Here is a 52,446-nt window from a genome sequence, read left to right as displayed (position 1 = left end):
GTAGCGATAACCCTCTCTCTCCGAAAGTAAAGAACAAGCCGTTACACGAGACCTTCGGCTCGTGAACTAAATCGTTAGGTAGCCAAGGAAGGGAGTCTTATGGAAGGTTTTAAATTTAGTCCCAAAAGCAAAAAAATTTTGATGCTGCTAGTTATATTAGCCCTTACTCCATTTGCACCTGAATTACTCTTGTTTATGGATGTTGCTGGTGTAGAAGTAGCCTTTACATGCCTCCTCATCATGATTAAGCCCATGAAGCTTTGGGTTGAGTGCCAGATAGTTAAAATTAAAGAGTTCAGCCGTGTGATGATACTTGCTGTAAAGCAGCACCCCGTAAGTGATGCGCGAGTGTTTGCAGGTCATTATTTTGCCTTTTCTTTAACACTCCTATTAACAAGCTCACTATTTGTGTCAAGTTCAATATGGTTGCCGATTTTAGTCATGGGTAGGTATATAGCGTAAGGATACCTAACAAGCTGCTAAATCCAGATTCACCAAGGCTGTCATGCCATTTTCTGTGCAAATCGCCCGCCAGCACTTGGTTCACTTATTAGCAGGGCGTTAGGCACTCGAGGAGTCGGAGTCCACTTATGAAATACATATATATTTTATTGTCTATTACCTTTAGCTCGTTGGTCACAGCTGAACCTGAAGAATATTTTGGTGAATATCAAGGAGCAGTTAAAACTGAATGGTTAGAAGAAGGTAGAAAAATGAAGTTACTTGAAGACTTTAACTTCACTGATCCCAATGAAATGGTCTGGCTTGCTCCGAAAGATAGAGTAATTGATGGAGCATCTATTCCTAAGTTTGTATGGTCAATTATTGGCTCTCCGTTTTCAGGAAAGTACCGCAACGCCTCGGTCATTCATGATATCGCATGCGAAGATAAAGTTAGAACATGGGAGTCCGTGCACTTGGCGTTTTATTACGCTATGAGAGCTTCTGGTGTAAATTCAATCAAGTCAAAAATAATGTATGCAGCGGTTTATCATAAAGGGCCGAGGTGGCCTATCAGCAAAAAGGTCTTGGTAAGGGAGATGCAGGCAGTTAAAACACTGGATCCATCGCCGGGTATAACTGGTCATAAGTGGATAAGTGTGGAAATTCCAGCTGTATACGAAGTACGAGTGATTGCCCCGTCGGAGCAGACCCTAAATGAGGAGCAGCTGGAAGGGTTAATATCTAAGTTAGAAAATTCTAATGTAGAGCTTTCGATTGAAGATATTCAAAATTACTCAGTTCAGTAAGAGCCTAACAAGTATGTAAACCAGACCCAAAACACGTCGCTCAATTTGTGCATGGGCTTCGCCCATTTTTGCACAAATAGCTCGCCATGTTTTGGGGCTGGTTACATAGGCGTTAGGCTCTTATCGCCCTGCGCCTACCGATTCTATTTAATTTATAAACTATGGAGAAGTAAAATGGCTAAAGTAGAATGTCCCAAGTGTGGTCATAATTTCGAAGGCTCATCTTTAAAGGGTGCTGCAGCAGCGACGGCTTCGGCGGCTTTAGGAGCCAAAATTGGAGCCGGCTTTGGTATTGCAGGTGGGCCTCTTGGTGCCATTGCAGGAACCATCCCAGGTGCAATTATTGGGGGAGTAACTGGCTATTTAGCATCAAATAAATTTTACCAGTGTGACTGCTGTGATAAATATTTTATGTTGTAGTTCCTGTAACTAGGTTTATAGCCTAACAAGGCGCTGCACCCGATAAATTGAACAGCGCCATTTTTTGTGTGCCAGTCCCTACGCTGATTTTACACAAAAAATACCGCAGTCCAATTTGCGGGTGAGCGAGGCGTTATACGAATAAGGAGCTTTCGTGCAAAAAGTAGAAGATCGTTGGGAATTGAAATTAACTAAGCCATTGGCCTCAATATCTCTTTGGGTATTTGTTTTTTTCTTTAGCCTTACCCTTGGAGTTGCCGCATCAATTTGCACTAGTAACTGGGAATGGTTTGGTCGCACTGGTTCAATGGCCACAATCTCTGGTCTTCTTCTAATCATGAGGCCTTTCATGAGAAAAGGTAGCGTCCAGCAAGCACGCTCAGGTGTTCTCGCCCAAATTGCTGTTGACGCTGATGGCAATCAGGGAGAATTTATTGATCCCCAAGAAATTAAAGATGGCACAGCTGCGTTAGTTGGTGCCATTTTCACAATAGCCGGAACAATTGTGTGGGGCTTCGGTGATCTCGTATAACAAGGCCATCAACCATCGCCACTTCGTAGCTGGACAGCCTAAAGTGTGCTTCGCACACGGCTGCCGGTTATGGCGGCGTTAACTGCCTATAGTTTCCATATCTTATTCCGAGGAAGAACAATGACTCAAGAAACTTGTTATATGTGTGAAAGGCCAAGAACCTCTGCCGAACATGTTCCTCCTCGTTGCTTATTTCCAGAGAGTAAGGATTGTGAAAATGGAGAGGATTTTAGGAAAAATTTAATTAAAGTACCTTCATGTGATGTTCACAATTCAGCTAAGTCTTGTGATGATGAGTATATGTTAATTACATTTGCTAGTAATGCTATGACAAATGAAGTTGCAGATATTCATCAAAAAACAAAACTTAAACGGATACTTGATCGTAAACCACATATTTTTAAAACTCTCATTCAAAACTCTGTTCCCATTCAAGTAATAGACCCGGACGGAAAAGAAGCTGTAAGCTGTATTTTTAAATTAGATAAAAATCGTTTCTTTGAACAGTTACGTTGTGTCGCGAATGGCATTTATTTTCATCATTTAAAAGAAAAAGCAACACTTCATACTGAAGTGAATCCTATCAAAGGGTTTTCAACAACCAGTAAAAATGCAAACCAAAATAATTCTATTAGCAAAAGTTACAGTGATAAGTTATTCCCTAATATACAAAAGTATGGGGATAATCCAGATATTTTCTATTATCAAGTAAGTAGTGAAACACCGAAAATGCTAATGAAGTTAGTTTTTTATAGAGATATTGAGTTTATTGCAGTGTTCAATATAGATCTAAAAGGCAGTTAGCAATGGAATTAAACGAAACTAAAACAGTGGGTTACGTTTCGCTTTGCTACACATTATAACCCACTGCTTTAGTCCGCTTATTGCGGCGTTACCACATATCAGGTCGCCATACTTTACCTAATGGAAGTCGTTGCTTTCAGAGTTTAAGCGCTAACGCGTTTTTGTCCATAAATGAGTTAGTAGCTTAACTAATTTTAAGAATTCTATGCATGGAATTACCATGTTTAATCATTAAGAATGTTGACTTTTTTGCCATTCAGAAATATAGTCAATCATAGTTAGCAATTGCAGCTTCTATTTACATTATTTATTTGCAAGCAATTGAAACTAAACGACTAATTTTGAATTTAATACGGAAGCCTTGGGTTCAAATCCCTATCTCTCCGCCATATTCAAGACGAAAGGCTCATCAGAAATGATGAGCCTTTTTTCGTTTAAATCACTAAAAATATTGAAGATTAATACTATTAATTCAAAATTGCTTTATTGCCTAGTATTTAAATTGCCTGTTTTATAGTCACTTATTTGCCTTGAGAAGATTGACTCAGTCAATGTCACTGCTTTTCATATGAGCAAGCCCCCAGTAATGTTTGCTCAATATGTTTATCCTCGTTTCTTCTAGCATTTTATGCGCTGATAAGAATATTTACTTTTAATTATGTGTATTGGGGGCGTTTTAGATTATGTGCATCATGCTAAGACTCACCGTATAATGCCAACCTATACAGTTTTTACGATTAAAAGCCATATTATGCCAACTACTAACCAAACGGGTTTGCTAGCGCCTGCTGATAAGAGCGAAATTCATCAGCATTTTAAAATATTTAAACCGTATGGTTTTTTAAGCCAGTTTGTACCTGAAACCCGTAAGAAGAAACATCTACTGGGTGAGCTATTTAATTTCCCCGATAAAACCATGGCCATTGGTCGGTTAGATCATGACTCAGAAGGACTGTTATTACTCACCACTGATGGCATGATGAGTCATAAGATCAGAAGTAAAGGTATAGAGAAAGAATACTATGTACAGCTGGATGGTGATATTACTCCTGAGGCGATGTCATTACTGCAAAATGAGGTTGAAATTGGCATTAATGGTAGTAAATATTTAACCTTGCCTTGTAAGGCGTTCAAATTAGATGAAGAAACTTCGCTTCCCTCTCGGGGTCGTAAAATTCGCGACCCAAGACATGGGCCAACAAGTTGGGTTTCTATTACGCTTTGTGAAGGTAAGAATCGTCAGATCAGAAAAATGACTGCAGCCGTAGGCTTTGCCACCTTAAGGCTAGTTAGAGTGAGAATTGGCGATATACATATTGATAATATGGCTGCTGGTGATGTTATTTCGCTAACTAGTTTTGATGCTGCTTTCTGTTGATAGCATACTGGTGTTTAGAGCTCTATTGCAGCTGCCGTGGGGCTTTATATTGGGTTATCTATTACGTTTGTCAATCTCAACATCAAACTTTAGTTACAGGTAAATCACTAAAAAAATAAAAAGCCAATGGCTTGGTCAACACACTTAAGTAATCCACTAAATTAGCTGTTGTATGATTGAATCAGTAATGGATTGGGGGAACCGTCGATTCATTTGATGATATTCATAATCCAACAATCCAACAATCCAACAATCCAACAATCCAACAATCCAACAATCCAACAATCCAACAATCCAACAATCCAACAATCTCACAATCCAACAATCTCACAATCTAACAGTCCAATTATCTTATTTCCAATGAAAATTTCTCAATATTTTTCGTGTTTTTTATCAATGTTAATAATATAAACATTGATGATGCTGTACATTAATTAACCTTTATTGGTTTTGCTTTTATGAATGGATAATTATAAACGATCAGCTTTTCTATCAATGTAAAAGTTATAAGTTGTATAAGTTTTGCACAAAAAAATTGTTTGTTTTATAAATATACATTAATTGATGCCTACTTTAATTTTTTGTTTCAGTATATGGTTAGATCTTGTTTGTTTATGAGTATTAAGGTTTTATTTTTGTTTTATTAAATATATCGGTTTAAGTAAAAGGTTTGACTGGTTAATAATTACCTCGGGATGCGATAATTATTAAATAAATGTTAACTCAAGTGGTAAGGGTGTTTTTGTGATATTAATCGTAAGTTTTTCTTGCTATGAGAGTGTAGCTTACTTAATATCGTGGTGTTGATATAAAAGGCTTTTTTATAAAAAATAGTCGAAGTAAATGTTGCTAATTTTTAAGTGTAAATACATTTAGTAATCATTTTTCATTTTAATAATGGTTGTTTTGTGTAGGGCTGCGGTTTTATTGAGCAGCCTCAATTGCTCATGTTGATAAATTGTGATCTAATTGGCTGAATATTTCTAGCTTCGTTCATTTCAAAGACTTTTGAATGTTAATTCGTTGTTATATGTTTTATGTATAACCGCGTTGTATATTCTTCCTGCCGATAAATCAACCTCAAATAAATAATTATTAAGCCCGAATTCAACCTATTGCGAAGGGGTTGAAATTTACTAATGGAAATAAATGCGATGCTTAAAAAAACAACAGTTGCAATCGCCTTGGCTTCTTTATTTTGTGTGAATGCTGCCACTGCAGTATCACTAAAAGAAGGAGACAACGGAGATTATATTCGCCTATTCGGTGAAGTGGGTGTTGGGGGTCATTTCGGTACTAACTCTGATTATAATCATGACGAGTTTTATGATGCCAAAGGTTTTGTCGATGACAGTTTTGCCACACTAGGCGTAAAAGGCCAAAATAAAAACTATATCTACCGATTAGAACTAGACTACCAACGAAGAAATTGGCTAGGAGGGGATGGTGAATTTGAACTTGCGATTGACAAAATGTATGTCGGTTATGTGTTCAATGATATTCACTGGATTGAACTTGGTTTAACAGATACTGCATTTGATGAATACGATCACTTTGGCGACTTTACCTTCAACAAATCGGTAGAGACAGGTGAAGCTGGCGATCAAGAAAACACGCTCAAGTACGAAGCTAAATTTGAACACTTAATCTATGGTGTTTCTTATTCTTATGATGGCAAGCACAAAAGTGGTGCTGCACAAGGAGATATCGTCAACGCGTATGTTGGTTGGATGTCTGACTTTGTTTCTATAGTGGCTGGTATCGAAGCCCGTGGTGGTTCTGAAGGTATTTCTAAGTATGGCGAGCAACAGCTAGCTGGTTTAGGGATACGTGTTAAGGTTATTCCGCAATTTTCTCTTGGTTTTAATGGCTTCATAGAAGATGAAGATCTATCTACTCGTAAAAGTGGCGATGTCCACCTTGGCTATGAAACTTTCCGCAATTATGGCGCAACACTCAGTGCTAAATATGATTTCAATGAATCATGGGAATTCATCGCTTCAGCAAATCATGAGCAATATGAAGGTTGGGACGTAGAAAGTCCAAATTATGACTACACCGAACTTCCAGCTGAATACGGTAAAGATCGTCAATGGGCCAGCTTAGGTTTCAACTACCGTCCAGCAAGAGACATCGTGTTATCAGTTGAAGGCCGTGTTGGCGAAGCACCAGAAGCCGCTTACGCCTATGCGCGTATGTACTTCTAGCTCTATTCCAAAGATAAAAATATCGAGTTTACTATGAAGAAAAGTTTTCTTTCATTGGCTATCGCCAGTATTTTCAGTTGTGGTGTTAACGCTGGCGTTAATGACCTACTGATCACCGAAATGGTGCAAAAAGATTATGGAGCTGAACTTGGCTCTGTTGAAATTACCAATACTCATACTACCGAATCATTTACCTTTACCGATGATACCGCGGTGTTTATATGGGGTAACGGCAAATATGAAAACCAAATGTATAAAGCAGACGGTGAGCCTTTATTAACTGGTATTACCGTAGAACCAGGTAAGTCAGTTGTTGTTCTTAATACTGCTGCAAGTGACGAATATAAAAAAATTATTACTGACAATGGTGGTAGCTTTGTTATTGGCGAAGGCAATGGTAATTACAGTGATTTCTATTTAAGCGGTAACGATGGCTTCTACATTAAAAATGGTTCAACCATTATCGACAGAGTAGGGGCTGCGGATAACACCAGTGTGTGGGCACCAGACACGACACTGCGTCGCCGTATGGATAGTGAAGGTAATGCACCAGTTCCTTCAGCAAGCTTTAATGCTTCTCAATGGGAAGTTATTAGCCCGTTAGATATATCAACTGTGGGTACACCTAACTTAGCAGAAGCTTATGAGCCGTTTGTTTGTGCTGATTTAACCACTATTGCACAAATTCAAGGTACTGATGGTACATCACCTTTAAAAGGTGAAAAAGTGGCAGTTGAAGGTGTCGTTACTGCTGTTGTAAGTTTACCTAAAAAAGGCTTTTACTTACGTGATGTAGTTGCTGACGGTAACCCACTCACATCAGATGGTATTTTTGTTGAAAGTGGCAGTGCAGATAGTCAGCTAGTTGGCCGCACGATTTGTTTAGGCAGTGAAGTCGCTGAAAGCTATGGACAAACTCAGTTAGCGACCGATGATTGGGAAGTGACCAATAGCGAGTTCACGCCAACTGTGGCTACTGATATTGAAATGCTGGAATCAGATGGTGGTTCATTTGAAACCACACTCAATCGTTATGAAGGCATGTTAGTCAATCTGCCAGCAGATATAAATCCGCTTGAAGATGGCAATCAAGATATGCGTGTAACACGTAGTTTCAGTTTTAACTACGACAGCTACCGTAATAATATTACTTTGGCTTACAAGCGCCCAAATCTACAACCGAATCAGCTAAACGTACCTGGTACACCTGAATCAGCAGCCGCAGCGGCACAAAATGATGATTATCGTTTGGTTGTTGAAAGCGCGACTAAAGCTTCTGATGGCGTAATACCGTATTATCCTAACTTTGCCGTTGCACCAGAAAACAACTACATCCGCATTGATGACAGTGTAGTGGGCATGGAAGGGGTGATTAGTTACAGTTTTGGTGATTACGCCTTAACAGTGACGAATCAATTAACCAGCACAAACTTTATCCATAACCTGCCAAGAACCGATAGTCCGGATATTTCTGAAGCGGTAGAAGACGATCAATTTGCTATTCGTATCGCCAGTCAAAATTTATTCAACTATTTCAATTCACCATTTGGTGGTGATCAGAACCAATTCGGTCAAAGCCGTGGTGCTGATACTCATACTGAGTTTACCCAGCAAAAAACCAAGTTAGTTGAAGCTATCCGTGCGTTAGATGCAGATGCAGTAGCATTTATGGAAATTGAAAATAATGGCTATGGCTTGAAAAGTGCTATTGCCGATTTAGTCAATGAAGTAAACGTCTACTACAACGACGAGTATGCCAATAATTTTGATAAGCCATATTCAACGGAAAACCGTTACGTTTTTGTAGGCTTTGATCACAACGGCAATGGCATGCTCGATGAGTTAGATTCACTGGGTTCTGATGCTATTGCTACCGGTATTATTTACCGTCCAAGTAAATTAAGTATTGAGCGCACCCGAGTTGTTACGATGCCTCAGCAAAAAGCGCCAACGATTGTTAATGTTAACAACGAGGTCATTAAAGATAGCAAAGGTGAAATTTTAGAAAGTGGTCAAAACTATCACCGTGATGCACTTGTGGTTACTTTCCTTGTTAACCAGACTGGTAAGCGTTTAACCCTAGCGGTTAACCACTTCAAATCAAAAGGCTCAACTTGTTGGGAAGACTGGCAAGGTGTTGAATTTGGTGACGCTACCACATGGACCCAAAAAGCACCTGATTTAGACTACCAAGGTGCGTGTTCAGAGTTCCGAATTTCTGGCGCGGTTCAATTAGCAGAAGAACTTAAGAAAGTTGAAGGTGATAAAATCATCCTAGGCGACCTTAATGCTTACGCTAAAGAAGATCCACTATTAGTACTAACAGAAAACCCACGTAATAAAACCTTGATGACAGCAAGTCATACCTTTGTTGGTGCTAAGCCACAATTTAAAGTTGATGGTTCTCCTGTCGCGATTACCGATAGCTATGGGTATGTCGATATTATCTCTAAAGTATTTGAGAAAAAGGGGAAAACACCTTGGAGTTACTCGTTCAATGACGAGGTTGGTTCGTTAGACCATATCTTGGTCTCACCTTCTCTAGAGCAACGCGTTATTGATGCTGCTGATTGGCACATTAATGCTGCTGAATCTAACTTGTTTGACTATAACAATGAGTACAAAGGTGACTACAGCAATGAATACAATAAGTTCTATGCTGAAGATCATTTCCGCTCTTCTGATCACGATCCTGCTTTAGTCACACTAAGTTACTTACCTGGTGAAGCGGATTCAAATCGTTCTATTTATCTACCAAAGTTACAGAAGTTGATGAAAGTGCCTTATCAAATTCCAACTAAAGCCGCCGCTTTAGCAGGTGATATTGCCACTATCAAATTGACACCAAAAGACGATAAAGAAAAACTAGATTTAAGCCAGATGGTTGAGCCAAATGTGGTGCTCACAAAAGATGGCCAAGCACTAGTTAACTTTGAAGTATTTGGTGCTCCATCTGCTGAGTACAAGGTTAAAGTTGCACTTGAGCGTAACGGTGAAGTGGTAGAGGGCTCTTCAGTATCATTTGACATTGAAGTGGCAAATAGAGATGGGTTAGTTCCTGAAATAATAGAAGAAAAACATGATGGTACTGGTGGTAGTACTGGCTTGTTTAGCTTGTTAAGTCTTCTGGGTTTATCAGCTCTTCGTCGCCGTAATCGCAAATAGGTTCAACCCCAGGTGAGGTGTTCACTTCGGTGACACCTCACCACCTAATAAAAAGATAACACTATGAATAATAAAATTAATGCCGTTGCTAAAGCAGTTACCCTATTGCTAGCAGCTGCGTCAACAACTGCCAATGCTGATCTTATCATTACCGAGTATGTTGAAGGTGGTGGACAGAATAAAGCGATCGAGCTTTATAATTCCGGTGATGCCGCTCAATCTTTAAATGGCTATAAACTTGTTCGCTACAAAGATGGAGATACCTCTCCATCAGATATGGTCGTGTTTTCAAATGAAGAAATTCCTGCAAAAAGTATTTTAGTGGTTAGACATGCTGATGCTGAATTGGACCTTGATGCTAGTGTCACGGATATGGTTGGCGAGCTTCAGCACAATGGAACCGATGCTGTTGGGTTATTAAATGGTGACCTAGTAATTGATATCGTTGGTGCAGTACCAACCCCTGCTGGCTGGGGGAAAGATGTTTCATTACGACGTATCAATAGCTCTAGTTCTATGGTTTCTAAAGCTATTTTCGACGAAAATGATTGGACTACAGAGCCTAAAGACACTGTAGATGGCTTAGGCTGTATTGGTGAGGCTGCCTGTACTTTTGTCGCCGAACCAGGTGTGTTGTTAATCACTGAATATGTTAAAGGTACTAGTAACAATAAAGCCATTGAGATATCGAATATTGGTGATAGCGCACTAGATTTAGATGCTTCTGAGTATAAACTTACCCTATTTTTCAACGGGTCAACTACCCCAGGAAAGACTCAAATTTTATCTGGTATTTTAAATGCAGGTGAAAGCCGTGTATTTCATCACTCAGACGCTGCAGATGAGTTCAAGGTTGGTGATGAATCGGAAGTGACCTGGTTCAATGGTGACGATGCACTAGTCCTTTATAAAGACGATGTGGTTATCGATCGCTTAGGTAAGTTGGGTGAAGATCCAGGTTCAGAATGGACAGACCCAAACGACCCAAATTTTTCGACTAAAGACAAAACCCTTCGTCGTAAAAATAGCATTACTGCGGGTGATACCGATGCTACAGCAGCTTTCCCAGGTGATAACAATCAATGGCTAACCTTTGATGTTAATACTGCAGATGGCCTTGGTTGTATGGGTGAAGTTGCTTGTACTGAAACGCCTGTTGAGCCTGAGCCAGATCCTACACCTTGTTCTGGTTGTGAAGAGTTAACGCCAGTAGCAGATCCAAATACCTTCGATACCAACGTTTATTATACCAATGTACTCAGCGGTAACTTTGACGATGCTGAAGCAATGAAAAATGCTATCTCGGTTGCCATTGCTACAGGTCATCAGCAATTGACCTACAAGCAAGTGTGGACTGCGTTGACTTACTCAGATGAAGACCCATCTAATAGTAGCAATGTTATTGAACTTTATACTGGTAAATCAGTATCTAAACAAAATAACGGTGGCAATACATCTGATTGGAACCGCGAACACATTTGGGCAAAAAGTCATGGTTTCCCTAGTGAGTCACAGCTAGGTTATACCGATGCACATCATTTGCGTCCAACCAATGTTAAAGTTAATTCAACCCGGAGTAATTACGACTTTAACGAGTGTAGCGATACCGGTACTGAGGTAGCTGAAGCACCAGGTAACTACCTTGATGCTGCAGCACGTTGTTTTGAACCAAGAGATGAAATCAAAGGCGATGTGGCGCGGATGATCATGTATATGGATACACGTTACCAAGGTAACGATACCAATATGCCTGATTTAATTGCGATTGATCGCATCACCACCGCTGATGAAGTTGCCAATAACGAGCCGTTACATGGCAAGTTATGTACTCTTTATACGTGGCACCAACAAGATCCTGTCGATACGACAGACATAAAACGTAACGATGCCGTTTATACCTACCAAGGTAACCGTAACCCTTACGTTGATTACCCGCAGTGGGTTCAAGAAGTCTATGGCGATCAGTGTGGCGACCCAGTTAATCCTAAACTAGATGTTGATATCATCATTGAGTATCCAGAAATGGTTAATGAAGGTGAAACATTAATAATTGATGCTTCTGCAACGGTTGCGAAAGATGATGCAGAACTCACTTTTAACTGGGAACAAACATCAGGTCCAGCTGTAGAGTTTGATGGCGCAAATGCTGTTTTAACATTATCAGCACCTGAAGTCAGTGCTGATCAGCAACTGCAGTTTACTTTAACAGTGAGTAATGGTTTGTTAGAGAAAACTGAAGTCGTTAATGTAAAAGTGGTTAATGTACCGCTGACACTTGATATCAGTTTTAGTGGCAACACAGAGCTAAATGAAGGTGACAGCACAGTGATCACAGCAGCCATAGCCAATGAACCTGAAGGATTACAATATAGCTGGACACAAGTTTCAGGTATGAGTGCGGATTACACTGCTGATGGTTTAGTGCTGAGTGTGACTGCACCTGACGTTGATGTTGATCAAACATTAGTGTTTACACTTTTCGTGAGTGATGGCGAAGAGCAATACAGCACCAATGTCAGTATTGATGTGAAAAACCAACAAGAGAGTGGTTGGAGCAAGCCTGATGGTGCAGGTAGTTTAGGCGCTGGCTTGCTAATGTTATTACCGCTGTTATGGCGTCGACGTCAATCTTAAGCTTTTGAAGGTTTATTTTTGAGTTAAAATTTGAGAAATATATAGCTTAGAAATAAATGGTAAAGATTAAATTAGCCCAATTACAAGGGCTTAATAAAAGTCCACCAGTACAAAGCCTGCTTTGTGCTGGTGGACTTTTTTATTTTCAATTGATTTTTTTTGTCTCATTCATTTTTTTGATAAAGGTCAGTACATTCTGATCCATAGGTAAAGAACCAGGTGGGCATGCGCCACCTGGAATTAGGCCTGAATATTGGCCTTAAAATTCTATATGGGAAGGGGGTTAACGAAAGTAACGGAAAGCAGTCACTTCAATCAGGTTGAGCTTTTAAGAGTTATGACTGCCTGTCATCATGCTGAGTGAACTTTAAGATTAGTGGCAGGCAATCTTCGTTATAGCGTTGCAGTGATTATCTGAACTCAGAACTTTGACTGTGGAGGCTGATTTACGTAAATAGAGGGATATTATAAGTTCCATTTTACCCCTCTACTTTATCAATTGGCTATATTCTTAAACCATTGTGATGGTTATTCTGCAGGTAATTCAGTGCTTTTATAAATGGGATCGACCTCAAGTACTGGCGCTGCATCGAGTTCGTTGGCATCCATCATAGAGCCAATACGTTGCATTGATGATAAAAGCTGAGACTGTTCCCATTCTTCTAATGCGCAGAAATTTTGAATAAAATGCTCCTGCAATGGCTTTGGCGCTTCAAGTAAACAAGCCTTGCCCTCATCAGATAAATATAAACTAACCCGTCTTTTATCTTGCTCACTTCGGACTCTTTGAATTAAATTTCTGCTTTCTAAGCGGTCTAAAATGTTAGTCACAGTTGCAGCGCTCAAGTTGATATTTTTAGCCACTTGACTCGCTGTAACACCATTAATACCGGCGATTTCTTGCATGATCATTAATTGAGGCCCGGTTATACCAGACTTTTTATTCAACTGTTTTGAGTGCAAATCAATTGCTCGAATCACTTTACGTATCGATATTAATAGTTCTTCGTATTTTTCCATTGCTTCTTCTAGTTATTAGCCATGAGTGTAGGATAACACTAACCTTATTTTTTATCAGTCCATATTGTCTATTAGCAATAAGTCTTAGCTGCTTTCGAGTCGAATACTAACCATTTTTGCTTTTAAACAATAACCACTTTTCAAAAATGGGATTAACTCAAATGATTTATTTTCATGTCGTAAGAATTAGCGGTCATTAAGCTACTGTAAAATATCAGCTTGGAATTTGCTCGGTTGATCTTAGTGTAATAAGTCTATAAAATAATAGTTAGAGTACTAATTATTAGAGGTAGAATTAAATGCAAGGCGAAACCAGTTCATGTGACAGTCCCAGTTATCTGCAACAATTAACAACACGTTCAGTTGAAATAGCGAAACATACAGTGGGATTAATATGTTTATGGTTAATTCTTAGTACTTATATTTTTTATCCGCTAACTAAAATAAATAAAGCTGGTAAATAATGGAATATACCTATATTTCATTAGGGGTTTATTTTGTACTCATGTTAGCTATCGGTATCTACGCCGCAAAAACATCCACAGCTAATCTTTCTGAATATATGCTTGGCGGCCGCCAAGTTAGCCCTCAAGTGACCGCATTATCTGCTGGTGCATCTGATATGAGTGGTTGGATGCTAATGGGATTACCCGGTGCCATTTTTGTTTCAGGGTTTGATACTATTTGGGTTGCACTAGGCTTAGTGATTGGCGCATGGGCTAACTATAAACTTGTGGCGCCTAAGCTGCGTTTGTACACCGAAAAAACCAATGACTCGTTAACCTTGCCAGATTTTTTTGGTAAACGATTTGATAAAGAAAATGGTGTTATTCGCCTCATTTCAGCTGTAGTCATCATCATATTTTTCACTTTATACACCTCAGCAGGTCTTGTTGGCGGTGGTAAGTTATTTGAAACCGCGTTTGCAATGAACTATCAAACTGGCGTTGTTATTACCATGCTAGTGGTGGTGGCTTATACCTTGATGGGCGGCTTTTTAGCCGTAAGCATGACAGACTTTGTCCAAGGTGTGATTATGTTTATTGCCCTTATTTTAGTGCCTGTTGTGGCGTTCACGCATTTTGATAGTCCATCAAGTATGATGAATTATTCACTTGAGACGATTCCTTCTTTTAGTGAAAGCTTATCTGGTTTAACTCTGGTATCGCTGCTATCTAGCTTGGCATGGGGACTGGGCTATTTTGGTCAACCGCATATTATTGTTCGATTTATGGCGATAGACTCTGTTAAAAATATCAAAACAGCTCGCCGGATTGGTATGAGCTGGATGACAGTGACCATTATTGGCGCTTTAGCGACGGGTTTAACGGGGGTGGCTTATACGCGTAAATTTGAAGTCACGCTTGCCGATCCTGAAACTATCTTTATTTTCTTTTCTGAAGTGTTATTTCATCCTTTAATTGGCGGTTTTTTATTAGCGGCAATTCTAGCGGCGGTAATGAGTACCATTTCTTCACAATTGCTAGTGTCTTCAAGTTCACTGACAGAAGATATCTATCGTGCTTACAGCAAAAAAGCAGTATCTGATAAAACAGCGGTGAATATTGGCCGACTTTGCGTATTTGGTGTAGCTGTTGTGGCATCTTTTATCGCAATGAACCCATCGAGTAGTATTTTATCTATTGTCAGTAATGCTTGGGCAGGCTTCGGCGCGGCATTTGGTCCGCTGATTTTATTTAGTTTGTTATGGCAAAAGGTGACTTATGAAGGGGCCTTAGCCGGCATAATTACTGGTACTGTGACGGTATTATTTTGGATTTTTGCACCTGTATTAGCTAATGGTGAAACCTTAAGCAGTGTAGTGTATGAAATGCTGCCGGGCTTTTTCATCAGTGCAGTATCGATTTGGTTAGTGAGTTTAATAACCAAAGCGCCATCTGCTGAGATCCAAAAAACATTTAAAGATGTTAATCATCAATTAATTCAACAATTATCATAAGGTCTACTCATGTCTATTAAATCCAATCAACGATTGGTGATAAAGGTGGGTAGTGCGTTAATTGCCCCTGAAAACAACGGTTGTAGTTCGCATCACCTGCTGAGTATTGCGCAATTTATACTTCGTTGTCGTAAGCAGGGAAAGCAAGTTATTTTGGTTTCTTCGGGTTCAGTTGCTGCTGGTCGTCAATGGATTGATATTAAATCACCGTCAATTGCCCTAAAAAAGGCCATGGCAGCAGCCGGACAAACCAATATGATGGCAGTTTGGGATAAGTTATTTGACTTTCCCACTGCGCAAATTCTTCTGACCCATGCTGATTTATGTAATAAAGAACGCTATGCCAGTATTAAAGAAACCATAGAATCCTTATTGGAGCATGGGGTATTACCTATCGTAAATGAAAACGATACGGTGACCTCTGAAGAGTTAAAAGTTGGCGATAACGATAATCTCGCCGCTATGGTTGCGGCATCAACAGGGGCAGATGGCTTAATCCTTTGTACTGACGTTGATGGATTGTTTGATAAAAACCCCCAGCAACATGCTGATGCTAAATTGATTAAAACCATTGATGTTATTGACGAGTCTATTTATCAAATGGCAGGCGGTGCAACCAGCTCAATGGGCACTGGCGGCATGCAAACCAAAATAGAGGCGGCTGAAAAAGCGGTTGCTCATGGCATTGATACTTATGTAGTTAATGGCTTTAATCATCAAACTTTTAGCGCCTTGCTGCAAGATGAAAACCCAGGCTCGCATTTTGTGTCTTGTAAAACCCCGATGTCACCAGAGCAGCATTGGATGACTCATACTGTCCGCGAGCGAGGTGAGGTGGTGATTGAAGATCAACATGCAGCGATTAGTCAGCATGATGATGTGATCACCAGTGCTAGCATTCTTTCGGTAAAAGGCGAGTTTGCAGTGGGTGATACTATTTTAATCCGCACTGATGATGGCTCACAAGTGGCAAAGGCCACATCTAATTACAGCAGTTGTTTGCTTAACTATCTCACTCAACAAGCTAACACGAGTGAAAATGTAGCTAGCCAACCACAAAACAACTCAATCATTTCACCGATAAATCTCGCCGTTTTGGAGAGAACATGAGTTTAATCTTAATATTATCAGCCAATGTATATCACGCCGCTAGGGCACTATTGTAATTGATGCAGTTGATGCAACTAAGTAACTGACTTAAATTACAAAAATAGCCTTTCTCGTTTGATTGTTGTAATAGATCCTATCGGGTTAAAGGGCTATTAATCACTTACTTTAAGTGGGTTGTTGCCTGTGTGTTTTTAACTTATTGACTCTTTCTCCATACTCACTTTCTTAGCACTTCTCTATCTGTTAATTATATGCACTTACCAATGGCTTATTCGCATCTAATTTATTGTCATAGTCTATGATTAAGGAACGACTCAAGGGAAAACTGAGGAAGTTACCATGGAAATGACACTGCGTTTTTTAGGGGCAACTCAAGAGGTAACAGGTTCCTGTCATTTATTAACTATCGACGGTAAACAAGTGTTGTTAGATTGCGGTTTAATTCAAGGTGGCAGGGCGGTTGAACTGCGAAATCATGAGCCGTTTGCTTTTGAGGCAAGCACTATCGATGCGGTGGTCTTAAGTCATGCCCATATTGATCATTCCGGCCGTTTGCCTTTATTAGCAAAGTTAGGTTTTGATGGCCCTATTTATACCAATAAAGCCACTGCTGAACTGTGCACTGTAATGCTAAAAGATGCCGCCATGCTGCAGCAGCGCGATAATGAACGGCTGAATAAGAAGCGTAAGAAACAACAGCTCGAACCAATCTCCGCTTTATTTGATCAACAAGATGTTGATAAGGCGATATCGCAGTTCGTGCCGCTCGATTACCAAGTCGAAAACCCAATCGTGCCACATGTTAGTGTAAGACTGTTTGATGCTGGGCATATTTTAGGCTCGGCTATTGTTTCGTTACAACTAGGTGAGGGCAGTCAGCAGAAAACCATAGTCTTTAGTGGTGACCTTGGCCGCGCAGGCATGCCGATTCTACGAGACCCTACCTTAATTGATAATGCTGATTTAGTCTTAATGGAAAGTACTTATGGTAACCGTTTACACCGTAGTTGGGATGAAACCATTGCTGAGTTAAAACAAATTTTTGCCAAAGCGATAACCGAAAGTCGCGGCAATATATTGCTACCAGCATTTTCGGTGGGGCGAGCACAAGAATTGCTGTATTTATTTCATTTGTATGCCAAAGAGTGGGATTTGTCTCGTTGGAAAATTTGCTTAGATAGCCCGATGGCTATTGAGGCGACCCGAGTGTATATCAATAATTACCCGTTAATGGATGAAGACTTTAAACGCTTTACCCGCATGCATCCAGGTGAGCACCCATTGTTATCTAATGTTGAGTTTACCCAAAGCACCGATGAGTCAATGCTGCTGAACGAAGTACATCAGGGGCTGATTATCATTGCTGGTAGTGGAATGTGTAACGGCGGGCGAATTCGTTGTCATTTCGAACATAATTTATGGCGCCCAGAATGTGATGTCATTATCTGTGGTTATCAAGCAGAAGGCACGCCGGGCAGAGCGCTGGTAGATGGTCAGCCTGAACTGACAATTCGCGGGAAATCGGTTAAAGTTGCTGCTAAGTTGCATACCATAGGCGGCTTGTCTGCCCATGCCGATCAAGCTGAATTACTGCGCTGGTATCGTCATTTTAATCATCAACCACCATTGATATTAGTCCACGGTGAAACCACGGCGCAGCAAGGGTTAGTGGATGCAATACAGCAAGATAAATCATCTGCCCCCCAAGCGCTTGCGATAGCAGCCCATGGCGATAAACTGGATTTAAATGGCCTACCACAACTGGTTTGGTGTTGAATGGCGTTATCCAGCGGTGCTGTAATTGAGCAATGCTGTCATTGAGCAATAGTGTTTTGTGCTGACGTTGACTGCGAATGCACATTAATACATATGTTCATTACAGCCTTTCCCAATGACAAATTATCATTGTTGTTGCTTATGTCATTGCCACATGGATGATTATCAAGACTATAATGTCGCTATCCACTTTATCTGCGAAGCTCACTTGTGAAACATTGGTTTTTTTCAAAACAAACATTGCCGTTTATATTGTCATTGCTCTTTATTGGGCTAATGACCACCATTGCTATTATCTACAGTAAAAATAATTTCGTGGTTGACTCCAACCTAGATCGTCTCGTTCAACAAAATGCCCCATGGAAGGACAACTTAACTAAGACGGTAAATGAATTTGGCGCCTCTGAAAATGGTCTGGTCATTGTGGTTTCTGGTGACAATCATCAGCAAGTACAAACTATGACTGAAGCGCTACAAGCAGACTTTTCTGCACAGCCCTTATTTAACGACGTATTTGCGCCAGCAACCTTGCCATGGCTTAAGCAGCAAGCCTTGTGGTTATTACCCGAGCAAGACTTTATTGATTTTAATGCCAATGTTGCCAGCATAATGCCAAAACTTCAGGCGGTCATGTCAGTTGAAGCTAATGGCACTACTGGGCAAAATGATGCTGGGATACAATTATTAGCACAATTAAATCATGCTATTGAAACTGATGACATTAAAGCCGCGAAGCTGTTAATTAACGTATTAAACCAACTGGCGGCAAAGCAGGGCAGTGTTGACTGGTTTGAGGTATTGATGCCACCAAGTCGTGGTACTATTTATCAAATTATCACCTTAAATGCACAGCCTCAAAACGATCAAAAACAGCCGAATAAATATATCATCGAAACCGCACAAAATATTATCCATCAATACAGTGATAATGACGCAGTGCAAATTCGCATTACTGGTCAGACGGCGTTGGACTATGATGAAATCAGTGACGCCAATAATAGCGTAACCTTAGCGGGGACCATGTCGCTGATAGGCTTGATTGTAGTATTGGGATTTGGTATTCGCTCTTTGCGCATAATCGTTGCCAGCTATGTGGCCGTGATTATTGGGTTGGTGTGGACGCTCGCACTTGGATTATTTTTGGTTGGTTCATACAACAGCATTTCCATTGTATTTTTGGTGATGTTTATTGGTTTAGGTGTCGATTTTGCGATTCATTTTTGTCTGCGATTACGAGAAGAGCAAGCACTACAGCCTACCAATTATGCCAGCTTGATTGCGGCAATTCGCGGCACTTTTACGCCACTTAGTTTGTGCGCATTAACCTCTGCCATAGGGTTTCTTGGCTTTTATCCTACAGCTTATACCGGGCTTGCTGAATTAGGGGTTATTTCAGCGGCGGGGATGGCAATGGGGTTGCTGGCAACCTTTATCGTTATTCCGACTTTTTTCTTTATTTGTGGCTATCCTCGAGCGCATGGTTTTAAGGCTAACATAGCGACTGAAGAGGGTGATACTCAGTTCCAATATGCCAGCGACGATGATTTCTGGTTGCCTAAACATCACAAAATGGTAGTTTTTTTGGCCGTGATAGCCTTAGCTATTTCTGGCTATGGTGCCAGTAAAATGGAATTTGATTTCTCGACTTTGGTATTAAAATCGGTGAAGTCTGAATCGGTTAGAACCCTTGAAGAAATTCAACAACAAGGCTTAACCTCAAGCTATCAAATGATGATGCTAGCGACATCACGACAACAAGCGGCCAAGTGGCAATCACAATTGTCTGGTTTAGCTGAAGTGAGCAATGTGATTTCAATCAACTCTTTTTTAGCCACTGATCGCGCGTCCAAACAGGCAGCATTGTTGCAAACATTAGCAGCCGCCAATGCGCCAATAGAGTCATTAGATAGCCTTGCAAGCTTGCAACAAAACCTAGTCAGAGCTGATTATGCCCAAGGCGTGATTGCGCAACGTACCTTAGATTGGCTTAAAAATAATGATGAATTCACCCTTGTGAGTCAAATTAATCAACATGCATTGGCGCCATTACAAGTTATGCAGCAAAGTTTAACTCAGTTATTGCAAGCTCCAATTCCAAGCTATGATGATATTCCTACGGTGTTAGCTCAGCGATATAAAAACGAGCAATATTTATTAGTGGTGGCTTACCCTGCTGGCGATATGCGTGATGTGAAACAGCTGGATAGATTTATTAAGCTTGTACAAGACGTAGCGCCCAATGCAACCGGAAGACCTGTAGCCGAGCAGCAAGTGGGTAATATTATTATTAACGCATTTTTGCAGGCAATCACTTATTCACTATTACTGATAGCCGTCATTTTGTTGCTAGCGCTAAAACATAAGCGCGATGTTATTTTGACTTTTATACCGCTGTTATTAACCACCTTATCAACTATGGCTGTTGCCCATTGGAGTGGACAGGCGCTAAATATGGCCAACATCATTGTCATTCCATTGATATTTGGCTTGGGGGTCGATAATGGTATTCACATCGTTGAGCGCTTTCGGGCGGTGGGATCTGCGAGGGCCTTTTATCAATCATCAACCCCAAGAGCGGCAGTACTAAGTTCACTAACCACAATGGCGACCTTTGGTTCTTTGTTACTGGCCGATCACCGAGGTATGTATAGCATTGGTTTTTTACTCACCATCGCCATCGGCTTTCTACTTTTCTACAGTTTAACGGTATTACCCGCTTTATTGTTTAGTGTGAAAAAGATGCAGCCCGGCTATTCGTTAAAATAAGCTTATTATGGTCTTTGCTTAAATTTTTATTATTTAAAAATGCTGATAGGGACATTGGCTTGTTTAATCCTGATGCAAATCTTAAGCGATACTCAATAATAGCTAGCACTTAAGCTAAAAACGTAAGCAAGCCATTTTCATCGCCAATATTTTACTGTCGAATTTCTACATATCACCAGCGTGTTTTTTACATGTTACTTTTGCGCTTTATAAATAACCTCTGTGCCTAAATTGCAAATTTGTAATACAAAAGGCTACTATTCCTAACAGTGCTGATAATAGGTTGGTAACAACTTGTGGCGCCTTTGCTTACATCTCAAGGGGTTTACGCTCTTATGTTGAACGAATGTGTAACATTCGCAAGCAAATAGGCGGTAAATTAGCGAGTTTTTGCTGTGGTTTATATCATTTTGATCTAGATCTCAATTTACAAACCTGTGCTATTTTACAATATTGTATTACTTATTAAGGCTGTTAATTGAATTTATACTGGGTACATGAGTGGCTTTTTAATTCGATGTATCATAGCTATGATGTGAGGGTTTATTGTAATGACTGCTAAAAATCTGCTTTTGTGTGGCTGTGTCGCTCTGTTTACTTGCTCTACCGTTTCTGCTGCATCATTTAACGTTCGTCAAGAATTTCGAGCTGAGTCTGGTGAGTCGACTCGGGTCAAAATAGGTAGCAGTATTGGTAATTTTAATTATAGTGGCGAGTTAAAATTTAAGCCTGTAGATGGTTCTGATAGGAAGTCTAGCCAAAATAATGGTTGGGAGTTAGGTTTAGATTATCGCTTTAAAATTAACGATAACTGGACCATAGTGCCAGGGATGCCCATTGAGGCCCGTGAAAAAGGAATGACCTATAAACCGCAAATTCGAGTAAACTATGCCGTTGACAGCATTCAAGGTTTAACCATTACAGCTCGTTATCGTCATGACTTTTATAGAAATAATTCCGATGTTGATAAGCAGCGTCATCGATTGACCACAGGTTTTGGTTATACCACTCACGATTGGAAATTTGGTTTTGAAGCTGATTTATATAAGGCCGTTGATTACAATATTTATGACAATGGTGATACCAATTATGAGTTGAATCTAACCGTAGCTCGTAAGATAGGCCAGTGGACACCTTATGTTGAATTTGGTGATATTAATGTCAGTAATGATAGCCCTGATCGTGAGCTACGTACTCGAATAGGGTTAACTTATAGTTATTAAGATATAATAATTTCATCCAGCGTTAGTGGTCATTTAGTTTTATCAATATATTCACTAAGCTTAGGAATGAAGGTTTATCTGCAAAGGTAAGCTTTCTGCAAACTGATATCGCTTTAGATAGTTATTGAAAAGTTAATTCCTATCACGACAGATAATTATTCTGATTAACCTTTAAAACTGAATCAGTTAAAAAGGGCGGTTAATGCTACTGGTGTTGATGACGTATCAGGTTGTGAAAATCGAGCTTCAAATTTATCGATAGTTTCAGGTTTGCCACACAAATATCCTTGATAGTGACTGCAGCCTTCTTTTGATAAAATCTGTCGCTGTGATTCATCTTCTACCCCCTCAGCTATCACGGTTAAACCCAAATTATGTGCCATTGCTATGATGGTGCGGACAATTTCTTGATCGCACTTATCTTCAATCAAACCATCGACAAAAGATTTATCTATTTTAAGTTGGAAAAGAGGTAATTTTTTCAAATATTGTAAAGATGAGTAGCCGGTTCCAAAGTCATCCAGTGAAAACTGAATGCCTAATGCAGCAATTTGGTTCATTTTTACTATGGTTTTATCGATATCATTTAATAGAATTGATTCGGTTAATTCTAGCTTCAGTAATTCAGGGCGAACCTTATGGTATGTTAATGCGGATTTTATTGTTGCGACAAAATTGTCTTGGAGAAATTGTCTCGCACTGACATTGATCGCTAAGGTGAGTGATTCAGTTGAGCTATTTTGCTGCCATAATTGCAGTTGTGCACAGGCGGCGTCTAATACCCAATGACCAATTGAAATAATCGAACCATTTTGCTCTGCAACGGGAATAAACTCTACCGGAGGAACAAGACTCCTGTTGGGGTGATTCCAGCGCAATAGCGCTTCAGCACCTAATGGATTGTTATGCTTGTCTACTTGAACTTGGTAATAAAGTTCAAATTGTTTATTTTCAATAGCATGATTTAATTCTGCTTCTAGCGCGACGCGATTAGAGATATTGGCTTGCATTTGGGGGTCAAAAAATCGCATTGAATTGCGGCCATCGTCTTTAGCTTTATACAAGGCGATATCGGCTTGTTTCAGTAATTCATCAACGGAGGTATTTTTGTTTTTAACTAAAGTAATACCAATACTGGTGCTAATGGAATAATCATGGCCATTTAGTTGATAGGGTAAATTAATTGAGGCGAGTATTTTTTTGGCAATATCTTTGCTTTGCGTGGCAGCTATAGTGGATTTACCACTTAATGCTTCAATTAAAATTACGAATTCATCGCCGCCAAAACGAGATACTGTATCGCTTTCTCTAATGCACTGTACCAGCCGTTTTGCCACTTTTTTTAGGAGTATGTCTCCCATATCATGGCCTAAGGTATCATTGAGGGTTTTGAAATTATCAAGGTCTAAAAACAGTAATGCCCCTTTTTGGTTATGACGGCTGTTTGTTAATAAAGAATGATTGAGGCGGTCCATAAGTAAACGACGGTTTGGCAGTCGAGTTAATGGGTCAAAATAAGCTAAATCGGCAATTTTTTTCTCAGCTTGTTTATTAAGGGTGATATCACAGATGGTGCCGACATAATTGGTAATGACAGAATTATTATCAGTGACCGCAGTGATAGTGAGCTTTTGTGGGTAGATATCGCCATTTTTTTTCTTATCCCAAACTTCACCCTCCCAATAACCGTGCTCTTTGATTATTTTCCACATCTGTAGGTAAAACGGCTTTTTGTGTTTGCCGGAAGATAAAATACTCGGATTTTGACCAAGGACCTCATCGGCATCATATCCGGTAATCCTAGAAAAGGCGCGATTTACGCGTAATATTTTGTTATTGGTATCAGTGACCAGCATGCCTTCTTGGGTTTCAAAAGCGGTTGCAGCAATCCGCAAATCTTCATGCGTTTTTCTCAGGCTACTATCACGGTTAAATAAGTTTCTTAGGACCATTGAGGCTGTAATGCAGCCTGACAAAATCGTAAATAGTGAAAATGCAGTAAATAGGATCCACAATGTAGTATGTGACTTTTCACTTCTTTGTTGAGCCTGTATTACTAAATTAGCCGCTTTGTTTGAAGAGTAGTCAACGATATAGTCCATTCTATTCATTAAAGCTTGATACAAGGGGGTAGCCTGATTTTTTATCAGTTTTTCAGCATTTGTAATGTCATGGTTTATAAGCAATTCAATAATATCTTGTTGAATGCGCTGAAGCTGTAAAGTAAATGAAATTGCCTCAGTGACTTTGGTCATATCACCTAAAAAATTTGTTTGGATGATGTTTAAATTATCAGCCAATGTAGTTTGTATTTTGTCGGTCTCAACAACAAAGGTGTCACGCCTAATATTACTTTGGTCAATGAGGCCATAGAGTAGCTGGTTTCTTAGGGTTGTAATTGATTGTCGTGAAATACGCGCAGCGGCGTTGACTTGAAAAGGGTGTTGGTAGATTTTATTGGTTTGAGAAGTAAAGTCATGTATCTCATTGTTTAATTGAAATGCGAATGACAGCAAACCGGCAAAAACAAAGGTATATCCTGACAATGTAATCAATAAAAGTTTGGCATAAGGCCTTAAAAATTGTCCTAATGACATAAAGCATCCCGAATCCATTCATAAGCTTATAATAAACTATAGTCGCAACTACCTCATTATGCGGGTAATTCACCAATAATATTTAAAAAACTCGAGCTAGCGCTCATTTGCATTTCAAAATCGCTTATATTTTCCTAAACCAGTGATGAAAAACTTAATCTAAATGAGCTTTATGCCATTAGTTATACTTTTTATGTCCAACTATTCTGTTAAATCACAAATAATAACCACTAGGAAATATTGCTTATTTCTATGCTGGCGACTTGGTTTCTTCCATTCGATTTAGCAAGATACAGTTGCTTATCAGCAAGTTCCAATAACATACCTTGCTGCATTTCCTTATGAGGTACAACGGTAGCTACGCCTGCACTGATGGTGATGTAGTCTGATACATTTGAAAAGCCGTGTTCGATTTTTAGGGCGTTGATGTTATCGACAATTGATTTGGCTTTATGTTCAGCGCCACAAAAATCAGTTTGTGGCAAAATACACACAAATTCTTCACCGCCGTAACGTGCCACTAAATCACAAGGACGTTTCAGTGTCTGTTGTATTGTTTTGGCAACCTGGGCTAGGCAGTTATCTCCTTGCTGGTGGCCATAGTTATCGTTGTATTGCTTAAAGACATCAATATCTAACAGGATGATGGAAATAGGCTCTTTTTCACGAACACAATGGCGCCAATTTGCGGCAAAACGCTGGTCAAACTGGCGTCTGTTAGCGACACCCGTTAACGCATCGTACATGGCAAAAGAGCGCAATAAATCCGATTGCTGTTTGAGCCTCAATTGATTTTTAACTCGGGTTTTGGTGATGATGGGGTTAATAGGTTTATGAATAAAATCTACTGCGCCAAGTTGAAGTCCTTTTACCTCAGTGGCTTCTTCAAAATGAGCTGTAATAAATATAACGGCGATATTGGCCGTGAGTGGATTCGCTTTGAGTTGTTTGCATACTTCAAAACCATTTACTGTCGGCATTTCTATATCAAGTAATACCATATCTGGTTGTAAACCCATGCATACATCGATGACTTGATCGCCATCGGTCGCCATGAAAATATCATAGTCTTCTTGCAATAATTTTTTAATTATTTTGACATTAACAATTTGGTCATCGACCACCAAAATTTTGCCTTTAACGTCATGTTGGGACACAATGAGGTCTGAAATTTCCATTTATAACCCTTCTATAATCCCATTTACGCGAACTAATTAGGGCTGCTAACACAGCGCTACTGTTAGTCGAGTAAATGCTGATTTTCTATTAGTTTAATAAGCTCAATCCTTGCTCTACTAAATTAATATTAGCAAACATCCTTTAAAAAGCATCAGCGTTAGTTATGTTTCGGCGAAATAGCGGTTTTAACTAATCCCATAGGAAGCGTGATGGTTTAGTTTTACCGAGTGGTTAGACTGTTGTTAGCTCTTTATTGATTAGTTCAACTGTGGTGACTTCACATTAGGTATCTCGAGATAGCGGTAATATCAGTAGCGATACTTTTTAGAACTTAAAGTGAGATAAAAATCCTATTTTTGAAATTATATGGGGTATTAAAAGCTTAATCCAATGGAGGAAATGCTTATCAATCAGTGAACGTTTTTGTACAGCTCAATAGACAGAAAAACATCTAAATCACCTTTAACTAGCAGGCAAAGTAGCAGAAAGTGGAAGATCAATTTGTCAGTGGCATTATTGCTTGGTAACAGTGGCAGTAATTGTGGTTATTGCTCTATTAAATGAACCTAATGATGGTTAAATGAATAGGTTCATTTCGCATATTTTCTATTTAGCTTTTATTTATGAGCATTTAAGCACTTAATTTAGCTAGAAATTAATTTAACCTGTTTAAGCATTTAGTCATGGTTTTCAAAATGAGTCGCTTGCATAAAATGACGCTCTACCGCAGCTTGGTAGGGCGCATCTATGCCTACGTAAGCGGGACCAAAAGCCTGTAAGCCTTTTTCGGTGACAAACTCTTTTGGTGCTGGCAGTACTATAACGGCAACATTGACGCCATAACTGACATTGGGGTTAGTGATAGGGCTATTGCTATCCATGTCTAGGCAGCAAATTAAATCAGGAATAGTGACATCAACAACGCCATTTAAGCGACTGACTAAATTCTCATTTTTTACTTCAATATGGTAACGGTCATTGAGATGTTGGCCTGTGCCTTCAATAAATATGTCTCCAAGAGTGAAACCGTCTTGGGTTTTAAATTGATATTTGGCAATCGAGCCTCTAAAGGCCACATAGCCACCACCATGGCTGGCAATGGCATCGGCGATATCTTGGTTGTTTTCTTTGGCTAACCGGTAGGCTTTACCTATTTCAAGTGACTTAGATATGGTGCCTTTAATCACCGCATCTTTAACCTGCTCTATGGGCATCGCATGATCGATAGCAGCAATGTCGTTACGGCTTATCATCGATAAGGCTCTTACCACGTTTTCGGCGCGTAAATCATCAATAACATTTTCACAAATAAAGCATTCGCCAAACTCGTTGGCGGTGACAATGGGCGCAGCAGGGATGTTATTGAAATAGTAGGTTGAATGGGTTATTTCAGGTACCGCACGACCTGCCACATCGGCATCAATAATATAGCCATTAGCCATGGCGGCCACGTAAAACGAAATAGCGGTATTTGAGCCGCCTAATTCACAGCAAATGGTGCCATAAAACTCATCGCCAGTGTATTTTTCTAACCGTCTAAATGCGGTCATAATCGATGAGCTGCTGCTTTTAGGTAAGCGGGTATATTGCTGTTCTTCTTCAGGTGTCATTGGTGATAATGCCCCTAGCATATAGGGGGTGCAAATCTTTTTGCCCTGGGGCACATCATCAACACTAACAAGCTTAAATGTCTTACCTTCAGCCAGTGCTTTATCAATATAGTAAAAGCCTTCATCTAGCTCACCGCCACCGCCTGTGCCTAATATAGCGCAGCCGTGCAAGATATCTGATAGGTCAACTCTTGTTAGTGTTTTCATAAATAATAGCTCTTAAACTTAAACTTTTTATGGTGTTGATCTTATGCCAACGCTGCAAAATTTGTGTTCCATTTGTGCCGCGAAGCAAAAACATTCCTATGTATTTACTGGCTTAAGCAATGGATTTTTTTGCAAAAGCTTGCATCAATAAATAGTAGGTTGGCGCGGTGACTAAAATGGCGTCGCATACTTCAATACCTGTGATGGTGATTAGGCCATGATTGGTCAGCATTGAGGTTGCAATTCCCACAGCCCAGGCGATAACGGCAAGGTAATTAACCGCCGCAACTTGGCTTAATTCACTTAACAGGTAAGATTGTTTATTACGTACGATGAAAAAATCCACCACATAAATCGCCGCAACAGGGGTGAAGATAATCGATAGGCTAAATAAGAAGTCAGTAAAATTAGCCAGTAAATTAAATGAAGCGATAATCGTGCCTAATACGCCTGAAACCACGATGATTTTCCATTCTTTCCAGCTAATATTTATGGCGTTAAAACCCAGCGCGGCGCTGTATAAATTGACCACGTTGGTGACCCAGCTCGACATGATGAGCAAGATAAACGCTAAAGTGCCAATGCCTAATGTGAGCATGACAGCCAGAATATCACTTTGTTGCACCGCAATACCTGCCATGGCTGCAGCGATATAAACGAAGCTGTTGAGTACTAAAAATGGCAGAAATGAAGCGATAATGGTGTCATTGGTGGTTTTTGCAAACCGGCTAAAGTCAGGCATTAATACCACGCTGACAATAAAACTGCCGACAACGGCTGATACCGCTTCACCAAAGGTGAGTTCAATGCTGTTAAACTGAGTAACTGCATCTGGGGCGATGACATAACCGACACTTTTATAGAGCATATAAGCCACTAACATAAATAGAATCGGCACGAATAAACTGGACAGCTTTTCAATCAGCTTAAAGCCCCAAATAGTGGTGAGGGTAATTAACATTCCGGCTGATACTTCTAATAGCCACAATGGCACTGTCACAGTAAATAACTGTTGAAACAGGGCTTGAGAGACTTCGCTAAACAGATTGATGTTAACCCCATACCAACCCAGTAAAGATAATACAAACGCAAGGCTGAGCAGGTTTGCTCCTTTGCGGCCAAAGACAAATTTCATGGTCATGCATGAGGTTAGGCGGTTGTGCATGCCAACTAAGCCAGTGACAGTGCCAAGTACTGACAAAATAATGCCGCCAATAATAAAGGCGTAAATACTTTGGCTAAGGCCTAACGCGCCGCCAAGCTCAAGCCCGGTGATTAGACCCGGCACGGCAAATGCCAATCCACCGTTTATCATGCCAATGCGCACGCCGCCGACGGTTTTATCTTGCGGCACGGGGCGAGTGGCATAATCATCAAATAGATCATTGTTTGCACTATTTTTAGAGCTATATTCAGAGCTATATTCAGAGCTTGGCTTAGGGCTGTGTTCTTGGTTGTTTCTTGCGCAGTATTCAGCGCTAGGTGTCAGACGGTTAGGCATAAGTTCTACTTGTAAAAATAGGCCCCTAATCTAGAGGCCTGTATGGGAGTGAGGATGTCTTGCCTTAGAAATTATAAATCGCTTCGATACCATATGTTCTCGGTTTATTAGGCATGCGGGCTAAATCGGTTACGCCATCACCATAAAAGAAGATATCTTCAATGGTGCGCTCGTCAGTTAAGTTATTGACATATAGCTGCACTGTCCAATCGTCAGACTTCAAACCGACCCCAGCATTAATTGAGGTGAAGGTTGACGAAGTAACATGTGGGATTTCAATATCAAAATATTGTGGCCCTTGCACCTGAATATCAGCTCGAGATACCAGTGACCAGTTTGAGCTAATAGGGAAATAATGATCTGCAGATAAACTATAAGTATATTCTGGCACCCATACTTGTGATTCACCTTCAAGCTCAGGTCTATCTGTAAACTCTTTTATTTCTGAGTCAATATAACCTGCATTAAAACGTACATTGAGGTTTTCTGTCGCAGCCCAGCCTAATTCGATTTCAGCGCCTTTAGTGAGCACGTCATCAATGGCGAGGTTTTCAAGGGTAAAGCTGTCGACATTAAATTGGGTAATTTGTGCATCAGATTGGGAGATGACAAATAACGCACCGTTTAAGGTCAGTTTATTTGAGAATAGGGTGGTTTTAAAACCCGCTTCGTAGCTGTCAGACACTTCCTGATTGTAAACACGGTTTATACCTTCTGCGGGCTCGTTAAAGCCTCCACTTCTAAAACCTTTTGAGTAGCCAGTATAAAGCAGCAACTCCTCATTCATTTGATAAGCTAAAGTCACCTTAGGTTGCCATTGGCTAAAGGTATCCTCTGCAAACGTATCAACAGGGAAGTTAGGGTCGTAAGACTCACGTTTGTCGCTATCAAAACGTAGCGCTGCCGTTAATTCTAACTTGTCAGTAATGTCGTAGTTAATTTGACCTGATAATGCCCAGGCTTTGCTGCTGTTTTTATCGGCGATGGTTAGATACATCATCTCATCGGTAAAATCGTCTCTGTCTAGCGGCACATCGCCTAAGAAGTCGTCAAAGAAGTTAATGGTGTTGTCACGTTTCTTGTCTTGATAGAAAGCTGACACTGCCCATCTTAAATCCTGATCACTTTGAGAAGTAAAGCGTGATTCAACCGTCAGTGATTTCACATCAAATAAGCCTTCAGTGCCAAAAGGGGCACGGAAAAAATCATCTTCATCAATAAAGGTCGGGTCGGCGGAGTAATCGCCATCGTAAAAGTGTTTGTTTTCAGAGCTACTGTAAGCAGTGATAAAGTCAAAGGTACCTAAGTCATAATGCTGGGTAAGTTTGGCGCTGACTTCATATACATCACGTTGATCGTTATTACGGATGTTTTGCGAGGTGCCAATATCAAAGTCTTCCGCACTGTCTTCAGTGACGCCTTGATAATAAGCAAAGCCGGCATCGCTGGTGGTGTAACGGCCGCGCAGGTTTAAACTGGTGTCGTCAGTGAGATCAAATTCAAGCTGGGCAAACACTGAGTCTTCTGAAAAGTAATCTGCTGGCTCATCTAAAAACACGTTATCAATTAAGCCATCAGAGTTTTTGGTATAACCGCCAACACGGAAAAATGCACTGCTGTCATCATTAAGCGCGCCCGATACCACGCCATTTAAATTATAGGTATTGCCGTTACCGTATGAGCCTTTAATGGTGCCTTCTAACTCTTCGGTTGGTTTTTTTGTGGTGACAATCACTGCGCCGCCAATGGCGCCTTTACCGTAAAGTGCACCCTGTGCACCGCGCATGACTTCAATACGCTCAATGTCGACTAAATCTTGGTTAATAAATTCTAAATCGGGTGCGGTGACCCCATCAACCACAAAAGCCAGCGGCGCATCGCCCACTTGCGGGGTAATTAAGCCGCGGATAGTGATACGGGCAAGGCCTGGTCTGAAGTTGTCCAACTGGCTTAAATTAGGCGTGAGATCGGCAACATCTCTGAAATTTTCAATACGCTGGTTTTGGATCATATCAGCACTAAACGCGGTTACCGAGTCTGGTACATTCTGTAAGGTTTCTACACGGCCACGAGCACTAATCTCGATGCGCTCTATTCCGCTAGTGGCTTCAACAGTTTGTGGCTCATTGTTCTCAGCGTGGGCTGAACTAACAAGCGATAAACCCACCGCAGTGGCTAATATTGATTTTGCGAAAAAACGACGATTAGTATGACTCATATTTTGGCCCTCATAGGCTTCATTGCATAAATATGTAGTTATTATGCATTTGTGTGATCCGTTATAACCATTGTGGGACTTTGGCAGAAAATAATATTTTGTAATGCAGCAAAAATGCAGTAAAAATTTGTCGCTTTGAGAGGAAACACGGGACATTTTGCAAATTAATCATGGATAATCCACTATAGGTAGCGAAAACCATAGATAAAATAACACTAGGTTTCTGAAAATGAAAAAGAAAGTAAAGATTGATAGTTACAACAAAAAAATATTGGCGACCCTACATCTTGAGGGGGATTTGACCAATATTGAATTAGCTGAAAAAGTAAACCTTTCACCTAGTGCTTGTTTTCAGCGAGTTAAATCGTTAAAAGAAGCCGGCTATTTCAGAACCTTTCATGCGGATGTGAATTTAGAGCAGATTTGTGAGCACGTGATGGCCTATGTGGAGTTTACCTTAACCGATAACACAGCACCGTCGCGGCGACGCTTTGTTAGTGCTATTCAAGATATTCCAGAATTTATGGATTGCATGCAGCTTGCTGGTGATGTGGATTATATGTCGTTAAGTTGCTTTCCCAATATCAAAAAACTCAATGAGATCTGTACCGAGCTTTCAGACAGATCAGAGCTAAGTATCAAAAATATTAAGACCCGTATCGTACTTGAACGCAGTAAGTGGTTTTTAGGCTATCCGTTATCAAGTTTGAAGTGGTTAGATGATAATGGTCAAGATGTAGACCGTGGCGCTGAGTAAGCTTAATAGCTATGCAGTGTTTTTTGTTTGCTATATAAAACAGTGATAAAAGTATCATGGTTTTAATAAAGAAAAGGCCTGTATCGACAGGCCTTTTCGCTAATGAGGTTTTGGGCTTAGTTTACTTATCAAATCGATTTTGCAGGTAATCAAATACCGCACGAATACCAAAGGCTTCACCACCCACAGGGCGACCCGGTAATTTACGGTTATTCCATGCCATCACATCGAAGTGACTCCAGCTAATATCTTTATCAACAAAGGCCTCAAGATAAAGCGCTGCGGTAATTGCGCCGCCAAATGGAGTTTTGCCGCAGTTGGCTAAGTCAGCAATATCACTACAGGTTAAGTCATAATAAGGTTTATGCAGTGGCATGCGCCAAACTGGGTCGTCTACAGATAAACCCGATGCGGTAATATCGGCGGCCACTTGGTCATCGTTACTAAAGAACCCCGGCAGCTCGGTGCCTAAAGCAACTCGCATAGCCCCTGTTAAGGTGGCAAAATCAATCATTAGCTCAGGTTTGTCGTTATTGGCTTCAGCAAGGGCATCACACAATACTAAGCGGCCTTCGGCGTCAGTATTATCAATTTCAACGGTCAGCCCTTTGCGGGTAGTAATCACATCACCGGGTCTAAAGGCATTGGCTGACACGGCATTTTCAACTGCAGGAACCAGTACTCGTAGACGAATAGGTAAGTTGCTCGCCATAATCAATTGCGCTAAACCAATAACATGCGCTGCGCCGCCCATGTCTTTTTTCATAAAGCGCATGCCTGCGCCGGGTTTTAAATCAAGGCCACCAGAGTCAAAACACACACCTTTACCTACTAGGGTCACTTTAGGAGCTGATTCATCACCCCAAGTTAAGTCGATTAAGCGCGGAACATTTGCGCTGGCGCGGCCAACCATATGAATGGTCGGGTAGTTTTGCTCAAGTAGTTCATCACCGACAATTTGGTTGAGCTTAGCGCCAAATTCTGTCGCCATGGCGCTCATGGTCTCAGCTAAGTGTTGCGGCATCATATCGGCGGCGGGTGTGTTAACCAAGTCACGGACTAATGACACTGAGCGGATGAACTTATTAGCTTCATCAGCTTGCGCACTAGTCGGCACAATAAGCTGTGGAATTTGCTTGTCGCTTTTTTTGTAGCGATCGAACTGATACGCCCCTAAACCCCAACTAAATGCGGCGGTTTTTATCTGCTTGTCATCCGCGTTTAATTGGTATTGACCTGCGGGCAGTTGATTAACCAGATCGCCACACAGCCAATAAGAGTCATCTTGGTTACTCACAAAAATAACTTCAGCTAACTCACCTTCGGTATTAGGAATTAAGCTCATGCCTTTACCTGAAAACTGGGTGGTGGTGAGCCAGTTAGTAACATTTTTAGACTGCTTATCGCGCCACTGTGCAAATGTTTCGCTATTGAAAATAGACAGGGGAATGCCTGAAACACCTGAAATAATGATATTGCTCATAGTAGGACTCGTTGATTGCGATGAGTTTAAGGATATCCCTAAGAGTATCAGGCTGATTTGATTCTAGAAAGCATAGAGATGGTTTTAGTGTGCTTGTTTGCTGCAATAGATGACTATAGTGGAATGGCGCGACTGAAATAGGCGGTTATGAGCTGAGGTTACGACTACTTTTTGGCAAAGTTATTAGGATTGCTAAAAAATAACCGTGGTAGTTGCTTATTAGTTTAGCTACTGGCTATTGTCACTTATCAGTTAGGCTGTGGCTATTTGGGTTAACTGGTTTTGTTAATGGCGTTTTTTCGAGCATTGGCTTTGCGTTCGGACATATTATTGAATGAGCTTGGCAGCACGTCAACGCCTACCATTTTGCCGAGTTTTAATACCAAAGGAATAGTAATAGGGGCAAAAGGTAACACCGCGAAAACCCCTAAGCCCAAACCTTTGAGTAAGTCGGCAAATTGTTTATTGGCTTCGGCTAATTCATCCTTGTTGGCTTGCTTGCAGGTATAGCGTTTATAAGTCACCAGCATGGCTTTGGTTTCTTGCTTTTCTTGGGCTAAGGCCTGTTTTACCACCAACATATCCAGTTTTACACGTAGCCAAATGCGCCGTCTTCCAATACGGATAACGCGAATAGGGGCCTTGTGTAATAGCTGGTAGATACTCATGGGCGCGATTGTCGCATAGTGGCTGTAGTTAACCTATTTATTAAAGTGAATAGTTACATTTAGCTGATCTCGATGAGATCAGTGTAGTTGTTTTTAAGCATAATCTAATAATATAGACTGACTTTTTTAAAGATTATGCAAAAGTAGGCCAATTTAGCTGGCTTGACTTATCTTGTTTAAATGCGAGCTTATATTTAGCAGCCGCGGTTTTAACAGGACTAAAGCTGCGCATTTTAACTTTAGCGGGCTAATTTATGCTAAAGTAAGGCGCTTATCTTTTTTATCTTCTTCGGTAAATAGACAACCTCATCTTGTGCTATATGAGTTTTCAAAAGCGTTAGCAATGATTAATTCATTAAGTGCTCACACTGCTAGTTATATGAACTTCCCATAATTCTGTAGCTAAAACCTTCGTAGTGGATAAATGAGTATGCAATAAATTTCCCCTTCAAATATTGACACTTTATCGTCTGCGACGCTTTTTTAAGCTCGGTCACCGTAAAGTTCTTCCATTTATAAAACTCTATGTTAATTAGGCCGCGTTGTTTACGACTGTCGCATTAACCAGAGCAGATCCCACCTCTAATCATTAGAGCAACTGGCCATTGGCGAAAATAAACATTCGTGTATGCAGTCACATAGATCCATTGATATAACAAGGAACGATGACATGAACACGTTAAAAGTAGGAGTCATAGGGACTTCAAGAAAAGTAGACGAAAAACGCTTTCCCATTCACCCAGGACATTTACTGCGCATTCCGCAAGCGCTTCGAAAGCAACTCATATTTGAGCAAGGTTATGGCGAACCCTTTGGGATCTCAGATGCTGAAATTGCTGCATTAACTGGCGGTATTGCCACGCGTCATGAGTTACTGGCAAATATTGGTACGGTAATTATTGCCAAGCCGGTGTTAGAAGATTTACAAGAGCTGCGTGAAGGCGGCACTTTATGGGGTTATGTACATTGTGTGCAGCAGCAAGATATTACTCAAGCAGCGCTAGATCGCAAACAAACCCTAATTGCTTTTGAAGATATGTTTATTTGGTCGGCAACGGGGCAAATGGGTCGTCATACTTTTTATAAAAATAATGAAATGGCTGGTTATTGTGCGGTGCTACACTCATTACAACTTAAAGGCATTGATGGCCACTATGGCGATCAACGTAAGACGATTATTTTTGGCTTTGGCGCCGTGAGTCGCGGCGCGATTTACGCCCTTAAAGCCCATGGTTTTAAAGACATTACCATTTGTATTCAGCGACCTGAAGAGCAAGTGCGTGAAGAAGTATTAGATTGTAACTATGTCCGTATTCGCGCAGGCGAGACGGGCGAAGCCCGAATGATGGTGGTTGAGCATGATGGCAGTAGCAGGCCATTAACAGAGCTCATCAGTGAAGCCGATATTATCGTTAACGGCACTTTTCAAAACACTGCCAAGCCAACTAATTTCGTGATCGAATCTGAAGCAGAGTGCCTAAAACCCCATAGTTTGATCATTGATGTCAGTTGCGATGAAAAAATGGGCTTCTTTTTTGCTAAGCCGACCACATTTAAACAGCCAATGTTTAACTATAAAACGGTGGATTATTATGCGGTGGATCATACCCCGACTTACCTTTGGGAAAGTGCTACTCGGTCGATTTCAGCAGCGCTGATTGTGTATTTACCTGCAGTGCTAGCAGGGCAGAGCGCTTGGCAGCAAAATGAAACCATTCGCCAAGCGATAAACATTGAAGAGGGCGTTGTTTTAAATGAGGCGATTTTATCGTTTCAGCACCGTGAGGCAGAGTACCCTTACAAGATTAAAGATATTGAATTAAGCCTCGCCGTTTAACTATGGTCATTTAACTATAGTCATTTAACTATGGCAGATGTCATAAATAAATCTATATGTCGACTTAATCAGCAATAACTTAGCTGGTCATGTGCAAGCATGGCCAATGCTAAGCCTTTGATTATTGTTTAATGCAGGGGAAATTTTTCAGCTAATTAAGCAATAGTGACAATTAACCCAAGACTATTGCGCTAAAAACACCGATAATTCACCTCATTAGATATACCCGCCAATTTACAGCGCACGACTCTGGAACTATTCAATGGAAATCAAAGTTAATTTTCTCGACAACTTAAGACTTGAAGCCAAGTTTGACGACTTTACTGTTACTGCCGATCAGCCTATTCGCTACAAAGGTGATGGGTCAGCGCCAAGTCCGTTTGATTACTTCTTAGCGTCGTCAGCGCTGTGTGCGGCTTACTTTATCAAGGTGTATTGTAAAGCCCGTGATATTCCTACGGAAAATATCAAGCTATCACAAAACAACATTGTTGATCCTGAAGATCGTTATAACCAGATTTTTCAGATCCAAGTTGAATTACCAGATGATATTTCTGAAAAAGATCGTACCGGTATTTTACGTTCTATCGACCGCTGCACGGTTAAAAAAGTGGTGCAAACCGGCCCTGAATTTAAAATCGAAACCGTTGATGATTTAGCCGCTGACGCCAATGCCATGCTAATGGGTCAACCTGAAGGCGATACCAGCACCTACATCATAGGTAAAGACTTACCCCTTGAAGAAACCATCACCAACATGACTGCCATGCTAGCAGAGCTGGGGATGAAGATTGAAATTTCTTCATGGCGTAACATTGTGCCGAATGTGTGGTCACTGCATATTCGTGATGCAGCATCACCAGCCTGTTTTACTAATGGTAAAGGCGCGACGAAAGAGAGTGCGCTGTGCTCTGCATTAGGTGAATTCATTGAACGTTTAAACTGTAACTTCTTTTATAACGACCAGTTCTTTGGCGAAGAGATAGCTAATAGCGAGTTTGTGCATTATCCCAATGAAACATGGTTTGAGTTAGAAGAAGATGACTCGCTGCCAAGCGGCATTTTAGATGACTACTGTTTAGAAATTTATAATCCAGATGGTGAGTTAGCCGGTTCAAATCTGATAGATACCAACTCAGGTAACTTTGAGCGTGGTATTTGTACCATTCCTTATACTCGTCACTCAGATGGCGAAGTGGTTAATATCCCGTCTAACTTAATCGAGAACTTATTTTTAAGTAACGGCATGAGCGCGGGTAATAACCTAGCTGAAGCCAAGGTGCAGTGTTTATCTGAAATCTTTGAACGCGCGGTTAAACGCCAAATCATCGAGCAAGAAATTGTCCTGCCAGATGTGCCAATGGCTGTACTTGAAAAGTACCCAAGCATATTAGCGGGTATTAAAGGTTTAGAAGAACAAGGCTTCCCTGTTGTGGTTAAAGATGCCTCACTCGGTGGTCAATTCCCTGTAATGTGTGTCACCTTGATGAACCCTAAAACTGGCGGCGTATTTGCTTCATTTGGCGCCCATCCGAGTCTTGAAGTGGCGCTTGAGCGCAGCCTGACAGAATTATTGCAAGGTCGAAGCTTTGAAGGCTTGAACGATGTGCCAAAGCCGACGTTCAATAGCATGACAGTGACAGAGCCTGAAAACTTTGTTGAGCACTTTATTGACTCTACAGGTGTTATCTCGTGGCGTTTCTTTAGCAGCAATCATGATTATGATTTCTGCGAATGGGATTTCTCTGGTACTACGGAAGAAGAAACTGAAAGCTTATTTGGTATTTTAGCGGATATTGGCAAAGAAGCTTATATTGCTGAGTTTGACCAATTAGGCGCTGCGGTTTGCCGTATCTTGGTGCCTGATTACTCAGAAGTGTATCCAGTTGAAGATCTTATTTGGGACAACACCAATAAAGCGCTGGATTACCGTGAAGAGATTTTAAATCTGCATGTGTTAACCCATGAGCAGTTAACTGATTTAGTTGAGCGCTTAGAAGAAAGCCAATTGGATAATCAAACCGATATACCAACCTTAATTGGTATCGTGTTTGACGAAAACACCCCTTGGGGACAGTTAACCATCATCGAGCTTAAAATCTTAATCTACCTTGCGATAGGCAGGCTTGAAGATGCGATGGATTATGTTGGTGAGTTTTTACAATACAACGACAATACAGTCGAGCGCGGCTTGTTCTATCAAGCGGTTAATGCGGTATTAGAAGTCACCTTGGATGACGGTTTAGCGCTTGAGCACTTTATCAATAACTTCAACCGTATGTTTGGTGAAGACAATATGAAAAACGTTGTTGGCAGTGTCACTGGTGAGGTGAAGTTCTTTGGTTTGACTCAAACCAGCATGAAGCTTGAAGGTATCGAGCCGCATTTAAGATTGATTGAAAGCTATAAAAAGCTGCATCAAGCACGTGCTAACGCAGCCAAATAAGACTATTCAATACCATTGATTAACCTGTTTTAAAGCCCATCAAAAGATGGGCTTTTTATTAATTTCCCTTTGGGATATTGAATGCTGGTTCAGAAACTTTGCCAAATGAATAAAGGCTTTGCCAAATGAATAAAGACCAAGCTAATAAATACTTAAGCCAATTACGTCGATCTCTAGCGGACGTTAGTACGCCTGAAAAGGCGAAGGCAATGGCACGTTTCTTCAATCATGAAGTTAATTTTATTGGTGCTAAAGCTGCTGATATTAAAAAAGTGATCACAGAATTTCAGCAACAAAACAGCAAGGTAAGTGCCTATGAGACACTAGAGCTGGCTGAACAGATTCTTGCCAATGCGAAATACACAGAAGAAGTATTGTTAGCTTTTGGACTTTTAAATAAGTTTGTTAAACGACATTTTAATAATGAGTTACTCCTACGTTTTGAGTTTTGGCTCGAGCATTATGTGTCAAATTGGTCGCATGTAGATGATTTATGCATTAAAACTATTTACCAATTTATGCTTTCAAGACCTGAATTAATTGAAACCACGCAGCATTGGGCTCATTCAAGTAACCCTTGGTGCAGAAGGGCAAGCTGTGTTGTGTGGGTAAAGTTTATTAAGCGAAAGATAGGTAAATCAGTATATATTTTGGATAAGTCGCTTATTTTTAGACATTGTGAATTACTACTTAACGACCCAGACCCATTCGTTCAAAAAAGTGTGGGCTGGTTACTCAAGGTTGCATCGATTGAATATGAGCAAGAGGTGATTGCTTTTATAAAATGCAATGTTAATAATATGCAGCGCGGAACTATTAGGTATGCGATTGAGAAATTAGACAGTAATACCCGAAAAGCCATACTCTCTATTTAGATGGTAAAAGTATATTCGTTGAACTAAAAGCTTATTACTATTCACCAAGCGAAGTCGGTTAGCTAAATACTTAAGGATTCAATTTGGCAACATTATTTAGGTTGGTCATGATTATTGTGTGTGCATTAATAATAACGATATTGGTAATTTTTATCATGTCTAGCTTAGTCGGCTTAGGTGTACCGTCTCATGCCGTTGAACTTAATTAATGTTAAGAATTTTGAAATAAATAGCTAAAAGGAATTAGCGTGCCAGTCATAGATTATTCAACCTATACCCTCGAAGAATTACTCGATGTAAAAGAAAACATTGATTCAATGACCTACCCAGAAAGATATCAAAGACTTCTAGCCGAAATAAAAATTAAGCAAAAAATCAAGGTTAAAACAGTAAAGGATGAGCCTGAAGTCGATGACTGGAGTTTCTATTGGAGAAATAGACAATTCAGTATCATTATTGAGTTTGATAAAAGTGCGCCAACTAAGCGATGGCGTATGGGTTTTATTTTATTCATGTTTTTCGTTAATGCAGCAGTGCTAACCTGGATATTACCTGACTATGTCGTGACAGAGCTTAAAGAGTTACATCAATATACAACTGAAATAGATACGGTTGAATGTCGGCAGGATACGGTGATTGATGAAGAAACTGATAAGGTGAGTTACTTTTACGATATTGTGATTAACGTGTATCCTGTCATATTTATCGCACCTAATTTCTCCCCTCAAATGTGTAAATATGTTGCCCAAGAAATCAGCAAGAAACAGCGAGTTTCAATTTGGCAAGAGGATGGATTAATACATCAGCTTTCATCAAATAATGAGCTTATTTTGTCGTATAAATTCATGAGGCCCAAAGTAAAAGATTTTAGGACGAGGAATTCTATTATTTATCTTATTTTTTTGGCGATGTTTAATTTGATATTTTTTAAGTCAATAATCAATGCTCTGACACCCGGTTCCTTTAAATCATTTGACTTTACCTAAAATTTTACCAACTCAGCAATGGTAGACGTCATATAGAAACTGATTTTTACAAGTTAGTCATGTAAAATGCATTGCTGCAACATTCGTATACTGACGGTTGTACTTCTTTGAGTTCAAGCGAGTATTCAAACCAATATAAGTAGATATTATGTTTTTTTATATTATCGGATTAAGCGTGCTTTTTTGTATTTTGTGCGGCGCACTTTATGTTATTTATCGCAATATCAATAAAGGGCGGATTAGCAAATCTAAAGAGTTCAATGTGTTATTTGATGAAGATACCATTGTCGATGAGTTAATTACTCAACTTATCGAGAAGAATCAAAGTCAAGAAAATGCAGATAAAACCAAGCAAAGTAAAGCTGACATTTTGGAGACCTTCATAGAGTTGCATCGGTCTGGCAGCTTTTGTTCACAATTGACTGAGCAAGAGATCATTTACTTTGTTAAAAAGAAATTAAATATGGATAGCCACACACAAGGAAAGTAATAAAAATGGACAGTAAGATTCAACCGGCTCAACAATTGGAAAACCAATCTTTTTTTAGCAACTTTGGTCGAAGAAATATCATTCTTATTTCAGCAGTGATTACCGTATTAGTGGTCATTGCTATTCTAGTATCTCAGATGATTGCTTGGAATGAAGCTGATGAACGCTTAGTTCATCAATCAGCTTTCACTGGTAATCTCACCGTTATTAACCAAGCTGGTCCTTATTTTAAAGCATTTGGTACCGTATCTGCCTATAAGAAAGTTATCTCAATAAACTTTACTGGGGATAGAGGCGCAACAGCCAGTGCTTTGGTGCCATTAATCCCGATTCGATTTCTTGATACCACTACCGGTGATGCTAAAGGTGTATCGCGTTTTAGATTGCCTGGAAACGTGCCATCTGCTGAGTCCGGTTCATTGCGTGGTCTACTTAAAATTCATGAAGAGTTTGGCTCACAAGAGACGTTAATATCAAATTTACTGATGCGTGCGACAACAGAAAATGTGAAGGCGTCAGCCAGAATGATGTCTGTTGAACAGCATTATTCGGGGGGGAATGGTCAATTAAGCCAAGATTTCTCAGATCAATTAGTTAATGGTATTTTCGTTACTGAACAGATATTCAGCAATACAGGGCGTAATAAAACCCAAGAATTTAATAACCTCAGTAAACAGCAGCGTGTAACCATTAATATTAAACAAAATGCTGAAGGTAAACCATTACGTAACGCGCCAATTCTTGGTGCTTATGGTATTACTGTGGTTGATGCGAGTATTATTGATATTGAGTATGAAAGTAAGGTTAATGCACGACTTGAAGCGCAAAAGCAAGCAGCAGCAGATGAAGCGCTAGCGAGGCAAAATCTTAAAAAAGCCGAGCAACAAGCACGTACCGAAGTCGCCCTAGGTGAACAAGCGATTGCTAAGCAAAGAGCTGAATCTGAAAAGCTAAAAATCAAAGAACAAATAGATGCCGAAAGAGTAAAAGCGAATGCGATTATTTCGGCGCAGCAACGTGTTGCGGTTAAATCTGAACTAGCAAAAGAGCAAGCTGAGATTTTAAAACAACAACGTCTAGAAGCTCAAGGAATGGATGTACTTGCTGAAGCGCGACAAAGAGCAAAATCTGCAGCACTTGATCCTAAATATGTATTTGATGAAACGTTGAAAGCAGAAGTTCAAATCCAGACCGCGTTATTTAACAGTCTTGGTAATAGTCGCCTAGTGCCTGAAATTGTGATTGGTGGCAGTCAAGGTGGGCAAAATAACGGTTCTGAGTTCATGAGACTGTTAGCTGCAGATGCCGCGCTTAATCTTAAAAAGCGACTTGATGAGCAGAAATAGTTTCGAGGTGTTTTAGTTGCTAAAAGTATCAATGTTGTAATTAAATCTTAATGCTTGAGTTATGAGTCTTAATACATAAAACATTGACTGAACGACTTTTAAATGAGTAATAAAAAACGCCGACAGACTTAAGTCTATCGGCGTTTTTATTGGATGCTATATAAGTGTTATTTACTACTTCTTTATCAGCGCTGCTGCTTCAGCTTGGCTTGCCATGTACTCATCAAAGGTACCGTGGAAATCAATTAGCTGCTGGTCTTTGACATCAATAATGTGAGTCGCAAGAGATGATACAAATTCTCTATCGTGACTGACGAAAATCAAGGTGCCTTCAAATTCTTTAAGGGCATTGTTCAGCGCTTCAATGGCTTCCATGTCCATGTGGTTGGTTGGCTCGTCCATGATGAGTACATTTACATCCATCATCATTAACTTACCAAATAATAGACGGTTCTTTTCACCACCTGAACAGTTACGGGCTTTCTTGTTGGCATCATCTTCAGTAAATAGAAGACGGCCTAACATACCACGGACCATTAAATCGTTATGTCTTGGGGTGCGCCATTGCGACATCCAATCAAATAAACTTAGATCATTATCAAAGTCTTTGCTGCTGTCTTGCGGGCAGTAACCGATAGCGGCATTTTCAGACCACTTAACCACACCTTCGTTATTGGTCAGATCGTTAACTAAACAGCGTAGCAGGGTAGTTTTACCGACACCGTTTTCACCAATAACAGCAAGCTTTGCGCCTGCTTCAAGGATAATGTTACCGCCTTGGAATAAGGTATTATCTTCAAAACCATGGCCAACGTCTTCCATGATAAGCGCTTGACGATGCATTTTTTTGCTTTCGTCAAAACGTAATGAAGGCGTCATGCGACTAGATGATTTAACTTCATCTAGCGAAATTTTATCAAGCTTTTTAGCACGAGAACTGGCTTGCTTCGCTTTAGATGCGTTAGCACCAAAACGGTTAACAAAGTCTTGAAGTTCAGCCATTTCAGCCACTTTCTTAGCGTTACCTGCTAATAACTGCTCTTGGATTAAGCCTGCAGCTTCAAGGAAGTATTCGTAATTACCAGGGTAAATACGCAGTTCACCGTAATCGATATCAGCCATATGAGTACAGACAGTGTTCAAGAAATGTCTATCATGGGAGATGATGATCATGGTGCATTTACGTTTGTTTAACTCATCTGCTAACCAACTAATGGTATGTATGTCCAAGTTGTTGGTCGGTTCATCAAGCAGCAAGATATCAGGGTTTGAGAATAAAGCCTGTGCCAGTAATACACGTAGCTTTTTACCGGGAGCGACTTGGCTCATTAAACCAAAGTGATATTCTTCATCGATACCGGCTTCAAGTAAGATTTCACCAGCGCGGCTTTCTGCACTGTAACCGTCCATTTCAGCAAACTCACTTTCAAGTTCACCGACTCTCATTCCGTCTTCTTCAGTCATTTCAGGCAAAGAATAAATGCGTTCACGCTCTTGCTTAACTTCCCACAGTTTTGGGTCACCCTGAATGACAGCATCGACTACGCTGTACTGTTCAAAAGCAAACTGATCTTGACTTAAGGTACCGACTTTTTGGCCCGGAGTAATAGACACGTTGCCAGAAGTCGGTGCAAGTTCACCACTTAGAATTTTCATGAAGGTTGATTTACCACAACCGTTGGCACCAATTAAACCATAACGGTTTCCGTGGCCAAATTTAGCTGAGATGTTTTCAAACAATGGCTCTGGGCCAAACTGCATGGTGATATTTGCGGTAGAAATCAAAGGAATATCCTGAATGGTTAAGTATGCAAAACAAAGCTCGATGTACAATAAAAAGGTACTTTGAGTTCAGCCAAGCTAAGCAGATAAACGCTGACCTTAAAAAGGCAGAGCATTTACGTAGGTAAAACAGCCGCGGATTATACAGACATAACTGCTCATATGTCGAGCAGCCAATGCAGTTAAAGTATATTTTTGGCCTGTTTAGTGCAATTTAACGGGCAAATGCTCAATAGTGAATGTTTTAAGAGGGGGAAATTACTGTTTTGCCTGTAAGTTTTTAACTAGTGGTTCACAGGAAAGCGGTTTTTGTTTTAAAGGCTTTGGCTTTGGCGCCGCTGCCGTTTTAGGTTGTTTAGCTTGTTGCTGGCTTGCCGCTGCACGCTTAAGTTGCTGGGTCCACCAAGTTAATTCTTCACAGCCATGACCTGATTTAATGGGCTGCTGCGCTTTACATAAGCTATCAGTTTCAGGGCAATGCAAGCGCACATGCATGTGAGAGGTATGGCCCCACCAAGGACGAATTTTTTGTAGCCAAGTATCCTTGTCGCTTCGTTCATTACACAGCTGCTGCTTGATGATTGGATTAACAAAAATCCGAGCGACCTGATTATTCTCTGCAGCGACTTTGAGCATGGTTTTATGTTGTTTTGACCATGCTTGATTAACGGTTAATTTATCAATATCAACCACAGACAAATGACGTGGATTTTGTAATTCTTGGGGCTTGAGTGGCGCCTCGGTTAGTTTTAGCCAAATATCCACATCTAAGCCTATTTGATGGCTGCTGTGGCCAAAATCAAATTGACCGCCGCGGGGCATCGACATATCACCGATGAAAATATTATTGATCCCTTGCTGAGTTAGCTGCTTTGAATAGTGACTGACAAAATTCACGAGATTAGGGTGGCCATAAAAACGCTGCCGCTGACTACGAATAACTTGGTAGCCGTCACCCGTTAACGGCAGTGGCTGTGCGCCTGATAAACAACCATTAGCATAGCCGCCAATAGCTGCAACTTGCCCTTGATAGATGCTGGTGGCGAGCTCCCAAGGATTGGTTCTGGCCTGCAGTGGATAAATGCTTAACAAACTTAATAGCAGTAATATGGTGCTTAATCGTGTCATTGATAAAATTACTCCTACAAGACTGTGAATTAAAGGTATAGGACATGAGCGAGTTAATTAGCGAATGCTTGATAATCAAATCACTTATGAGCTCAACAAAAGTATAGAAGGCGATAGGAATTAGGCGAGTGAATAGCGCGGATTAGTTTGAATGCTTAAATTCTTTTAAGTCGTAGCATTATGACACTAGAGCATCAGGCCTGCGAAGGGGGGGGAGCTCGCAGGCCTGATGTTGTTCTAACTTAATATTATCTCACTTAAAGGGAATGAGGATGACCGTTAACGCTTACGGATCATGCTGGTGTTAATATCCTTAAGGCTTTGACAGCCTGCCAAGGCCATAGTACGGACCAATTCTGTTTTGAGTATATTGATGGCTTTTTCTGCGCCCGCTTGCCCGCCCGCAGCTAGGCCATAGGCGTATGCTCTGCCAAGTGATACCGCATTAGCGCCTAAGGCTATCGCTTTAAAAATATCGCTGCCGCGTCTGATGCCGCCATCGACGATGAGCTCGATGTCTGGACCGACTGCCGCTCGAATGTCAGCCACCATTTCAATTGGCGCAGGGGTGCAGTCCAGCTGTCTGCCGCCATGATTTGAAATCATAATGGCCGATGCGCCAATGTGTTTAGCTTTAACTGCATCATCTACCGACATAATGCCTTTGATGGCAAAAGGGCCGCCCCATTGTTTAATCATCTTGGCGGCGTGATCCCAAGTGAGATTTCGCTCCAATAGATTACCCATATACTTAAGGAAGCTTTCGGTATCGCCTGTTGAGGGGGCTGCATTTAGATTAACTAAATCTTTGCCACCTGACATAAAGTAGTTTTTTACCCACAAAGGATGTTTAGCAAATTCCAATAGGCTTTTTAAGCTGAGGTTCATGGGTATGGTTAAGCCATTTTTTATGTCTCGCTCACGATTGCCGCCCACCACGGTATCAACGGTTAAACACATGGCTTGATATTTTGCCGCTTTTGCCCGCTGCATAATTTCTTCATTTAATTGCGGATCCGTCACGACATATACCTGAAACATTTTATTGCCATAACTACTGCTGGCGACCTCTTCAATGGTTTTGGAAGAGAAAGTGGATAAGGTAAACAAAATATCCTGTTTTTCAGCGGCTTTAGCGCCAGCGATATCTGCATCAGCATGAAACATGCGCTGCTGACCCACAGGTGAAATAAAAAATGGTGCCGACATGTCACAGCCCAGTATATGGCTGTGGGTATTGATGTCGGTGACATTAGTGAGACACTTAGGAATAATCTGATATTGATCAAAGGCATTAACATTGTGACTCAAAGACACTTCATCGTCAGCACCGCCTGCCATGTAGTCATACACAGGTAGGGGGAGGTTTTTATGTGCTTGCTGATGTAACTGCTCAATGTTAAAGCATTTTTCTAAAGACTTAGTTAATAACATAGTGGCTGCTCTATACAGGAGTTGATAACGGTTTGCCTTCAAGCATCGCAATAACATTTTGTAAGGCTTTGCCTGCCATAGCTTGACGGCATTCAGCCGTTGCGCTGCCAATATGCGGAGTTAAGGTGACATTTTCAAAATCAAGATAGCCAGAATGGAAATCAGGCTCACCATCAAATACATCTAATCCAGCTGCAGCAATTTTACCGTTTTTTAGTGCATCGATGAGGGCGTTGTCATCAATTAATCCGCCGCGGCCGGTATTGATCAAAATGGCGCCATCGTTGCAATTGGCTAAGCTATCAGCATTGATTATCTGTTGTGATTCAGGGGTGAGTGGGCAATGTAAACTAATGATATCTACAGACGATAACAAGCTCGCCAGACTGTCACAATAATGGGCTTGATAGTTTGCTTCGGCTTCGAGAGATCGTGAGCGATTATAATAATAAATATCCATATTAAAGGCTTTGGCGCGGCGCGCAACGGCTTGGCCTATGCTACCCATTCCCACAATGCCTAACTTTTTACCGTGGACTTGATTTCCCATCATGGCCATTGGGGCTTGTTTAGACCATTTACCGCTGCGTAAAAAGCGCTCATTTGCGCCAAGTCGGCGGCAAGTGGCTAGCAATAACCCAAAGGCTAAGTCGGCAGTATCTTCAGTGACCACCGGGGTGTTAGTTACCGAAATGGAGCGCGCTTTAGCGGCGTTAAGGTCAATATTATCAACGCCAATACCAATATTGGCGATTAATGTAATGGATGTCGGCAAGGTATTAATAAAATCAGAACTAACGGCATCTAATGCCGTTGTTAAGTACACCTTTGCACCTGTAAAAACAGCGTAATCACCTTCAAATACCCGCACTTCGATTGCGGAGCCATTAGCGCTAATTTGCGGTAGAGGTAATGGGCGAGAAAGTACAATAATATCAGTCATTATCTTGTCCTTTTTATTATTTTTATGGGCAATTAATTGGTTTTAGATCACGCTATTTCTGTCATGATTTTTGAAGCTAGTGATTGTTTAGAGTGCCAGTAGCGATGGTTTGTTTCCGCAACAAATGTTGCATTTGAGATGCTTCATGGTCGATATCGATATAAAATTTATAAACTTAATTGGCTTGCTTTTGTGAACGATAATAACGTGTCTACTATAAATATCACTATTAATCGGTAGAAGAATAGTGTTGTTAAGTGGATAAAACCCTAGGCAGTATTTGTTGCTAGCGTGTGGTTTTTTTAGCCTTTGCCTTTGTAGGGACTATCACTTAATCTAGCCATGATTGACCAATAATAATAAGTTCGAATGAACAAGGACTCTCTGCACTATGTTAACAATTCAACATCTACATAATTGGCGCGCTGAATTACCCAGCGAAATACAGCAGCAAATATCCCACAGGCTTAGCTTTAAAAAATTTCGTAAAGATGAATTTATTTACAACTCTGGTGAAACCTCAAATTGTGGCTTTCAAGTGGTGTCAGGTAAAGTCAAGATTTGTAATTACAATAAAGAAGGTCGAGAGTTAATTGTGGCCATTTTGCATGCAGGTGATTGCTTTGGGGATATCGGATTAATCACCCGCTATAATCGACCTAACTATGCTGTGGCATGCACTGATGTTGAGGTTAATGTATTGTCACATAAAGACTATTTACATTTAAGTCAGCACTTTCCTGAAATGTCGATAGCACTAAACCGCTTTCTATGTACCCGCATTCAATACACTTTTGCCAGTTTAAATGAAGCATTATTACTGCCACTTTATGAAAGATTAGGTGCAGCAATTGTCAGGCTTGCCCTAAGCCGCGGCGCTAAAGAACTTGAAGCCATCTCTTTACCTGATATATCACAAGAAATGCTCGGGCAAATGGTGGGGGCAACACGGCAAAGCGTCGGGCGTGAATTGAAAAAAATGCAGCAAGAAAACCTGATTCAAATTGAGTACGGTAAAATTTTTATTAATGATATTGATAACATGATCAAATTGTTTGATTTGAATTTGTCACATCAAGCCATAGTGCCGCTTTATTCGACAATGGCAGATACCGCCTAGATATTTGATTCTATTATATTTTATCATCTATTGTGTTAACAGTGCCTCGCAAGGTCTTATGGCTGATATTTGCTACACCGATATTTGCTACACCTGTCATTGCAATTGAGTTTCGAACCAAACTCAGTGCTTCGCCTTAATTGTCACAAATGTGACAGAAATTAACAAATCATCTATGACAAAGTAGTTAACACTAATAATAAAAACGAGAGTTAACATGCCTAAATTAAGATCATCAAAAGTTGTCGACGGTAAAGGTGCAGCTGCAGCACGTGCACTTTGGTTAGCAGGGGGATTACAGCAAACAGATTTTGGCAAGCCCATGATTGCCGTGGTTAATTCATTTACCGAGTTTGTCCCAGGCCATGTACATTTACAAGACGTCGGCCGCCTAGTGTGTGAGGCTATTTTTGAAGCGGGCGGCATTGCCCGTGAGTTCAATACCATTGCTATCGATGACGGCATTGCCATGGGTCATGACGGTATGCTTTATAGCTTACCGAGCCGTGAAATTATTGCTGACAGCATCGAATATATGATTAATGCTCATTGCGTTGATGCGATGATCTGTATTTCAAACTGCGACAAAATCACCCCTGGCATGTTAATGGCGGGATTAAGGTTAAATATTCCAGTGATATTTGTCTCAGGCGGGCCTATGGAAGCAGGCCGCGTCGTTGAAAAAGATAAAGTTCAGCGTTTTGACCCCATTGATACCTATATTGCCGCTTTCAGTAGTCAGGAACTTGATGGTAAAAGTGCTGAGTTTTTAGAAAATCATGCCTGTCCTACCTGCGGCTCTTGTTCTGGCATGTTTACCGCCAACTCAATGAATTGCTTGGCTGAAGTGTTAGGGCTCGCACTACCGGGCAATGGCTCATTATTGGCGACTCATTCCGATCGTAAAGACTTGTTCACCCGTGCAGCTAAGCAAATCGTAACCAACACCAAAAAGTTCTATTTTGAAGATGACGACTCGGTGTTACCGCGCTCGATTGCCACTCGCGAAGCGTTTTTCAATGCGATGAAAGTGGATATTACGATGGGAGGTTCTACCAACACCATTCTACACTTGCTGGCTATGGCCCAAGAAGGCGAGGTGGATTTCAATCTCAGTGATATTGATGGCTTATCCAGAAAAGTGCCGCACCTTTGCAAGGTGTCACCAGCCACCAAAGATTACTATATGGAAGATGTTCACCGTGCTGGCGGCATGATGGCAATCATTGGCGAACTAGAACGCGCCGGATTAATTGACACCAGTGTTAAATCGGTTGGCGGCGGGACATTAGCGGAAATGCTAGCCTATTGGGATGTATTACGTACAGATAACCCAGAAGTGCATGAGTACTTTAAAGCCGCGCCTGGTGGCAAACGCACCATTAAGGCCTATGGCCAGTCACAGCGCTGGAAAGAGTTAGATTTAGATCGTGAAAAAGGCTGTATCCGTAATATTGATAACCCTTATAGCACCGAAGGTGGCTTGGCCGTTTTGTACGGTAATATTTCTGAAAATGGTTGCATAGTGAAAACCGCTGCAGTGTATGAGCATATGCTGGATTTTACCGGAACGGCAAGAGTATTCAATCAGCAAGAAACGGCATTAACCGCCATTGATAATGGTGAAATTCAACCTAACACCATCATCATTATTCGCTACGAAGGCCCCAAGGGCGGACCTGGCATGCAAGAGATGCTTAAACCAACCATGAGCTTAAAAGCTCAAGGGTTAGATGCTAGCTGTGCACTGGTGACAGATGGTCGATACTCTGGTGCATCTGCGGGTCTATCAGTGGGCCATGTTTCACCTGAGGCGGCTAATCAAGGTGCTATCGGGTTAATTGAAGATGGCGATCAAATACGCATCGATATACCTAATCGTTCGATTAATTTACTGATCTCTGATACGGCATTGCAGCAACGTCGTGATGCCATGAATGCATTGCCAAAGGATCAAGCTTGGCAGCCCAATGAACCAAGAACCCGTGTGATCACCCGCGCGTTAAAATCCTATGCAGCGTTTGCTACCAGTGCCGATCGCGGTGGATATCGTGAGCTATAAATGGAGTTATTGATATGGCTTTAGGAATTATTGCGGCATTAGCTGTATTTATATGGATGGCAATGCGCGGCTATAGCATTGTGCTGGCCTCGCTAGTGTGTTCCACCATAGTGATTATCACTAGCGGCATGGCATTTGATAAAGCCATGCTGGAATATTTTCCAACCGGGGCACTGGGGGCATTTACATTTGCGGGACGGTTCTTTTTACTCTTTGCCGCAGGTGCGATGTTTGGTCGTTTATTGGCGGCAACAGGAGCGGCCAATAGTATTGCGAATAAGTTAGTCGACACCTTAGGCGCTGAACGTGTGCTAATTATTACGGTATTATTTTCAGCTTTGCTCACCTATGGTGGCGTGGTGTTGTTTGTGGTTATTTTCACTATGTATCCGCTTGGGGTGCAGCTATTGCAACAAGCGAATGTGCCTAAGCGGTTATTTACTGGTGCCATTGCCTTAGGTATTGGTACGTTCACCATGACCGCTATGCCAGGCTCACCGTCAATACATAATGTGATATCTTCGGTATCGCTAAAAACCGACTTATTTGCCGCAGCGGGATATGGCCTATTCAGTAGCGCCATTATGTTGTCTTTGGGGCTGTGGTATCTTGAAAAGCAGCGTCACATAGCCAAGGCCAATGGTGAGGGTTTTATCCCTTCTGAAAAAGATAAACTGATTTTAGCCAACAATAAGCAAATGGCGATGCCATCTTGGTTTCGTTCAGTCATTCCCATTGCCGCTGTGGTTATTTGTATTGTCTCTCCAAGGATCATCAGTGCTTTAGGCGTTAACGGCATTGAGGTTGTTGACTATGCCAACAGTCAGCCGATAATTTGGCCTTGTATGGCACTCTTGATTGGTATTATTACCACCATAGTGTTGTTTCCACGTATTCTACCCCGCAGTATTACCGAGCTTGGTCAAGGCGCTGAAGAGTCTATATCGCCGTTAATCGCGACTTCAGTTGTCATCGGTTTTGGTGGCGTAGTGAGCCATACCGAAACGTTTTCGCAGTTTTCTCAGTGGATCACCACCTTAGATGTCCCTGTGCTGCTGTCAATTTTTATTGCCGCAAGTTCAGTGTCTGCAATTGTGGGTTCGTCATCAGGTGGCTTGCAAATCTTTTTAGGGACTATGGCGCCTGTTTATTTAGATAAAGGCGTCGATCCAGAGATCTTACATCGGGTTGCTGCTATGGCCAGCGGCGGGTTTGATAGTCTGCCTCATTGCGGCGCGGTAGTAGCGATATTGGCAATAACAGGGCAAACCCATAAAACGGCTTATAAAGATGTCGGAGTCGTGACTGTGGTGTTCCCCGTCATTGCCTGTTTAACCACAATTGGGAGTTATTGGCTGCTTAACACGATATAAGCAGTGGCCTCATAAGGTATGTTTATATGTTATGAGGCTAGGTTTTATGGCTTAATCTGTCTTTTGGACATATTGAGCCGAACAATGCCATTATCTTGAATTCATGACAGCCAAAGCTTGCAAAACCTTTTTAGCCAACCCATTTTAATAAACAAATCC

General features: G+C 40.8%; 36 protein-coding genes. 24 read left to right on the top strand and 12 right to left on the bottom strand.

Annotation, left to right across the window (positions count from 1 at the left end):
- Window positions 1–99: 99 nt before the first annotated feature.
- The 9 genes from Q4591_RS03185 to Q4591_RS03145 all read left to right on the top strand — a co-directional run bounded on the left by Q4591_RS03185 (window position 100) and on the right by Q4591_RS03145 (window position 12,390).
- Window positions 100–462: a hypothetical protein gene (locus tag Q4591_RS03185; RefSeq protein WP_102436174.1), complete on the top strand. Its 363-nt coding sequence runs from the start codon at window positions 100–102 to the stop codon at window positions 460–462.
- Window positions 463–590: 128 nt separating this feature from the next.
- The gene (locus tag Q4591_RS03180; protein ID WP_303459348.1) at window positions 591–1,250 is read left to right on the top strand and encodes a DUF1353 domain-containing protein; all 660 of its coding nucleotides are present in this window, start codon (window positions 591–593) and stop codon (window positions 1,248–1,250) included.
- 174 nt (window positions 1,251–1,424) lie between these two features.
- Window positions 1,425–1,670, top strand: coding sequence for a hypothetical protein (locus Q4591_RS03175; protein WP_102530789.1), 246 nt, complete (start codon window positions 1,425–1,427; stop codon window positions 1,668–1,670).
- A 154-nt stretch (window positions 1,671–1,824) separates the two neighbouring features.
- The gene (locus tag Q4591_RS03170) at window positions 1,825–2,202 is read left to right on the top strand and encodes a hypothetical protein (protein WP_303459344.1); all 378 of its coding nucleotides are present in this window, start codon (window positions 1,825–1,827) and stop codon (window positions 2,200–2,202) included.
- Between the two features lie 120 nt (window positions 2,203–2,322).
- On the top strand, window positions 2,323–3,006 hold the full coding sequence (locus Q4591_RS03165) for a hypothetical protein (protein WP_303459341.1): 684 nt from the start codon (window positions 2,323–2,325) through the stop codon (window positions 3,004–3,006).
- 751 nt (window positions 3,007–3,757) lie between these two features.
- A complete protein-coding gene (locus Q4591_RS03160) occupies window positions 3,758–4,384 on the top strand; it encodes a pseudouridine synthase (protein ID WP_303459339.1) in 627 nt (208 codons plus the stop codon).
- A 1,154-nt stretch (window positions 4,385–5,538) separates the two neighbouring features.
- Window positions 5,539–6,591 carry a porin gene (locus tag Q4591_RS03155; RefSeq protein WP_303459337.1) on the top strand — a complete coding sequence of 351 codons (1,053 nt, stop codon included), beginning with the start codon at window positions 5,539–5,541 and terminating at the stop codon, window positions 6,589–6,591.
- A 33-nt stretch (window positions 6,592–6,624) separates the two neighbouring features.
- On the top strand, window positions 6,625–9,756 hold the full coding sequence (locus tag Q4591_RS03150; protein ID WP_303459334.1) for an ExeM/NucH family extracellular endonuclease: 3,132 nt from the start codon (window positions 6,625–6,627) through the stop codon (window positions 9,754–9,756).
- A 63-nt stretch (window positions 9,757–9,819) separates the two neighbouring features.
- A complete protein-coding gene (locus tag Q4591_RS03145) occupies window positions 9,820–12,390 on the top strand; it encodes an endonuclease (protein ID WP_303459332.1) in 2,571 nt (856 codons plus the stop codon).
- A 528-nt stretch (window positions 12,391–12,918) separates the two neighbouring features.
- On the opposite strand, the gene Q4591_RS03140 is transcribed toward Q4591_RS03145, so the two are convergent.
- Window positions 12,919–13,410: a MarR family winged helix-turn-helix transcriptional regulator gene (locus Q4591_RS03140; protein ID WP_076543138.1), complete on the bottom strand. Its 492-nt coding sequence runs from the start codon at window positions 13,408–13,410 to the stop codon at window positions 12,919–12,921.
- Between the two features lie 463 nt (window positions 13,411–13,873).
- Here Q4591_RS03140 and putP point away from each other — a divergent pair, with 463 nt between their 5' ends.
- From putP to Q4591_RS03115, 5 genes are all read left to right on the top strand, one after another.
- Window positions 13,874–15,370, top strand: a complete 1,497-nt coding sequence (gene putP / locus Q4591_RS03135) for a sodium/proline symporter PutP (protein ID WP_102476444.1) — start codon at window positions 13,874–13,876, stop codon at window positions 15,368–15,370.
- Window positions 15,371–15,379: 9 nt separating this feature from the next.
- A complete protein-coding gene (gene proB, locus Q4591_RS03130) occupies window positions 15,380–16,480 on the top strand; it encodes a glutamate 5-kinase (protein ID WP_102476443.1) in 1,101 nt (366 codons plus the stop codon).
- 339 nt (window positions 16,481–16,819) lie between these two features.
- Window positions 16,820–18,256, top strand: coding sequence for an MBL fold metallo-hydrolase RNA specificity domain-containing protein (locus Q4591_RS03125; protein ID WP_102531591.1), 1,437 nt, complete (start codon window positions 16,820–16,822; stop codon window positions 18,254–18,256).
- Window positions 18,257–18,466: 210 nt separating this feature from the next.
- Window positions 18,467–21,022, top strand: a complete 2,556-nt coding sequence (locus Q4591_RS03120; RefSeq protein ID WP_303459326.1) for an MMPL family transporter — start codon at window positions 18,467–18,469, stop codon at window positions 21,020–21,022.
- 551 nt (window positions 21,023–21,573) lie between these two features.
- Window positions 21,574–22,245: an oligogalacturonate-specific porin KdgM family protein gene (locus Q4591_RS03115; protein ID WP_102437072.1), complete on the top strand. Its 672-nt coding sequence runs from the start codon at window positions 21,574–21,576 to the stop codon at window positions 22,243–22,245.
- A gap of 182 nt (window positions 22,246–22,427) precedes the next feature.
- Here Q4591_RS03115 and Q4591_RS03110 read toward each other — a convergent pair whose 3' ends face one another.
- The 5 genes from Q4591_RS03110 to Q4591_RS03090 all read right to left on the bottom strand — a co-directional run bounded on the left by Q4591_RS03110 (window position 22,428) and on the right by Q4591_RS03090 (window position 31,557).
- Window positions 22,428–24,842, bottom strand: coding sequence for a bifunctional diguanylate cyclase/phosphodiesterase (locus Q4591_RS03110; RefSeq protein WP_303459323.1), 2,415 nt, complete (start codon window positions 24,840–24,842; stop codon window positions 22,428–22,430).
- 230 nt (window positions 24,843–25,072) lie between these two features.
- The gene (locus tag Q4591_RS03105; RefSeq protein ID WP_102531588.1) at window positions 25,073–26,020 is read right to left on the bottom strand and encodes a diguanylate cyclase; all 948 of its coding nucleotides are present in this window, start codon (window positions 26,018–26,020) and stop codon (window positions 25,073–25,075) included.
- 678 nt (window positions 26,021–26,698) lie between these two features.
- Window positions 26,699–27,838, bottom strand: a complete 1,140-nt coding sequence (locus Q4591_RS03100) for a DUF917 domain-containing protein (RefSeq protein ID WP_303459321.1) — start codon at window positions 27,836–27,838, stop codon at window positions 26,699–26,701.
- A 112-nt stretch (window positions 27,839–27,950) separates the two neighbouring features.
- Window positions 27,951–29,339, bottom strand: coding sequence for a cytosine permease (locus Q4591_RS03095; protein WP_102476437.1), 1,389 nt, complete (start codon window positions 29,337–29,339; stop codon window positions 27,951–27,953).
- Between the two features lie 64 nt (window positions 29,340–29,403).
- Entirely contained in the window at window positions 29,404–31,557 is a 2,154-nt protein-coding gene (locus tag Q4591_RS03090; protein WP_102437082.1) for a TonB-dependent receptor, read from the bottom strand.
- 229 nt (window positions 31,558–31,786) lie between these two features.
- Between Q4591_RS03090 and Q4591_RS03085 the strand changes: the two genes are divergently transcribed.
- The gene (locus Q4591_RS03085) at window positions 31,787–32,314 is read left to right on the top strand and encodes an Lrp/AsnC family transcriptional regulator (RefSeq protein ID WP_102437084.1); all 528 of its coding nucleotides are present in this window, start codon (window positions 31,787–31,789) and stop codon (window positions 32,312–32,314) included.
- 121 nt (window positions 32,315–32,435) lie between these two features.
- Here Q4591_RS03085 and Q4591_RS03080 read toward each other — a convergent pair whose 3' ends face one another.
- Both Q4591_RS03080 and Q4591_RS03075 read right to left on the bottom strand, forming a co-directional pair.
- On the bottom strand, window positions 32,436–33,797 hold the full coding sequence (locus Q4591_RS03080) for a M17 family metallopeptidase (protein WP_102531586.1): 1,362 nt from the start codon (window positions 33,795–33,797) through the stop codon (window positions 32,436–32,438).
- A 272-nt stretch (window positions 33,798–34,069) separates the two neighbouring features.
- Complete coding sequence (locus tag Q4591_RS03075; RefSeq protein ID WP_102437087.1) at window positions 34,070–34,465, bottom strand: hypothetical protein; 396 nt, start codon at window positions 34,463–34,465, stop codon at window positions 34,070–34,072.
- A gap of 670 nt (window positions 34,466–35,135) precedes the next feature.
- Between Q4591_RS03075 and Q4591_RS03070 the strand changes: the two genes are divergently transcribed.
- The 6 genes from Q4591_RS03070 (at window position 35,136) to Q4591_RS03045 (ending at window position 42,445) form a co-directional block, all read left to right on the top strand.
- Window positions 35,136–36,302 (top strand): N(5)-(carboxyethyl)ornithine synthase, encoded by a 1,167-nt coding sequence (locus Q4591_RS03070; protein ID WP_102519970.1) that lies wholly within the window; start codon window positions 35,136–35,138, stop codon window positions 36,300–36,302.
- Between the two features lie 262 nt (window positions 36,303–36,564).
- Window positions 36,565–38,748: an OsmC domain/YcaO domain-containing protein gene (locus Q4591_RS03065; RefSeq protein ID WP_102437091.1), complete on the top strand. Its 2,184-nt coding sequence runs from the start codon at window positions 36,565–36,567 to the stop codon at window positions 38,746–38,748.
- A 125-nt stretch (window positions 38,749–38,873) separates the two neighbouring features.
- Complete coding sequence (locus Q4591_RS03060; RefSeq protein ID WP_303459317.1) at window positions 38,874–39,623, top strand: DNA alkylation repair protein; 750 nt, start codon at window positions 38,874–38,876, stop codon at window positions 39,621–39,623.
- Window positions 39,624–39,871: 248 nt separating this feature from the next.
- On the top strand, window positions 39,872–40,609 hold the full coding sequence (locus Q4591_RS03055) for a hypothetical protein (protein WP_303459315.1): 738 nt from the start codon (window positions 39,872–39,874) through the stop codon (window positions 40,607–40,609).
- Window positions 40,610–40,757: 148 nt separating this feature from the next.
- Window positions 40,758–41,099, top strand: coding sequence for a methanolan biosynthesis protein EpsI (locus Q4591_RS03050; protein ID WP_303459311.1), 342 nt, complete (start codon window positions 40,758–40,760; stop codon window positions 41,097–41,099).
- 5 nt (window positions 41,100–41,104) lie between these two features.
- Window positions 41,105–42,445 (top strand): SPFH domain-containing protein, encoded by a 1,341-nt coding sequence (locus tag Q4591_RS03045; RefSeq protein ID WP_303459308.1) that lies wholly within the window; start codon window positions 41,105–41,107, stop codon window positions 42,443–42,445.
- Between the two features lie 174 nt (window positions 42,446–42,619).
- Here Q4591_RS03045 and Q4591_RS03040 read toward each other — a convergent pair whose 3' ends face one another.
- The 4 genes from Q4591_RS03040 to Q4591_RS03025 form a co-directional block, all read right to left on the bottom strand.
- The gene (locus Q4591_RS03040) at window positions 42,620–44,230 is read right to left on the bottom strand and encodes an ABC-F family ATPase (RefSeq protein WP_303459306.1); all 1,611 of its coding nucleotides are present in this window, start codon (window positions 44,228–44,230) and stop codon (window positions 42,620–42,622) included.
- Between the two features lie 255 nt (window positions 44,231–44,485).
- Window positions 44,486–45,355: a penicillin-insensitive murein endopeptidase gene (gene mepA / locus Q4591_RS03035; RefSeq protein WP_102519975.1), complete on the bottom strand. Its 870-nt coding sequence runs from the start codon at window positions 45,353–45,355 to the stop codon at window positions 44,486–44,488.
- A 279-nt stretch (window positions 45,356–45,634) separates the two neighbouring features.
- Window positions 45,635–46,789 carry an alpha-hydroxy acid oxidase gene (locus Q4591_RS03030; RefSeq protein ID WP_102437099.1) on the bottom strand — a complete coding sequence of 385 codons (1,155 nt, stop codon included), beginning with the start codon at window positions 46,787–46,789 and terminating at the stop codon, window positions 45,635–45,637.
- Window positions 46,790–46,799: 10 nt separating this feature from the next.
- Window positions 46,800–47,732 carry a D-glycerate dehydrogenase gene (locus Q4591_RS03025; RefSeq protein ID WP_102476428.1) on the bottom strand — a complete coding sequence of 311 codons (933 nt, stop codon included), beginning with the start codon at window positions 47,730–47,732 and terminating at the stop codon, window positions 46,800–46,802.
- Window positions 47,733–48,123: 391 nt separating this feature from the next.
- On the opposite strand from Q4591_RS03025, the gene Q4591_RS03020 reads away from it, so the two are divergent.
- From Q4591_RS03020 to Q4591_RS03010, 3 genes are all read left to right on the top strand, one after another.
- The gene (locus tag Q4591_RS03020; RefSeq protein ID WP_303459300.1) at window positions 48,124–48,852 is read left to right on the top strand and encodes a Crp/Fnr family transcriptional regulator; all 729 of its coding nucleotides are present in this window, start codon (window positions 48,124–48,126) and stop codon (window positions 48,850–48,852) included.
- Between the two features lie 217 nt (window positions 48,853–49,069).
- Entirely contained in the window at window positions 49,070–50,914 is a 1,845-nt protein-coding gene (gene ilvD, locus Q4591_RS03015; RefSeq protein WP_102437105.1) for a dihydroxy-acid dehydratase, read from the top strand.
- A gap of 14 nt (window positions 50,915–50,928) precedes the next feature.
- Window positions 50,929–52,287 (top strand): GntP family permease, encoded by a 1,359-nt coding sequence (locus Q4591_RS03010; RefSeq protein WP_241903478.1) that lies wholly within the window; start codon window positions 50,929–50,931, stop codon window positions 52,285–52,287.
- Window positions 52,288–52,446: the final 159 nt, after the last annotated feature.

Source organism: Shewanella sp. 3_MG-2023 (assembly GCF_030548765.1).
Classification (GTDB): domain Bacteria; phylum Pseudomonadota; class Gammaproteobacteria; order Enterobacterales; family Shewanellaceae; genus Shewanella.
This window is presented reverse-complemented; position numbering and strand designations above follow the sequence as displayed.

Coding starts and splice junctions, on each gene's coding strand:
- Q4591_RS03185 (WP_102436174.1), top strand. CDS start 100: ATGGAAGGTTTTAAATTTAGTCCCAAAAGCAAAAAAATTTTGATGCTG.
- Q4591_RS03180 (WP_303459348.1), top strand. CDS start 591: ATGAAATACATATATATTTTATTGTCTATTACCTTTAGCTCGTTGGTC.
- Q4591_RS03175 (WP_102530789.1), top strand. CDS start 1,425: ATGGCTAAAGTAGAATGTCCCAAGTGTGGTCATAATTTCGAAGGCTCA.
- Q4591_RS03165 (WP_303459341.1), top strand. CDS start 2,323: ATGACTCAAGAAACTTGTTATATGTGTGAAAGGCCAAGAACCTCTGCC.
- Q4591_RS03160 (WP_303459339.1), top strand. CDS start 3,758: ATGCCAACTACTAACCAAACGGGTTTGCTAGCGCCTGCTGATAAGAGC.
- Q4591_RS03155 (WP_303459337.1), top strand. CDS start 5,539: ATGCTTAAAAAAACAACAGTTGCAATCGCCTTGGCTTCTTTATTTTGT.
- Q4591_RS03150 (WP_303459334.1), top strand. CDS start 6,625: ATGAAGAAAAGTTTTCTTTCATTGGCTATCGCCAGTATTTTCAGTTGT.
- Q4591_RS03145 (WP_303459332.1), top strand. CDS start 9,820: ATGAATAATAAAATTAATGCCGTTGCTAAAGCAGTTACCCTATTGCTA.
- Q4591_RS03140 (WP_076543138.1), bottom strand. CDS start 13,410: ATGGAAAAATACGAAGAACTATTAATATCGATACGTAAAGTGATTCGA.
- putP (WP_102476444.1), top strand. CDS start 13,874: ATGGAATATACCTATATTTCATTAGGGGTTTATTTTGTACTCATGTTA.
- proB (WP_102476443.1), top strand. CDS start 15,380: ATGTCTATTAAATCCAATCAACGATTGGTGATAAAGGTGGGTAGTGCG.
- Q4591_RS03125 (WP_102531591.1), top strand. CDS start 16,820: ATGGAAATGACACTGCGTTTTTTAGGGGCAACTCAAGAGGTAACAGGT.
- Q4591_RS03115 (WP_102437072.1), top strand. CDS start 21,574: ATGACTGCTAAAAATCTGCTTTTGTGTGGCTGTGTCGCTCTGTTTACT.
- Q4591_RS03110 (WP_303459323.1), bottom strand. CDS start 24,842: ATGTCATTAGGACAATTTTTAAGGCCTTATGCCAAACTTTTATTGATT.
- Q4591_RS03105 (WP_102531588.1), bottom strand. CDS start 26,020: ATGGAAATTTCAGACCTCATTGTGTCCCAACATGACGTTAAAGGCAAA.
- Q4591_RS03100 (WP_303459321.1), bottom strand. CDS start 27,838: ATGAAAACACTAACAAGAGTTGACCTATCAGATATCTTGCACGGCTGC.
- Q4591_RS03095 (WP_102476437.1), bottom strand. CDS start 29,339: ATGCCTAACCGTCTGACACCTAGCGCTGAATACTGCGCAAGAAACAAC.
- Q4591_RS03090 (WP_102437082.1), bottom strand. CDS start 31,557: ATGAGTCATACTAATCGTCGTTTTTTCGCAAAATCAATATTAGCCACT.
- Q4591_RS03085 (WP_102437084.1), top strand. CDS start 31,787: ATGAAAAAGAAAGTAAAGATTGATAGTTACAACAAAAAAATATTGGCG.
- Q4591_RS03080 (WP_102531586.1), bottom strand. CDS start 33,797: ATGAGCAATATCATTATTTCAGGTGTTTCAGGCATTCCCCTGTCTATT.
- Q4591_RS03075 (WP_102437087.1), bottom strand. CDS start 34,465: ATGAGTATCTACCAGCTATTACACAAGGCCCCTATTCGCGTTATCCGT.
- Q4591_RS03070 (WP_102519970.1), top strand. CDS start 35,136: ATGAACACGTTAAAAGTAGGAGTCATAGGGACTTCAAGAAAAGTAGAC.
- Q4591_RS03065 (WP_102437091.1), top strand. CDS start 36,565: ATGGAAATCAAAGTTAATTTTCTCGACAACTTAAGACTTGAAGCCAAG.
- Q4591_RS03060 (WP_303459317.1), top strand. CDS start 38,874: ATGAATAAAGACCAAGCTAATAAATACTTAAGCCAATTACGTCGATCT.
- Q4591_RS03050 (WP_303459311.1), top strand. CDS start 40,758: ATGTTTTTTTATATTATCGGATTAAGCGTGCTTTTTTGTATTTTGTGC.
- Q4591_RS03045 (WP_303459308.1), top strand. CDS start 41,105: ATGGACAGTAAGATTCAACCGGCTCAACAATTGGAAAACCAATCTTTT.
- mepA (WP_102519975.1), bottom strand. CDS start 45,355: ATGACACGATTAAGCACCATATTACTGCTATTAAGTTTGTTAAGCATT.
- Q4591_RS03030 (WP_102437099.1), bottom strand. CDS start 46,789: ATGTTATTAACTAAGTCTTTAGAAAAATGCTTTAACATTGAGCAGTTA.
- Q4591_RS03025 (WP_102476428.1), bottom strand. CDS start 47,732: ATGACTGATATTATTGTACTTTCTCGCCCATTACCTCTACCGCAAATT.
- Q4591_RS03020 (WP_303459300.1), top strand. CDS start 48,124: ATGTTAACAATTCAACATCTACATAATTGGCGCGCTGAATTACCCAGC.
- ilvD (WP_102437105.1), top strand. CDS start 49,070: ATGCCTAAATTAAGATCATCAAAAGTTGTCGACGGTAAAGGTGCAGCT.
- Q4591_RS03010 (WP_241903478.1), top strand. CDS start 50,929: ATGGCTTTAGGAATTATTGCGGCATTAGCTGTATTTATATGGATGGCA.